This is a genomic window from Candidatus Saccharimonadales bacterium (assembly GCA_035317825.1).
Taxonomy (GTDB): Bacteria; Patescibacteriota; Saccharimonadia; order Saccharimonadales; family Saccharimonadaceae; genus DATHGB01.
In genome coordinates this window covers 1-55,374 of sequence record DATHGB010000010.1, presented here as the reverse complement: position 1 = coordinate 55,374, position 55,374 = coordinate 1, and the positions used below count along the sequence as shown (strand labels likewise).

Here is a 55,374-nt window from a genome sequence, read left to right as displayed (position 1 = left end):
CGAGTAAATAATAATCAAAAACCCAATCACGAATGCGACATTGGCAAAGTTACGCATGATAGACCATGCGCGGTAGAGTGCGTTTTCTTGATTGGTCTGTACGGGCCTGACGGTCAGGAAGCTACTCAGTATCCCGTAGAGTGAGTCCATTGCGTTTGCCAAAGTGTTCGTAACTGGACAGATGACCCAGCTTAATCCAGGCGTGTCACGGTCCATTTTACATGAAGATGTTCCGGGGTTTGTTGTTTCTGCTGGCGGCTGAACCGTTAAGCTAATAGCTTTGGCAGCAGTTGCCTGGTTGTACGTACTTGGGGCGACATAATTGTAGGTAATGTAGTTTGCGGTAGTGGCTTTCGGGGGGTCAACTCCGTCTGCAAAGTAAATGACATGCGCTGTGTGAAGCCCGGTGCCAGCGCTTGAGAGCGGGGTTTCCAAGTAGAGGTATTGTACCGCTCCGGGTAGCGTGGTGCTATATGCACTGTTGCTTCTATCTATTTTTGTATACTGCTGGCCACCGTAAGTGATAGAGTCGCCGCTCCATTGGGCGTCTGCTGCGTGAGCTGTTGGCGCCGCGACAAAAATGTACAGAAAACACGTCACTAAAAGTACAGCGACACATGTCAAGATTTTCCGTCCCGAAAATTTACTGAACGGATGTGCAATACGCAGATCCCACATAACTCTGCTATCCTACCACTTTACAGATTAAAAGTCAAGTAAAAGCAAATGTTAAAACACTGTATTTTTGACAGCTTTATTTGGCGAAATACTTGCCCTTGTAGTGGTTTTATCGTATTTTATAGGTAGACATGAATCATATAAAACAAAAAATAAGTTTCCTCATATTTGGCCTTGTGTTGGGCACTGGTGCTTTGGTCGGAGCACCAGCGACTGCAAACGCTGCTACTTCTTCTTGTGGAGGCGTTACAACATCAATTATCAGTTGCCCACAAAAAAAAGGCGCTACTAAAGCAGAGGATAGTGCCGTTTGGGGTGTTCTCCTGATCGTCCTAAACATTATGACTGCCGGAGTCGGCATATTGGCTGTCGGGGGTATCGTATACGGGTCAATCTTATACGCAAGTGCCGGTGACAAAGCAGAACAAACAAAAAAAGCCATTACCGTTATTACGAATGTGGTGATCGGTATAGCAGCGTTTGGACTGATGTACGTGTTTCTTAACTTTCTGGTACCTGGCGGAGTATTTAACTAAAGGATATGAGTATGATGCAAAAAATACGAAACTGGAGTGCCGCGTTACTATTCGTAGCGACACTTGGTGGCGCAACGATGACCGTCGCGTTGCCGCAAACAACGGTTGCCGCATGTAGTGATCGCCTTTTGACCTTCCCTGCCTGGTACAAGGGCATTCAAAATGCGGACTGTACGATTAAAAATCCAAACGACTCAGGGGGAATCTCTAAGTTTATCTGGACTATTGTCCTTAACGTCATCGAACTAATGCTTCAGCTTGTCGGATATATAGCCGTTGTCTTTATTATCATTGGTGGATTTAAGTTTTTGACGGGTACGGGAACACCGGATACGGTTGCAAAAGCCCGAACGACGATCCTGAATGCGATTATCGGACTTGTTATTTCGATTTTCTCGGTGGCAATCGTTAACGTCGTTGCAGGAACGCTTAAATGAAAACGATGCTTTTTTACCTGTTGGCCGCCAATGGCAAGATCGATCCTAACCAGATCGGACTTAAGAATCCTGTTAAAAACGCAGACACGGCTCTTCAGGCAGTTCTGAATACCGTGTACATATGGGCGGGTATTATTGCTGTCCTTGTCATTATTATTGCCGGTATTATGTATTCCGTATCACAAGGTGAACAAGCTAAAATAACCCGCGCTAAAGATATGATCGTTGGTGCCGTCATTGGGCTTGTGGTGATTATGATGGCATTCGTGATAACACAATTCGTGATAGGGAGATTTTAAATGAAAAAAATAAAACAATTAATTTTAGCGTTCGCAATCGTTACTGGCGTTGGTGCGATGACGTTACCGGCTGCACCGGCACTGGCTGTTAATGTATTCGATTCGTGTGCCGGAAACTCAACAGCGGCCGTATGTAAGTCGCAAAAAGATAATGCGACACCTATGATAAAGATTGTTATCAATCTTCTTTTGACTGCCCTGGGAATGATCTCAATTATCATGATTATCATCGGTGGCGTCCGTTATACGACTTCCCAAGGTGATTCGAGTGGGATCAAATCAGCAAAGGATACTATTGTATACTCTGTCGTAGGGCTAGTTGTCGCTATTCTGTCGTACTCAATTGTCAACTTTGTATTAGAGTGGTTTTAATAGGTTAAATAAGGAGAAAGAAAATGAAGAAAATAAAATTAGGATTACTGTCGCTGTTCTCGGTTTTCGCACTTGCCGGCGCCGTACAAGTATTTCAGGGTAGTACGGCCTATGCAGCAGCCTGCGCAAACCCTAAAGCGTGTATCCAGCAAGGTTCTAATGATGTGGGTGGTAAGGGCGCAACAGATCTCGGCGCTCGTATCAAGACCATCGTTAATATTTTGTTATATGTTTTAGGCGCAATTGCAGTAGTCATGATTGTTATTGGGGGTATCCGCTACACCACCTCGAACGGTGATTCTAGCGCTATGACAAGTGCGAAAAATACGATTTTATATGCGGTTGTGGGGCTCGTTATTGCTATTCTGTCTTATTCCATCGTTAACTTTGTCCTCGACGCGTTTAATTAAGCAAAACTCTTAACAAAACAGGTTGCATCTGCTATAAAATAGGTAGAGTAATCCTAAGAAAGGAAAAACAATGAAAAGTATTATTAAGAAAAGTCTACAGAGCTTGTTGATCGTCCCTGTACTTGCACTTGGTGTTAGTTTTGCGGGTGGTGTCATTAGTTCTCCGGCTGTACAGGCGCAGGCCGCCGATTGTACTACCGACCCCTCTGGTGGAATTGCCGGTGGTGCTGGATGTGCCAAGACTGAGGATCAACAGACAGATCTTTTTGGACCAACCGGTGTCTTTAAGATCGTTACCAACGTTCTTCTGTTCATCATTGGTGCTATTTCAGTCATCATGCTGATCATCGGTGGTATTCGCTACGTTATATCAGGTGGTGACAGTGCTGCCGTTACAAGCGCCAAGAATACTATTCTTTACGCGGTTGTCGGTATTGTTGTGGCTATTCTGGCCTTTGCACTTGTCAACTTCGTTATCACAAGCTTTAGCGCTTCTGCAGCTTAATAGATACCTAGAGTTTGAATCTACGTAAATAGCACCCTGGGAAACCAGGGTGCTATTTTATTGCAAATGTACTTCCCCTTGTTTCGACAATTAAAAATAGCCCTCTCGCTAGGGCTATTTTTAATACTAGATGAATTACTGGATAGTAATTTTCTTGGCTTGTTCTTGTTTGATCTTACCAAAGCTGATTGTTAGGACACCGTCTTTTAGGACAGCTCCTACTTCATCTTCTTTGACGGCTACGGGAAGTGCTAACGTGCGGCTAAATTCGCCCCAGTAGCATTCTTGAATGTGCCAGTTGGTCGCATCGGTGTCGTCTCCGCTCGATAGCGTGCCGCTAATCGTTAGGATACCGTCACTTATGCTTACATCAAGATCTTCTTTGTTAACGCCAGCCGTGCGGGCTTTAACAAGTAATTTGTCCTCAGTTTCATATACGTCCACTGCTAGTTGGCCAGGAAAGTCTGCTGAATCATCCTCTTCCCAACTACTGTCATCCACAACGGGTGCGGCGGCAGGAGCGTCCTGCTGTGCTAGGTCGTCGTCGTTTAAAAACGCGGCGGCCAGCTCATCTTCGATCAAAAGATCGTCATTTTGTTTACGGGCCATGATATCCTCCACTTTTCTCTAGGCTCTATTGACAAATAGTCTCTTCAATTATAACCAACATGTACAGTATAATCAACACAGCAAATGAGCAAAACGTAAAAAGTACAATGATAAACGCTCTTCTCTCCTGCCTGGCTCCACACCACTGTTGTAGGTATGATACAATGGGCACTCTTTTATGCGATAATTGTAAATATAACATCGGATATGAGGATTTTTTAAACTGCTTGGCACGTGGAGGTCTTGCGAGTAGGTCTGGTATCTGTAATTCGTACCGCGTACCCTATAACTGAGCTCGGCGTATTTGGGGAGGATCAGGCGTATTGCAACGACCTATAGGCACATATAAGTTCCAAAATGCCCAGGATGGCTATAAAGTACTTGGTGATTTGCTCCTGGACCATGTGGAAGAACTCCCAAGGGTACAATCGTTGTAGCAATTCCAACAGTCGCTTCTCACATCGGACAATGAGGATGCGACCACACGTTTTATCAGTAAAATATTTCGCGCATAGGCATGGTGTAAGCGGCACTATCGACTCGTATGTACCTTACCTATTGATAAATAATATCGTAACGACGGGTGTGATGCTGAAGTACGGTGCACGCGTTAAAGACAATGGCGTCCGTGAATCCGTGCTCTTACTACCCCTCGACTAACGGTCTGGTATCTGTTATTATGGGGCGTGCTGGAGAGGTGCCCGAGTGGTTGAAGGGAACAGTCTTGAAAACTGTCGAGCCGGCAACGGTTCCGCGAGTTCGAATCTCGCTCTCTCCGCCAAGAAAAATACAGTCCATATGGACTGTATTTTTCTTGCCCCGAGTTGGATGAAACGCGATGAAGGAGCAATCTTTGATTACGACATCCCTGTTCTCTAGTATTGACGAACATCTGCCCTCTGCCTCATACTCACAAATATGAAAAAGCTTACGTTTATCGCATCGTACAGGCTCATCCTTGCGCTTCTAGGTCTTGCCGCCGTCATCGCTCAATTTTTTAATAACGCAGCGCTTCTAGGCAAAGATTATAACCCCGTTAATTTTTTTAGCTTCTTCACTATCGAATCTAACCTGCTGTTTATCGCGGTACTAGCCATAGGCGCCTACATGGCGTGGCACGGTAGGCGAAGCAAAACCTTCGAAATGTTCAGAGGCGCCGCGGTTATTTATATGGTTGCCACGGGAATCATATTCTCGCTTCTATTAACGGGCTTGCAGGAAGAACTCCTGACGCATATTCCATGGGTAAATGCGGTGCTTCACTACGTACTGCCACTAGCTGCGCTGCTTGATTGGCTGTTTGACCTGCCTGAGCGTCGAATTTCGTTCAAGCAAGGACTGGTCTGGCTGGTCTTCCCTCTCTCGTACTTGGTATATAGTTTGATCCGGGGATCGGTTGTTGACTGGTATCCTTATCCGTTCCTAAATCCAACGCTTGAAGGTGGCTGGAGCCGGGTGACGATAATGGCAATCGTTATTACTGGCGTGTTTACGCTTTTGGTCTGGCTGGCAACCTGGAGTAGTTCGTGGAAATTGGCAATGAGTAAAAAACCTGCCAAACGCTAGACGTTTGTGCCGCCGCTTCCTTCGATTCCTGGAGCGAAACTTGTGAGCACGAAGTTAATCATCGCGTAGGCAAACAAGGAAATAACAACGCCAACTACCGCATAAAGGATCGTATTTTTAGCAGCTGTCACATTGGCGGTGTTACCGCCTGACGTAACGTACCTGAGACCGCCGATGATAATCATGATGACGCTGATTGCCCCAACGGCAAATAGCAGGATGTTCGTAATAGTAGAAAAGATTCCCGACGTACCAAATAGGTCAGCTACTTGATCAGTGCCGCGGGCTGATTCCGCCCCTTCCATCATTGTTTCATTGATAGCAAGGCTAACGGGTGCTAAAAAGACTACAAGAAAAGAGGCGACAACAGCGCCTAGCGTACTAAAGAAAACAGATTGTTTTCGGCTCATACGGCCTCCTCTCATAGTTTTAAACCATATATCGTTAATTCTAGCAATATTTAGGCGAAAAGTCTACCTCCTACATCTGTTTTATGCTACAATATCCCAGTACGTACGGAGGAGTACCCAAGTGGCTGAAGGGGACGGTTTGCTAAATCGTTAGTCTGGAGAGATCTGGAGCGGGAGTTCGAATCTCCCCTCCTCCGCCAAGATGTCGGACTGAGCGGCTGCTCAGTCCGGCTTTTTGGTTTTATGCATTTATAGAATATCCAGAGAGACGACTAAGATGGTCGTCTTTTTGTTTGGCGCGAAGAACGTCGTATAATTGACTTATATCATTATTTATGTTATTGTCATTTAATGACAAAACCCTTAGAGAAGTTCATCCAGCCTCTAGATAAAATCGTAGATGAGCCATCGCTCGAGAAAGAACAGGCTGCCATTGATTTTTGTACGCTTGTTGAAGATGCTTTTCTTGCCCATGCGGGAGAGGTAAGTGTATGGAGATCCGATACTCTGCCAACACATGTTGCCCTAAGACTCCAACACGATCTTGAAGATGGAAGTGAACTCCGATAGGCGTTGACAAAGAAGCAACGTCATTCGATTCCGAGCTGTATACTCAAAAGATATTTGTTCAAGAACACGCTCAAAAACCTGATGGAAAGTATTCGCTGGAGCGCGGATTTTATTATTCTTTCACTCCAGGAACTCTTGAGGTATTACGTAAAGATGAGGTGAAGTCCTCACCGGCAGAAGTTACCTTTGCGCGAAGACAAGAGCAGGAACAACTGGAACTGCTTAAGCGCATAGAGAATATGACTAACGAAGAACGGATGGAAGCGAGAGCCGATCCCACGCATGAACAAAGACGTAGGGAACTAATAAGATTAGAGCGCGAAATCAGGTCTAATTATTTACCTGTTGATCCTGAAGAAATTGAAGGACTTCGCGAACTTGTTCTTTCGGCTGGGCGTTTTATCTCCCCTATGTTTCGAGGAATAATTAAGTAAGTTGGTCAACCGATCACTACTTCACGTCCTTATTGAATTATCTTACTTCTCACCTCGTCAACAATCCCCTGCTATCTTGCTCTATGTCATCTCGGTTCTGAGATTTTATGTAAGATAGCTGCATCTATAATGTTGCTCATGCTATAATAATTCCATGCAACCCGATCGAGACCCTCAGCAGTGGCAGCAACCTTCTGAACAGCCGTCACAGGCACCTTATCAGACAGTAGCTGATGAAACTCCCCGTCCCGTCGTCACGTTAACTCCAGATCAATCTGTTGCGTCTGTCGCACCAGAAGCGGCTGATACGCAACCAGAAGTGACCCAGCCTGCGGCAACCCCTACGGAACAGGTATTAGCACCGGACGAAAACCCAGTTCACTGGCAAGCAACAGAATATATCCACCGCCACAAAGGGACTCTGTGGTTTGTTGTTTTTGGCATCGTTGTCGTCATTGCAATCGTCCTTGCTATCTTTCTGATGCAGTCAATTACCTTTGCGATTCTAGTGCCCGTCATGGCTGCGGCGCTTATTGTGTATTCGCACCGTCCGCCGCGGGTACTGGACTATACGCTAAGTCGTCAGGGTCTTCATGTTAATGACCGTCTTTACTCTTTTGCTGAATTTAAAGGTTTCGGAGTGATCCGTGATGGCGAAGAATATTCCATTATGCTTATTCCAACAAAACGGTTCAAACCAGGAGTGTACGTTTACTTCCCCGAAGAAGCCGGCGAAGCGATTGTCGATATGCTAGCAGCACGTCTGCCTATGCAAGAACTCCACATGGATTTTGTTGACCGCATTATTCGCAAACTCCGTATCTAAGGGCTACCTCGCTTGCGTTCTACCTCTAGAGCATGCTACAATAGCCGATGTTCGCTGCAATTCTTGTATGCTGAAAGTACCTTCTAGTTACACGAAAAGCGGAGTTATGTACGTACCTCGTATGTGACGCCGCATTTTTGGACCCGTAGCTCAGCTGGATAGAGCGTCGGCTTGCGGAGCCGAAGGCCACTAGTTCGAATCTAGTCGGGTTCACCATAGAAAAAAGACTAACACCCGTTAGTCTTTTTTCTATGGTGGTTAGTTTAATGAGCGCTGATATGCTGTGGGCAAACAGCAGCCAGGTAATCGATAAGCTTTCGTGTTGTTTTTTGTGCCTTCTCACCATCCGTTAATGGTAGAAGTGCCAGATAGGGATTAAGCTCGAGCATCTTCCAGCCTTTGTTCGTATATATAAAATCAACCGCATAGTAGCGTGGTGCGTCGGCAAAATAAGTATCAATGGCCCTTGCCATCTCTTGTACTTCGGTAGGTATTTCAGAAGGATCGAAGAATATCATTTTTCCACCCTGGGAGACGTTTGAATGTAGCGAGCCTTCTTTTGCTTGGCGGATATAGTAGCCGATAAATTCGCCTCCGCACACTGATAGGCGAATATCGTGAACGCCGCCTACCGAACCGGGAACACCAGAGGAGGTGTCAAGAAATTCCTGAACCAGCAGAGGGTATGCCGGAGGTAGTTTGCTAAGAATTTCTTCTTTGGATTCGATATAGACTTGTTTGCCTCCATACCCTTCTGGTTCTTTGACAACCACTTTTTCGCCGTCAATATGCGTGATCGCCTCTTTCACTTCCTGTTCGTTCTCGCAAATAATAGAAAAGGGCTGGTATTGAGCGAAATGTTTGTACATCTGTATCTTATTCATGCCAATGCGCTGAAGATTTGATGGGTTTACGGTAAACACATCTCTTCCGATAAAACCTCCGCGATCGAAAACCATGTCTACTTTGACATTATGAATTTCCTGAAGGTTATCAAGGGTTGTTTTGTGCTCGCTGGTATATACGGTTTCAAAAACACCGTCGCCAAGATAGCTGTTGTTGTCGGTAACAAAATACGCGTCCAGTCCTTTATCCCGTAGGCCGAATAGCAAATCTTGATAGGCTTGCCAGTAGTAATCTTCGCTAAAGGGGTCGCCACCATCCTGGAAGCTTCTGCAGAAAATAGCGACAGTTCTTTTTTCATTATTTGAGCGTACTGCGTTAGCAGTACTAAGTTGCGGGGCAATATCCATAGATAATCCTTCATACCAATGTATGCGTTAGATACTCACGGAGTACAACTATCGCATACGCGTATATATTATGCAATACGATATTTAACTGCGGTCGTCTGTAAAAGAGTGTACATTTGACATAATGCAGGTACGTACTATCATAGTTAAATGATAAAAAGTTCCGCTGAAGGTATGACGCCCGCAGAGGCAGGTGAAGTAGTAGCCAATGGATTCGATAAAGGTGAGACGATTGTCCATCTTTCGGGTGCGTCATTTGCTAAAAGAGGCCTCTTTTTACGGAATCGAGCCATACTTGAGGTATGTGAAGAAGTCGGGCCTATTTCACTTAGTAATGTTAATCCAATGGATTCTATCGAAAGATTTGACGGAATTACGGAACCTTCTCAGATTCCGGATTCTTATCACACCCACGGGTCTTCTTTTTATGACCCCGAAAGAGCTATTAGCTATTGGAATGGACAGCCAAGTGATGAAGGTGACACCATTAAACTTTTGCCAGTTGATACTATCATCAAATGGGCCGGCTCGTCACCGAGGGGCAGAGACTCGGATGTACGGACAATACTCGAAAGGTTAAAAGAACCAGTCGAGTTCAACGGCATATTTGCTCCTGTAATCGATGCCGGGGCTGGCACTGTTCGATTCGACAAAAACGTTGTCGATGACGAAGGTGCTCTTAGCGGCGTTAAGCAACTTCTTGAAATTATTCAAGAAGAGGATGAAAAGGCTTTGGCCAAAATGAAACAGAAGCAGTCACCCGATGATCAGCCCGGGTTATTAGTTCAGACAGTAAAACTAGGCGGGGGCGACGCGTTATTTTTTGACAATCACAAGGTACTTCACCTTCGAAAGCCCGCCAGTACGATTAGTCGTCTAACGTTTCGGGTGCTACTCTACAGCCTAAACGGTTCACCGCAAGGCGTGCAGGCAAATGCAGGGGCGTATCTTTGATAACGCTCAGACTTTTCTTATATCAGAGGATCGCAGAGTTGGACGGGGGCTATCTATGGTGGTATACCGAACCGGGGTATTAAGGGATTTTTCTAGTTGTTGAAAAATACGTTCGGTTGCAGTCCGGGAGTCCCCTTCTCTCATTGCAACTAAAAAAGACGCGTCAGCTAGCAATAAAGGTAGGTTTTCCCATGTTGGTAGGTGCAGCGCTACATCTGACCCCATAAGGAAAGTGAACCTACTGCCAGGTAGTAGCCGATGTAATTCTGGCAACGTCTCTAAAATAGTAAACTGGTCCGATTGAAGGACATGACTTTCCAATTTGGGTTCGGACAACAACGTCTCATCAAGGAGTGCCTGCCTTTTTGAGATATCTGATGCCCCTTGTTTGTGACGTGGTTTTTTTTCGGGCAAGAAAACGACTTTATCAAGATGGAAAAGATCCATAGCCTCCTTGGCGAAGGCAGTATGGCCTTCGTGAACAGGATCGAATGTGCCGGAATAGATACCAATATGCCGGTGCATTTATATGTGAGAGCTCTCGAACTGTTGCGTATGAGGCGGCGTGTCGTCGTAGAAATCCTGAAATTCTTCGGGGTTGTTGTATGACCAGATTGAAAAGATAATGACTATGGCGATGACCATCAATGAAAGAATCGTGCTAATAATTCCTGTGACGAGACCTGTAATCGCGAATCCTCTACTAGGAGTTTTGTTCTTAAGATCAATCGCTGCCATGACAATAGCAGGAATACCAAGGATTAACCCAGGCCCGGTAAACGAGACGATTCCAAGGATCATCGACGCCATGCCCAGTCCGCTGACAGGTTCAGTGGCAGCGACATGGCCGGATTTGTCAGCTGGGTGGTTTGCTTTGGGGACTTCGGGCATTGGCATATTGGTTTTAGTATAGCATCTATGGGGTTAGGAGGGGGATATCGCAAGCAAGAAAAAAGATGCTCTTTTGAGCATCGTTTTTCTTGGCGGAGAGAGAGGGATTCGAACCCTCGGAGACGTTGCCGCCTCACCGCTTTTCGAGAGCGGCCAGTTCAACCACTCCTGCACCTCTCCATATCCTTCGACCATTGTACCAAATAGCGCTACAATAGAGGTATGGAAGATTCTATTTTTACCAAGATCGTTAAGGGCGAGATTCCGTCGCATAAAATTTATGAAGATGATGATACGTTGGCCTTTTTGGATATTCACCCTACCGTTTCAGGGCACGTACTGGTTATTCCTAAAAAGCAGGTTGAGTTTTTGTGGGATTTGGACGACGAAACGTACCAAGCGGTCATGGCTACGACTAAGAAAGTAGCGCTCCGGCTGCGCGACATTTTAGGAGTGCCGTATGTTGGTGAGAAAGTGATTGGGATTGACGTTCCGCATGCCCATGTCCAACTGATCCCCTTTTCTAGCAGTGATGAATTTTTTATCCGGGCTGACATGTCGCTCGAACCTGACCACGCTAAATTAGCCGAAACGGCCAAAAAGCTAGCGTTCTAATGCCAATTCGTATTCTTGCCGTTGGTAAAAAACATGAAAGTTGGGTAGTTGAAGGAATTCAGCGGTATGAAAAGCGCTTAAAACGGCCTTTTGACACGACATGGGTACTTTTACCTCATTCACCTTCCGACGGCCTTGCAGCTCGTCAGGATGAGTCTAAAAGGTTACTTTCTGCTATTGGCGATGACGAGTTTGTTATTTTGATGGATGAGCGCGGCAAACTCGTTGATTCACCGGCCCTGTCCAATCTTTTTTTGGCGCCTCTTGAATCGTCGAAAAGCACGACGATCATTATCGGCGGCGCGTACGGCGTTGATGAAACGGTTCACAAGCGGGCAGACATTGTCTGGTCACTATCGCCACTCGTGTTCGCGCATCAGCTTGTCCGGCTTATTTTAGTCGAGCAGATTTACCGTTCACAAGAGATCGCTGCTGGCGGCCCGTACCATCACCGCTGATACTTAAAAAACCTCGGCGTAGTTCATGCCGTTTGTCGAGACCCAGGTGCTATACGAACCGGAGGTGCACCCTGCTTGGGTGATTTGTTGCGCAACGGTTTGCGTAGGCGCGACTTCTAGTTTTGCCATGACGACACGACGGTTATCGCTTGCGGTCGTGCATAGCGAAATAACATAATCCTGCGACATGTTAACGAAGTTGGGGTCGCGTATGCCAAGCGTCGCGAGTTTGTTATTGATCAGCACCGTTTTAATCGGAATGTTCGCTCCGCCGTAGTTATTTTCAAACCAGCCGAACCCTTGGCCGCCTGATCCGCCACCAAAACTTGCAAGCGATTTGTCTGTCCCTGCCCACAGTTTCAAAGACCTGCCAATATGCGATACGTCTTCGATCCGTTTTGAATCTCTGGCGCGATCTTGTATGCCGCTGTACGAGATGATGCCTATTGCTGCTAGGATCGCAATTACCGTAATAACGATGAGAACCTCTACGAGAGTAAATCCGCTTACGCTTTTCTTCATAGGGCAAGTATAGCTTTATGGGGGCGAGAATACAACGAATTTTGTAACACTGAATTGACAATTAATAAAGCATATGCTATATTAATAAACACGAAACCATAATACACAAACAATCAAATATGTTCTCAAGTTTATTACATTCCCTCGCCATCCTCATAAGCCTCACGACGACGTCAGGTATCTTGGTGCATGATACGCATATTGACCAGGCAGCTGCTGCCATCGCAATGCCTACGATGCTTGCAAGCCATGATACCACGGGCAAACTGGGTGCTGAAACGCACACGCACGTTGAACGTACGAGTGTTTCGCGGGTAGTTACCACCTTGAATTCACATGCGCCCGGTATACAACCCCGAGAAGATAGAAAACATTTGATGCAAAAACATGTCGGTCGAGGTCACCATGCGTTTGATAACTACAACTTGCCGGTTGTTTAACGAAGAACTTCGAGTTCGTCTTCAAGGCGCTGAATAAGCGCCTTTTTGATCTCTAACTGATCGCGGGATTCCTCTACGAGATGAGCTGGCGCTTTGGCAACGTACGTTTCGTTACTTAGGCGTCCTTCTAGGGTACTTACGAATTGACGAGTCTCGGCCAGGCGCGTTTCGAGGTTAGATTGGTGCTCGTACAGTGTTTCTTCACTGACATCCAGCCATGCTTCCCTATTGCTTGCGGCAAGCCGTAGTCCGCGTGCCTTGTCTATTTCTTGAATGTCTTTTAGGCGAATAAGATGCTTGATGAGGCCGGCATTATCCGCGATCAGCGAATCGTTTTGATAGAGCATCGTGTAACGTTCGTTACCGGGTAGTTCGGAAATAACGTAGCGGGCTTCGATAACGAGCTTTTGCAGGCGGCTAAATTCGGCACTGGCGATCTCGTCGTAGGTGGCAGTCTGCGGCCAAGCGGTCGTCATAAGGAGGTCATTGTGCCAGCTGAGTGACTGCCAGATTGTCTCGGTGACGAATGGAGCAAAAGGATGAGCCAGTTTTAGGCTGGTATCAAGTACCCAGGCAAGCATGTCGGGGTTATTTTCTACTTTGCTTGATTCGATATACCAGTCGGCGACGTCGTCCCAGATAGCGTGGTACATACTTTCGCTGGCTTCGGCAAACCTATAACTTGCTAGCTGCTGGCTAATATCAGCTGCAGTTTTGTTCAGTTCGCTAACGATCCAGTGATCGGCCATGGTGCTAGGTACAGGCGTTTTGACTCGGTAGTTTTCGCCTAGTTTGTCCTCTATGAAGCGGGCAATGTTCCATAGTTTGTTGCAAAAATTCCGGCCTGCGACAACTTTACTTGTCGCGAACGCCTGGCTTTGCCCGGCACTACGGTTACCGACGATACCCAGACGGAGGGCGTCTGACCCATATTCGGATACGGCTTCCATTGGGTTAATGACATTACCCTTTGACTTGCTCATTTTTTGACCGTGCTCGTCAAGCACAAGCCCGTGCAAGTAAACGGTTTTAAACGGCACCTTATCGGTGGCGTAAAGGCCCAGCATGACCATGCGTGCTACCCATGGATAAAGAATGTCGTGTCCAGTTTCCAGAACGCTGGTTGGGTAAAAACGGGCCAGATCGCTGACGTCGAGGTAATCAGTTGTAATAAACGGCAGCTGTCCGCTACTAAACCACGTGTCGAAGGTGTCTTCCTCGCGCTTATATGTTGTGTCATTGACAACAATTGTTTCTTCGTCTACCCTTTCGTCAAATATCCAGTCGTCAGGGTTATTGATGTTCTGAAAGGCCGGAATAGGGATTCCCCATGGGATTTGACGGCTAATATTCCAATCTTTGAGGTTGTCATAGTATTGGATAAGCGCATTTTTTTTGCTGGCTGGGTAAAAGGTAATTTCGCCACTTTCAATCACCTGCTTCGCGCGGTCGGCAAGCGGACGCACGTTGATGAACCACTGGTCTTTGATAAGCGGCTGGATTGGCAGGCCGCTCTTGTAGTCATACCCAACGGTATGTTCGATTGTTTCTTCACCGCGAATGAGTTCTTCGGCTTGAAGTGCGGCGAGAACCTTTTTGCGGGCATCTTCAACTTCCAGACCTTCAAATTGGGAAGGGACGTTAATCATACGGCCGTCGAAATCGATAACCTGCAGGCGTTCAAGATTATGCCGTACTCCTACTTCAAAGTCGTTAGGGTCGTGAGCGGGAGTAATTTTTACGGCGCCGGTACCAAATTTCGGATCGACGTATTCGTCAGCGATGATAGGAATTTCACGGTTCGTAAGCGGCAACAGTACGCGCGTGCCAATAAGGTCTTTGTAGCGTTCGTCGTCAGGGTGAACGGCAACGGCAACGTCACCGAGCAGTGTTTCGGGGCGGGTGGTTGCGATGACGATTTCACTGATTTTATCAAGGGACGGGTACGCGATTTTCCAAAGAGTCCCCTTCTCTACCTTGTGGTCGACTTCTATATCCGCGTAGCTTGTTTGGTATTTCGTACTGTAATTAACAATACGTTCACCCCGGTAAATAAGCTTGTCATCCCACAGGCGTTTGAATGTTTTATAGACGGTATTGATCACCTTTTCATCAAGTGTGAATACGAGATCACCCCAGCTAGCGCTGGCACCCAGGGCACGAAGCTGGAGCTCCATATTGCCCCGTTGTTGCTCTACGAAGTTCCATACCTGGCTGTAGAGCTGTTCGCGGCTAAAATCAAAACGGTTCTGCCCTGTTCTAGCTAATTCCCTTTCGTATACGACCCATGTTTCGAACCCTGCATGGTCAGCGCCAGGAATATAGGCGACATCCCTGCCCTGCATGCGATGATAACGGGCTAGGATATCTTGGATACCCGTGCCTAGCGCATGGCCGATATGCAAGTTACCGTTAGCATTTGGCGGAGGCATAACGATACTGTATGGCTCACCTGTCCCTTTAGGTGCAAAAGCCCCCGAGGTTTCCCACAGGGCATAAATATTTGGCTCGTACTGATTAGGATCGTATGTTTTAGCTAAGTTCATCCCTGTTGACTTTCGGATATATCGATTCCACGTGAAAAATGCAGCAAAAATAACCCTCGTTTTCTTGTGAAAACGTTGACCCATCCAATTTTTACCTCTTTCACACGTGTTTGTTTTCACCTCTTAGTATAGCACAAGAGTGTATATGGTAGCCAGAATTTCCTAGCGTTTACGCGTAAGCTGTTGGTACAGCCGGTACAAAAGATACTGGGGCTTTATGAGGGGCAAATCCCAAGCACCAATGTAGGCTAGGGGAGTGCCGCCGAATGACTTTTTAAACTTAGTAAAGCCAGCCCAAGGGTGAGCAGGGTCGTCGTTCGGGGCGATGCCGTATAGGTCAAAATTCGTTTGGCCGTTTCGCTTGGCATCGATAATCATGTAAGCAAGGAGGGCTGTACCAGCACTCAGTTTACGGTAGGCGTCGTCAGAACCTGCGTGAACGTAATAACGCGTGGCGGCATCATCGAATACGACAGATGCGGCAATTGGCTTGTCTTCGTACGTTACGTAAAAAAGCTTTGCCTCGCCGGCAGGAAAGAGGGCTTTAGCTTGTGCCTGAAAATAACTGTCGCTGTGGGTGTGAATACCGTTACGCTTGGCCACGCCGTGTAGCAGTGTGGTTAGGATAGAAATGTCGTTTGGATTTTGCGATGTACGTATCAATAATCCTTTTTTTTGATAATTACGATAGAGATTGCGATTATTCTGATCCATTGCGGCGATGATTTGATCCTCATCAGGATGGAGATCTATTATCTGTGTATGTTCGGGCTGAAGCTGGTTATAAGTGACGTGCTTAAAGCCATTTTTCCTTAGGTAATCGGCGGTGATTGCGCCTGTTGGCTCAATTCGCAAAAAAGTCACATGGTGTTTGGCTGCCTGTGCCTTTAGTGAGGCCAGGGCACTCTCAAAGGCTTTTTCGGACTCCGCGTACGGACCATAGGGGCAGTAAAGGCGGGTGTTGAAGCGTCCTGTCTCTAGAATAGCGAGATAATGCCATCCTTCACCACCGTCGGTTATGACTTCACGGCGAAGTGATTGCTGGAATCGTCCCCAGGCGGGGGATTGAAGAAAGTGCTGCATAGCTCAATTGTACCGTATATTGCTTTCGGTTGTTCTGTACCCAACGTAATTTATCGTTGTATTCAAGACAACTATATTATATTCCCTTTAGCTTTTTCCTGCATATAGGCTGACAAAGCTTCTGCCGGGTGAAGGATGATCTGGTCGTGCATGCCAATAACCCGAAACATGTTGATCCTTAGGCGTTCTGCGCGATTCCACTGCGCAGGGGTAGGCATGAAATAACGGTCCTCGGTCATATACCCGATGGCCACCGGTATACCAGACTGTTGGATATCGCCAGCTTCAGCGATAGCGTCAAACCGCGAGATGCGTGGGAGGGTACGCATGTTTGCCCATGGGTGATGAAATAGTTCTTCGGTGGTACTGTGATCATACTTTCGTACGGCCGAAAAATCTGCGTGCAAATGCATATCCCATGTTTTAGCAAGAGTCTGTCGCCCTATAAGCCTTAGCAGGGGCGTAGGAATGGGCGGGCTAAGGGCATCGATGGTTTCGGGTTTGGCGTCATAATGCTTAATTGCCTCTACCGCCGCCACATATCCGCCTGAGGTAGTGTAGGCGCTGGCATCTTTCAGAGCCATGGCTAACTTTAAAGGGTTAGAGATTGCATCCGAAAGAGTAAAAGCAGCGAGGTCTTCTAGGTCATTGCCATGATGGGCTTCTACTGCTGAGGCGTAGCCCCCGACACTTTTTTTGCCGTTACCGACTCCACCGATAACCACTGCACGACTCATATCAAAACTCCTTATAAAACTAAATATAGAATAACATCATTAACAAATTTGTAAATGAGTGGCTATGCCCAAGCGGTTTTGGTCATAGAAAGACTAGGAACGACCTCTAGGTCCAGAGGATTAGTAGGCTCCATTTTTGAAGCGTAGTAATAGCCAAGCGTCGCGATCATAGCGGCGTTATCCGTACAAAGGTTGATCGGCGCGTAATCAATGTGAAGGGGAAGGCGTTCGGACAACTGGCGTCGAAGCTCTTGGTTAGCGGCCACTCCTCCGGCGATGACGACAGACTTCGGCGCGTAGTCGTTAAAAGCTTTTTCGGCTTTATCAACCAATGTTTCAACAGCAACTCGTTGGAAGCTGGCTGCAAAATCCACTCGTTGCGTATCATTTAAGCGCCCAGGAAGCTCGTGCGAGGGAAAAGTAAAGTCAACGCCCACTTCGCGCTGCACGGCCCGTAGAACGGCTGTCTTAAGCCCGGAAAAACTAAAATCATATGGGTTTTGCATTTTTGCTTTTGGCAAAGGGTATTTTTTTGCATCACCAGTCGTAGCGGCTTTGGCAATTGAAGGGCCGCCAGGGTAGGGGAGACCAAGGATCTTCGCGACTTTGTCGAAGGCTTCACCGACAGCATCATCTTGGGTTTGTCCCAGCAACTCATAATTGCCGTGATCACGGAAGAGTACCAACTGGGAATGTCCACCGCTGACAATGAGGGCGAGCATGGGGAACTCGGGCGCTTTTTCGTTTAGGAAATTAGCGTAAACATGGGCTTCGACATGGTGAATGGGATAGAGGGGTTTGTTTTTAAGAATGGCCAAGGTACGAGCAGCTAAAGTTCCGACAAGTAATGACCCGATTAAGCCGGGGGCGTAGGTAACGGCGATAGCATCGATATCATCCCAGGTTAGATTGGCGTCGCTAAGAGCACGGTTAATGACTGGGTTAACAACTTCAATATGGCTGCGGGCGGCGATTTCGGGGACAACGCCGCCGTATATCGTGTGGATATCGATCTGAGAATGCACCACGTTACTTAGTAGTTTGCGGCCGTCTTCAACAACGGCGGCTGCCGTCTCGTCACAACTACTCTCGATTCCAAGTATCTTCATCTGTTGACAATTATAGCTTATAGAGGTAGGAATAGTAAGAGGGTGTGAACCTTTAGTAAGTATGTCCATTGTTCTCAATCATAGGAGAATTCATGGCAACTCAACTGGAACTCTTGAGGGAGTTTCTAGAAGACGGTGACGGCTTCCGTAGCTGGGAGTCTACCACCCTTAGGGAAGGTAACTGTCAGGGAGGAGCAAAACTGGACGAAACGGTACTTTCGGCGGTGACCCTGCCGTGGAGCATCAAGTATGGACTCTGGTTTTCTCCAGAGGTTGTACTCGACGAACCTTTGCAATACGGCGGAAAGATCGTGCCTTCGTGGCAGGCCAACACACCTCCGGGTAGTCACCTTGTGATTTACCTGCAGGTACGACGCGCGAGTGAGTGGAGCGGCTGGTATCCCATGTTCGAGTGGGCCAGCAATAACGTCTTCCGGTCTCGCTCGATGCCTGCGCAGGAGGACGAGTTCGGCGCAATTAACGTCGATACCTACGTCAACACCACCAACAGGGCGGTGGACTCCTACCAGCTCCAGGTGGAGCTGCGTTCTGACGGTATCGTCCGTCCGAGTGTCTTCAAAGTGGCAGCGCAGGCGATGAACAAGCTTGCGCTGATGCCGACGAGTGACCCTCTTGGGACGGAGAAGATCGACCTGCCTGTCCCAGAGCTTTCGCAGTATCAGAAGTTTTCAGGTCTCCTTCGTGATGGTGGCGAAGGTTTGTGCAGTCCAACGACGCTCGCCATGCTGATGAAGTACCACGGAGTCGGGCCTAATCTGGCGGCGATCAGAACATACGACCGAAGCGAACGCGACACCGACGAAGTTGATTACACGGCGCGACGTGTCTACGACTGGGAATATGATGGCAAGGGCAATTGGCCCTTCAATACGGCCTATGCTACCCAGTATGGGCTGGACGCCGTGGTTCGCAGATTCCGGTCACTTCGTGATGTCGAGCAGTTGCTTGCGTGGGGAATCCCTTCGATTATTTCGCTGTCGTGGGACAACGACAGCGATGACCCCTCAAAACATCTTGCGGGTGTTTCGATTCCAAAGAGTGACGGCCACCTGATGGGCGTAGGAGGACATACGGAAGCGGGTGACATCATCGCTTTTGACTCGGCGACCAGTGAGGAGCATGGTCACGAGAACGTCCGCCGAATCTACCTACGACGCCAGGTAGAGACAAGATGGCAAGAGGCTGGCGGTATCGCGTACGTCATCGTGCCTCACTAATAGTTCCACTTATCTACATCCCGCTTCATCCGTCGACGAAATATTCCGGAGGAGGCGGGATATTTCATGTCTATTGATGCTAAAATAAACCCATGGGAACTAAGCAAAAGCTTGTAGACGGTGCGAGAAAAGTATTACCAAAAGGTATCCTTCACGGGGTTGAAGAGGTGTATCGTAAGGGACGTGTTCAACTGGTGAGCGCCAGATATGGTAATCCTGCAAAAAACTTAAGAGTTATTGCAGTTACTGGGACGAATGGTAAAACGACCACCGTCAATTACATTAATGAAATTTTAAAAGAATCTGGTCTGAAAACGGCAATGTTTAGTACCGCAACGATTGAAGTCGCGGGTAAACGCCAGATTAATGATTTGAATGCAACCGTTGCGCTAACGCAGCAAATGCAGGAATTTTTTCGCGACGCGAAAAAGGCCGAGGTTGACTATGTGGTTTTAGAAATCACCAGCCATGCGCTTCACCAACATAAACTTGCGACCGTGCCAATTGAAGTGGCGGTCATGACGAATCTTACGCAGGATCATTTGGATTACCATGGCACAATGGAAGCTTACGCCGAAGCAAAGGGCAAGTTGTTCGCCAGCGATCCTAAGTTTATCGTTCTTAACCGTGATGATGAATGGTTTGAATTCTTTGATAAATTCCAAGCAACTGGCCAAAAGATCACGTATGGTGAACTTGAAGATGCCGAAGCCCGAATAGATTACGTGAAATTATACAAAAAGGGCAGTGAAGCAACACTGGTTATTGATCATCAGACAAAATTACACTTAGCCACAGCCTTGCCTGGTAAATACAATGTTTATAACATGGTTGCGGCTGCATCAACCGCATATCTACTAGGCATTAAATTAAATGATATTGTTGAAGGCATCGCTAACTTAGAAGGTGTTCCAGGGCGTTTTGAGCGAGTAGCCGAAGGCCTGCCGTATGACGTGATTGTGGATTACGCCCATACGCCGGACGCGCTTGAAAAATTACTTGAAGCTGCCAAATCCGTTACGAAAAACCGCGTTATTTTAGTATTTGGCGCGACGGGTGATCGTGATAAAACAAAACGTCCGATTATGGGCGGGATTGCTGCACGTATGGCCGACCGGATTATTCTTACCGACGAAGAAAGCTACAACGAAGACCCACAAGCGATTCGCGACCAGGTTCGCGAGGGAATCGAGAACGCGAATGGCAACGGGAAGATGACAGAAATCGCTGATCGCCGCGAGGCAATCGAAAAGGCTCTTTCGATTGCGACCAAGAACGACACCATCTTGATTACCGGCATGGGACACGAACAATACCGTATCGTGAACGGTGAAAAGTTACCTTGGAACGACGGCGATGTTGTCCGTCAGATTTTGACCAAGAGCTAGAAATAATTTTCGTGGTGAAGATAGGTATGAAGCCGCAAGGCGATTTTTTGACCAATCTTTATCCATACATCGTAGGCGCGTGGCTTGATGACAATGTCATATGCTCCCACGTAATCCGTAACTTCTTTATTGAAGCTGGTTTTGAACCGGCCGATGCCATAATACGAATGACCGGTATTATTAATTTCATCAGCGGGCGGGGTTCCGCAAAGATCATGAATAATAACGCCCTTTGTTTTCATCCATTCGATTACCCGCCACTGCAAAAGGTGGCTAGCTCCATAGGCTGTCCGTTCACGAACGGACGCACCATCTTTATACGTGCCTTTTTTGCCAAAAGCAATCGCATACGCGCCTGCGACAACCTTGCCTTCGAAATAGGCAAAAAATAATTGGCCAAGGTTTGCTTTTTCATACGCTTGCCAAAATGTTTTGTAGTAATTAAAACTACGAATTCGAAATGACCCGGCGGCAGTGTCGCGAAGAAGGGCGTACATGATCTGACAGTTTTCTTCATTTGCCTTAACAGGTTCTGCTGTCACGCCGTCACGTTCAGCGCGCCGGATTGCATGGCGGCTTTTCTGATTTAAACTAGCCATGATTGTTTCAAGATCAGGGGAGAGGTCTAATAAAACAGTCGAGGCATTGGGCTGAATCGGTGTTACTTTTTTAAGTCCTAGTTTTAGTAAGTCTGCTAAATTTTCATCTTTTTTAATAATCTCAGGCTCGATTTTTACGGCAAATACACCGTTTTCCTCGGCAAACGCGCGAAGTTCGGGCAGGACTTCATCAAGTTCGCGAGTCGTATTCACACCGGGTCCTTTTGGAATGTACCAAAGTTTACCTAGACCCAGGGCTGTCTTTTCCAGTGTTGTGATTGCAAGATCATCAGCTACGATAAGTCGAGGTGTCCATCCGCCAAGTTTTTTTTGCTCGGCGAACTCAATACCTTGAAAAATATTTCCATTATCTGGGTTTGCTAAAATGCGACTGTTCCAGTCATTAATTTCGTCAGAGTTAGCAAAGCGTATAGCCATCATTTATATTGTACCTGAAAAGTGATTCGTATCTAGGATTTCAGGGGTCAAATTGTTGTGGGGTTTGCTTTTTGTTATAATTAGTACATCATTTCATGGACGTATATGTTCGTGGGATGGGTATGCGAGCCTACGAAGAGGAGAACTAGGTGAGTAAAAACGGAATTGCCCATGCAGCGCCGGAACAGCTAGCGATGGGAAGAGCATTCCTCGACCATCTTCTACATGGGCGGCTTGAGGGTGCGGCATACGCAACATATGTCCTAAAGCTTGCATGGGACATGACGGAAGCGGGTGACCCTAAGGCGTTGATGACCGCTGCCCATGAACTCGGGATGGGTAGGGCAGCAGTCATGATTACCAAGGCGACGAGTTGCAGAATGGCTCTCGGGGAAACGATACCTCCAGGGGTCGACAGCGTCCATGTTTTAAAGACGGAACATGGGCCAGTAGTTCTGCTTCACACCGCCGTAGGCGATGAAGACTCCATGGGTGAATGGGAAATCCGGAGGCGTCTTCCGAGAGATCCACCAACATGGTTCGAAGAATCCACGTAGGCCGCAAAGGTTTATGGGTCCGTTTTCCTCATAAAACGGACCCAGCGGTCACCTGAATTAAATTAAATGATACAATTAATGGTAATGAGTGATGAGCTGATTAGTAATTACGATATCCGCGGGACGGAAGAAACGGGCCTTACCGTTGAATGTGCGTGGAATGTTGGAAAAGCTCTTGCTGACTGGTTGCCAACAGCGGGCAAAGTTGTCGTTATGTACCTTCCGTCGGCTAAGCACCTCGCCGATGCCGTTGTTGAAGGCTTGCGGCTACAAGGCCGGGACGTTATTGATGGCAGTAATGGCGACAAAGAAGCGGCAGCGTCTTATATTAAAACGGCTGGCTTATCGGGCGCGGTAGTTATTGGCTATGATGAACTTGAAAAAATGACAACGATCGAACTTTATCAGGATGAAGCCAGGTTGATTGATAGCGAAACTGGATTACAGGCAATTCGCGATCTTGTCGAGGCTGGTAATTTTGTCCCGGCTGCAGTCAAGGGCGAGCTTACGCAATTAGCATAAAATTGATCTAAAAAATTAGCACTCGGCACTTGCAAGTGCTAATTTTTTTATCTACAATAGACTGAGAAAATAAGAAAACGGAGGAATGACATGAGTACACCGATTAAACCTCTTGCTGATCGTGTGGTAGCCGTTCGAGCTGAAGTTGCAACCAAGACTGCAAGCGGACTGTATTTACCAGATAATGCCAAGGAAAAGCCGGTTATAGCCGAAATCAAGGCTGTTGGTCCTGACGTGAAGTCACTAAAAGTAGGCGACAAGATTCTATATAAGGAATATTCGACAACCGAATTAAAGATCGACGGTACGGAATATCTGATCGTTAAAGAAGAGGACGTTTTAGCGACGGTTTAAAGACTGGCTCTTCAGGATACGTACATTTTAGAAAAACGGGAGCTTTTCTAAAATGGAGTATTCTACATCGCCCCGACAGAGGCAGAACATATATTTAAAAGGAGGAAGACATGGCAAAGAAAGTTTTTTATGATGACGATGCGCGCGAACGCGTACTTGGCGGAGCAAAAGCGCTGTATGACGCGGTGAAGGTAACCTACGGACCAAAAGGCCGTAACGTCGTAATCGCAAAAGGATACGGCGGCCCAACGGTAACGCACGACGGGGTAACCGTGGCTGAGAGCATTGATTTGCCCGAAGATGACGACGAGACTTTGGGATACAAAGTCGGAGCGGAACTTATTAAGCAGGCTGCGAGCAAGCTGAATAAGGTCGCTGGTGACGGCACGACGACCGTTACCGTTTTAACCTACAGTATTTTAAAAGAAGCTAACCGCCTTATTGCTGCTGGCCATAACCCACAGGAACTTCGAAAAGGTATTGAATCCGCTGGCGCAGAAGTGGTGAAGCAACTTGATACGCTAGCTGAAAGTATTGAAGGCAAAAGTGACCGTGTAGCAGAAGTGGCGACAATTAGCGCTGGTGATGAAACAATCGGCAAATTGATCGCAGGCGTGATTGAAAAAGTCGGTAAAGACGGCGTGGTAACAGTAGAGGCTAGCCAAGGACTTGAACTAGAAGCTGAAGTGGTCGAAGGCTTTAGCTTTGACCGCGGGTTTGTCAGCCAGTTCTTCGTGACTGATGTCAGCCGCCAAGAGGCCGCATATGAAAAACCTGCTGTTGTTATTACCGATAAAAAGATCAGTAGCGTTGCTGACTTTTTGCCTATGCTCGAAAAGCTTGCTGGGGCTGGCAAAAAAGACGTTGTGCTTATTGCCGACGAAGTTGACGGTGAAGCGCTTAGCATTTTGGTACTCAACAAACTAAAGGGCGTGTTCAACACCGTAGCCGTCAAAGCGCCTGCATTTGGCGATCGCCGTAAAGAAATCCTTCAGGACATCGCAACGCTTACGGGTGCGACTGTTGTCAGTGAAGACCAAGCGCTATCATTCGAGAATGTTGGCCTGGAAGTTGTCGGTACGGCACGAAAAGTGATCGTCGGTAAAGACGAAACAACAATTATCGAAGGTGGCGGCAAGGTGAGTGACGTAAAATCACGAATTGCTCAAATTCTTGCCCAGGCTGAGAACGCTTCAAGCGAATACGACAAAGAACAATACGAAAAACGCGCTGCAGCCCTAAGCGGTAAAGTTGCCGTCATTAAGGTTGGTGGTGCGACTGAAACTGAAATTGACGAGAAGAAATTCCGTGTTGATGACGCTGTTGCCGCAACCAAGGCTGCGCTTGCCGAAGGTATTGTTGCCGGTGGCGGGGTGACACTCGTTAACCTTTCAATGGGTATTAAAGCTGACGGTGCGGATAGTACAAGCGCTGGACGTCAGATCCTAAAGAACGCGCTAAAACAACCATTCCTTCAGATCATGGCAAACGCTGGCCTAAACAGCGAAGCCCTGCTTGCGCAGGTTGAATCAGGCAAAGTCGGCTTTGGCGTGAATGTTAATACCCCCGAAAAAGGCCTTATCGACGTTAAAAAGGACGGCGTGATTGATCCGGCCCGTGTCACCAAAGAAGCAGTTCAAAACGCGGTCTCGATCGCATCGACAGCTGCAACTATGGGCGCACTGGTCGTGGAAATCCCAGAAGCAGAACCACAAATGCCAGCAGGCGGCGGCATGCCCGGTATGGGGATGATGTAACAAGCTTTCTATAGAATAAAAACTCCGGTTTCACGGAGTTTTTATTCTATGAAGCGGCAAACTTGTATCAATCCTAGTATTATGTAATAATCCTAAATTATGTCAGAGGTATATAACAATACTTCCCATGTTGAAGCTTTTGAGCACTACGAAGGATCACCCGAAGATGGCGCTCAAGGCAGGGAGAAGCCTATCAACGTAGGAGAATCACTTGCCAGGTTCGCTGCCGTGGCTGATTCATTAGACGGTAACAGTGAACGAACGGTCACGCAAGCAACCCCTAATCGCGTGGATTCTCAGCAAAGTAATGAAGATGACTCTAGCAGCAACGCGCAACCTGAAACCCCGGAACAGCTAGCTGCAAGAATTAGGCGTACGTTAGGAGGCACTCGCCGGCGAGTGCCTAGAAGCTATGATATTCACCCCAGTTCCAAAACTGGGGGTAGGGGACATGGTCAAAATAAAACCCATGAACAGCTTGTCCAAGAAATGGATGAGGGAAATAGTCCTAGCTAAGCAGCTTGTTGCTGGCCGGCGCCAGAAAGGTAATCGATTTCTTTAATGATGTCTAGAAGCGCTTGTGCGCGACGAGCTTCATCGGCGATACCGCGAGCTGCTTCGTGAGCAGGACCGATAAGTGCTTTGTCATCCGTAGAACGAAGAAGTAGCAAATAGGTATCGAATTTTTCTTCGGGTGAAACATCTAGCTTATCAACAAGCGGGCGTAGTTCACCGAGAGCTTCTTGTTTAATGGCGTCTAGGTCGCCATCAGGGGCGACAGATGCTACTGCTGCGATAGGATCGGGCATAACAGGCGCTGCATCAACTGGTTCGACTGCAGGTTCTTCCGCTACCACGGGAGCCGGTGTTTCCTCGACTGTTTCCGTTGCTGCCGCTTCTTCTGCTTGTTGATTAACGCCAGCTAAAACTTTAGCTAGTTCTTGGTCGTCACTAATTGGTTGTTGCGCCTTTGGCTGAATATCCATGCCCACCCCTGATATTAATACTTATGCTTCTTTACTAAATACTGTATCATAGTGATAGACTAAGTCGCAAGTAAGTGGAGGTGATTTCGATCATGTTAGATGATAATAATGTACTTAAACAGCGTGATCCTGAGGATGCGTTAGGCGTTGCTGCTTCGCAGCCTGAACAGGCACGTTTTTCCGTTGAAGTAGAAAACCCTGAACAAGACGGGCGTGAGATTACACGGGTCGTCGTTGCCGGCATGGGCGGATCGGCGCTAGCGGCGCTTCTTGCGAAGGCATGGCTTAAGAAAGAGCTGACTGTTCCATTTGAAGTAGTACGAACCTATGACCTACCGGAATATGTTGACTACAACACGCTTGTTATCGCCAGCAGCTATTCGGGGAATACCGAAGAGACGCTTGCATGTTTAGATGAAGCAAGGTCAAAAAACGCCCAAGTTGGTATTATTGCGGCTGGCGGAAAATTAATCGAAGCTGCCGAAGGACAAAAGATCGCGCACGTGAAGCTTCCAAGCCACTTGCAACCCCGAATGGCTGTCATCTATAATCTCCGTGCACTTGTGGCTACATTGTCACACTTTGGCGTCGTGAACTACGACCGGTTTGCAGAAATTGCGGATACTGCAGACTGGCTAGCTGAGGAAACAAAAGCATGGTTGCCAACGGAAACGACTGATAAAAATTATGCCAAGCAACTTGCGCTTATGGCTGTCGGTAAAACCCCTGTATTTTATGGAGGTGCCATCACGGCGTCCGTAGCCTACAAATGGAAAATTAGCTGGAACGAAAACGCGAAAAACGTGGCGTTTTGGAACGAATATCCTGAAAACAACCATAATGAATTTATCGGCTGGACATCTCATCCAATTGAAAAACCGTTTGCGGTGTTTGACTTAATCAGTAACCTGGAACATCCACAAATTTTAAAGAGGTTTGAAGTTAGCGACCGACTTTTAAGTGGCCAGCGTCCAAAAGCCGTTGTGGTGAATATGGCAGGTAAAACTGCTATTCAGCAATTGCTATGGGGAAGCATCTTGGCTGATTTTGTCAGTATCTATGTTGCGGTATTAAATGGTGTTGATCCAACACCGGTTGTGATGGTAGAGAAATTGAAAGCAGAACTTGCTTAATTTTTCGTATGAATTTTGATCTTTCAGCTCTAAGCGTCGAACGTATTAGGAGTGGTGCGTTAAAAGATACTTTGCCAGAGCTGTACGATCTTGAACAGATTGTTGAGAATAACCTATGGCATCTTGAGCAAAATGTTTTTGATCACAGCATAGCGGCGCTCCAAGCTTTGGATGAATATACGTCAAAAAGATTCGAACTCCGTGACGAGAATTACGCATTACTAAGGGCGGCCGTTCTGCTACATGACATAGGAAAACTAAAAGCTTTCTATGTAAATACGAGCGGCCAAACAAGTGCACCAAGCCATGCTCAGATGGGACGCTGGCTGACTACCCCTATTTTGCGGCGCTTAGGATTTACGAATGACGAAACAGCTTACGTGTCAAACCTGATAGGTGACCATATTCTCGTGTGTGACCTTCTTGAACTTACGGTAAAGACGGGGAGACAAGAATATATTGAAATCCTCAAGGCGCAGCGTCCACATATGTGGCGAGAGCTTTTACTTATCGCGTATGCAGATATTCAGGGATGTAAAGGTAGCGCTGAGGTTAAGAAAGAAATCTATGCGCGCACTAGTCTCATCAATAATAATCTTGAGTAGTTAAATTCTTATGCTTATTGATTCTTGCAGATTGATAAGCCATACTGAACGTATCCCGGAATTGGTCTGGGCAAATGGAAAGGCAGGCGATGGTTATGACCATCATCTCCCCCTCGGCACTGTATGACGGTGGCGACTGCGACGGCAGCTTCGTCGATGGCGAGAATGTCAGCAGCGGGAACTAGTTCCCGCTGAACCGAGGGATTCACCAAACGTCACCTGGTTGCAAGTATGAGCGCAGCCAGGTGACCCTTCACTTTTAATGATATTGTCGTAAAGATTCAATAGGATCTTTACGTGCTGCGCGGATTGCCGGATAAATACCAAATACCAATCCGACAACTAGTGATGTTCCGAACGCGGCGGCGGCTATTTCCCAAGTCAGTGCAGGGCTAAAGGTGAGGAACGTGCTTATAGCAAAAGCAATGACATAGCCCCCAATGTATCCGAGGATACCGCCCAGTAAGCTAATAATTAATGCCTCGATCATAAACTGCCAGATAATATTTCCATTACTTGCGCCGACAGATTTTCGCAGGCCGATTTCGCGCGTCCGTTCAGCGACGCCAACTAGCATAATATTCATAATTCCAATGCCGCCAACAACCAGGGATATGGCGGCAATAGCGGTCATCACGCTTGCAACGGCAATAAAAACTTGGCTGGTAGGGGCAGCTATTTCATTGCCCGTAAGGATCGTAAAATCCTTTTCGCCTTGATGGTTTTTTATTAAATGGTTATTTGTTTCGTTGATGACGGAACCTAGGTCGCTGACTGATTTGGCACGGATATTAATTTGTTGGATTTGCGCAATGCCTTGGTGGAATCCTTTGCCGCTTTCTAAACTAATAATCGCGGACTTGTCGAAGTCGACATTATTGAAATTAACTGGATCATTGGTGTGTTTTAGTACGCCGATGATGGTGAATGTCTGCCCGCGAATGCTGAAGGTTTTTCCGATTGGCTGGTCCGTACCAAACAGATCAATTGATAATTGGGGGCCGATAACGGCCGTGTCGCGGTTGGTGACGCTATCAATGAACTGGCCGTCCCGGATTATCAAACTTGTCGTCGAAAGAAAGGATGGAGTCGTAGCGAGTACCGTACTCTGCTTAACCGTCGTGCTGCCAGCTTTAGGGCTTCCGTTAATAATCATAAGGGGGGCAGCGGCTTCAACGCCGGGTAGTTTTTTAATATCCTCGATATCTTTTTCGGTAATAGTACTGGTGCTAAACGTTTGCTGTGAGATTGGATTTGAAAAATCTGCTATTTCCTTTGTGGCAACCCCCGGGCGAACAACGGCAATATTGCCGCCCAGCGCATCAACTTGGCGTGATACGACGTTTGTAATACCGCTGGCAAGCGACAAGATGACGGTAATGCTGGCAACTCCGATCGCGACACCAAGAGTTGTCAGTAGGGTACGTAACCGTGTGCTTTTCAGTGACTGGCGGGCATTCTGAATATGTTCAAGGACGAGGAGACGCATTATTTTTTAGCAACTTTCTTTTTTCGCTTTTTGGCAGGTTTTTTAAATATCACCTTGGTTGCCCGGCGCGTACTGAGTGGAATTTTTGCCGCTTCAGGCTCGGCAATAACGGGTGTTTTGGTGTCACTATCGATCTTGCCGTCCAACATATGAATCACCCGGCTTGCGTAGGTTGTAAGGTCAGGGTTGTGCGTGACCATAATAATAGTATTGCCGCGTTTATGAAGGTCGGACAGTTCCTCCATAATAACGTGGCTTGACCTGCTATCTAAATTACCAGTGGGTTCGTCTGCGAGGATAATCGACGGGCTGTTCACGAGTGCCCGGGCAATTGCGACGCGTTGCATTTGGCCGCCAGATAGCTGCCAGGGCATGTAATATTCGCGTTCGGCAAGGTGAAAGGTATTTAGAATATCACTGGCCATTTTCAGGCGTTTTGTGTGTCGGATACCTTTGTAGGCAAGGGGAAGGGCGACATTTTCGATGACGTTCAGACGGTTAATCAGGTTAAAACTTTGAAAAATAATACCAATTTGCTGGCTACGAATCCGGGCATGCCTGGCACTACTGAACTTCTGCACGGAAGTTCCGTCTAGCAGATACTCACCATCGTTCGAATGGTCTAGAAGCCCCAGGACATTAAGCAGTGTTGTCTTGCCGCACCCGCTTGGACCCATGATAGTAATAAACTCACCTTTTTCAATCGTCAGATCAACGCCGCTTAACGCATGATGTTCAGCATCTCCAACCCCGTAGCGTTTTACGAGGCCGCGAAGTTCGATAACTGGTGGTTGAAATAAAGAGTCGGCCATTACATCTTTATTATAGGGAGCAATAGAGTGTAAAAGCAACTAACTGAGGGGGTGATTTATACAACCTTTAAGGATTTGATGCGTTCTTTGAACTGTGTGAACAAAGTATCAACGTCTTGAACGTAGTGGGTTGTTGCCGGATCTCCTATTTTCTGGTTTGAAGTTAGTGATACTACAATAATTTTATCGTTAATGACTGCCGCATATATCGTATTCGTAAATCCAGCATCGCCGCCACCGTAGTTATAGAATTTTACCCCATCCAGTACGACCGAGTCAGCTTCTCTTCCGTCACTGAACTGGCTATCGTAGTGAATTTGTTTAGTATTTTTATTAAAAAGCGCAGGAACGTATGATTTTACCCGAAAATTGCGAAGAGGCTCTTTGGCTATTATGAGATTATATTCATCATCTGTACCTTTGATCGTGGCTTCGTAAGCCGTATCTGATTTGCCAAAAGCCTTTGGCTCTTCGGCGATTGTATTTTGCGTATAAACGGTATAATTATCGATTTTCGCTAACTTGCCTTTGAAGGCCTCGGGTACTTGGACACTAAGGCCGACGTCAGTACTACAGAACGTGCCATTTTCGGCAGCAATGCTACCATCCTTGCATTTGCCTAGAGTGTCAGGCTGTTTAGTGTCTTGGTTTGATGATTGGGCGTCTTTTTCTTCTGATGTCTGCATGTTTGAGAAATATAACCATCCTAATGCGGCAATGATACCTATAATAACGAGAACAATGATTACCTCAACTGCTGAAAAGCCTTTTTGTTTTGTTGCCATGTTGTCTCCTGACATTTAACTATAAGCGTATTGTAGCATTTGGTTTATGTGCCTACTATAGGCAAGGCTAGGTTATAATGTCTTTATTGGAGAGGTGGCCGAGTGGTTGAAGGCGCACGCTTGGAAAGCGTGTATACCAGCAATGGTATCGCAGGTTCGAATCCTGTTCTCTCCGCCAGGAAGAATTTATACGTATGACTCAATATTTAGGGCTTATATCATTTTTTATCGTTGTATGCGGTCTGGCATTTACTGTTTGGCGTTGGCCGGGTGGGGCACATATGACATTTAGCCAGCATGTTGCACGGCATAAGTCGGCGTCAGTGTATTACAGCCTACTGTTTGCTGTTGCGCTTCCACTGCTATATCTATTTTTCGTAAACTGGTTTGTGCCGGCATTCAAGTTATCTGATTGGTTTGTTCCTGTGATGACGGCTTCTGTCGTATTTCAGTTTTTATGCACGTTTGTTCCGGAAACGGGTGGGTGGAAGACATCCGTCCACCGGATTCTTACAGGAATATCCGGTGTCTTATTGCTACCTCTTGTTATTATGATAATTACCTCAGCCGGTGTGCCGGCTATAGGAAAGGTGCTTGCGGGGATTTCCTTGATCGCGATGGTATTGCTACTTGTGGTTGCCCTTAAGAACCAACGAGGGTATTCCTATGCGCTATTTCTCCAAGTAGGCTACTACGTTCTCTTTTTTGCGCCAATATTATATATCGCTTACGTTTAACGTTATAATTAAACCAATAACAAAAATGATACGGGGTTCATCTAGTGCCTAAGAAAAAATCTCAACAAAAGCAACCTTTTTATAAGCGCAAGGGCTTTTTATGGCCTGTCGGTAGTATTCTCGCACTAATTCTAATTATCGCAATCGCGTTTCGTGTCAGCCCTTGGCCGGGGGCAATGATTATTCGTGCAGTATTTGAAGATAATGCTACGAAGGTGCTTGAAGCGATGGAAAAGCACGTGCCAAGTAAGCCAATTGCTACTATTGCTAATCAGCAATATCGTCAAGGTGACAAGGATGCACTTCTGGATGTTTACTATCCGGAAGGTACAACTACAAAACTACCTGTCGTGATCTGGACACACGGTGGGGCATGGATTTCTGGCAGCAAGGCCCAGGATGTGCCGTACTTCAAACTTCTGGCCGCAGAGGGCTATACGGTCATCGGACTTGATTATTCTAGGGCTCCTGAAAAACAATATCCGACGGCAGTGTATCAACTGAACGATGCCTACAAGTTCATACAAGCCAATGCCGATAGTTTTTACGCTGATACGAACAAGATAATCTTCGCGGGTGATTCGGCCGGATCACAGCTTTCGAGCCAAATGGCGGGCATGATTACGAATCCTGACTATGCAAGGGAAGTTGGGATTACCCCGTCTCTTAAGCCTGACCAGCTTAAAGGCGTGGTGCTAAACTGCGGTATATATAATATGTTGCGCCTGACGACACCTGAACCAACGTTGCCACGAATTATTGGCTGGGGAGACGACGTATCAGTATGGGCGTATGTTGGCACTAAAGATTTTGAGCATTCTGATGCTATAAAAGAAATGTCCTCAATTAATTATGTGACCAAAGATTTTCCTGCTACGTATATAACCGGAGGCAATGCGGATCCACTGACGGACCAGCAGTCCAAACCTATGGCCGAAAAGCTTACATCGCTCGGCGTAGAGGTGGACGATCTCTTTTATCCTGCTAACCATACGCCTGCACTCGCGCATGAATACCAGTTCGTGCTTGATAACGCCGATGGTCAAAACGCTCTTCAGAAAACACTCGAATTTATACAGGCCCACACCCGGTAAGACGACATTTGTCGCTAAGCTCTCTGCTTTGCTACACTTAGGTTAATGAGGCGGCTTATAGGAAATTTCGGCAGGCTAGAACTAGTTGCGTTTATGAGCGGCTTTTCATTGATGGCCTTTGAACTGGTGGGCGCACGTATGCTTGCGCCAACGATAGGGAGCTCAACGTATGTCTGGACAAGCGTTATCGGCGTTATTATCGCCGCGCTGAGTATCGGATATTTCGTAGGCGGAAAGCTAGCGGACCTTCGGGGCTATACGGGGGACGTTGCTCTTCTTTGTCTTGCGATAGCTTTTGCGGTCGGATACGCGCTTATTTTATTTGACGGCGCTATGCGGGAGGTCGTTCTGCTGACTGACGACGCAAGGCTACAGGGAGTCCTCGCATCATTACTACTCTTTGCGCCCACGAGCTTGCTTTTAGGCATACTTAGTCCGTATCTGGTCAAGCTAAAGGTGACTTCTTTGGCGGTTGCCGGGCAATCCGTTGCGGGACTTAGTGCGTTTAACTCAGTCGGCGGTATTGCCGGTACGTTTGTCACGGGATTTATCATATTCAGTTATATCGGATCGCGTGAGGCACTTTTCGCTATTGTCTTATTGATGCTGATAGCAAGTTGGATAATAGAACCGCGTATCCGATGGAAGCTGCGGGCTGGATTTAGCCTGACGGTAGTAGTTATCGTTTTATTGCCGCTTATTCAGAAACAAGACTATATACGAATTGACACGCCCAGTGCGAACTACGAGGTGAAAACGGGACAATTGGATAGTGGTATAACCTCCTCGATCAGGTATTTAACGACGGGACCGAATAGCGCGCAGTCGGGCGTATACACCCAACAGCCCGATCAGCTAGCGTTTTGGTATACGCAGGAGATCGCGCGTATTACCGGGATGACATCGTCTAAAAAGAACATTCTGATACTTGGTGGCGGGGCGTTCACGATGCCGGAATACTTGGCCCGAAAATACCCGGGTAGTATGATCGACGTCGTAGAAATTGATCCGTCGCTCGTTAGTATTGCAGAAAAATATTTTGACTACACGCCACTGAATAACATCCATGTTATAGATGCTGATGCGCGGGCGTATGTTAATACGGCCATAAAACAATACGATGTCGTAATTATCGATGTCTATAGTGATAGCAGCGTGCCGTTTTCTCTTTTGACGCAGGAATACGGGGCGAGCCTAAACGCTATCATATCGGCAGACAGTACCGTCATTATAAATACGATAGCCGCAAAGAGCGGTCCATGTCAGGATATCCTTAAGGCCGTGGACGGCACGTACCGTTCGTTCGCACCGTATGCGTCTATCTCGCAAAAGGGGATAACGCCCAGTCAGGCAGCTTCTAATTTAATTCTTGCATATACCAAACATCCTAGGCGTTTTGAAGGCATGGAAGCATTTGATTCACAACGAGGTTTTATGTATACGGATAACTTTATGCCCGTCGAACGTTTGCAGCAATCATGTGCCGCAGTGTCATGACGCGCTATATATAGCGTTGTAAATAACAAACACTACGCTATAAGGTGTTATCAAGCTTGTGGTAATAAAAACATACAAAAAAGACTTGAAAACCACATATCTAGGGTCTATAGTTTTATGCAGACACTACATATGTAGGAGTTCAATCAAAACACACATTTAGCAAGAGGAATTTGCACTACTCCCCGGAGAGAGGGCTGGGGGGCAGTCTTCTTGCGGCATCTATGGGAGGTGAGTGTGTGGAAGGTCAACATATAACAAAAAGAGGGAATAGGGTATGAGTACTATCAATGTGGTAAAGCGAGATGGCACCCGCGAACCATTTGACGCCAATAAAATCAACTTGGCGTTAGTTGCAGCAAGTGAAGGACTACCTGATCAAATCAGTAAGGTTGTTCAAGTCGCGACCGAATTACAGTTAACATTATTTGATGGTATTACATCAGAACAACTTGACGAAGCTGTCATTCACACGGCGCTTCAAAACGTCAAAGACGATCCTGACTTTGACAAGATCGCGGCACGGCTTTTGCTTAAGAACGTCTACAAGAATATCTTGGGCGACTACGAAACGGACGTTGAGCTCAAAAAGCTGCACGAGCAAAAGTTTCCTGAATATATCAAGCAAGGTATCACCGACGGCCTACTCGATACGCGAATGAGCACGAAAATCTTTGATATTAAGAAACTAGCGAAAGCGCTCGACCCAAGCCGTGACCACCTAAGTAAATACCTGGGTGTCGTTACTAACAAAAACCGTTACGCGCTTCGTAAACAAAGTGGGGCACCGATTGAAGTTCCACAGTTTACGCACATGCGTATTGCTATGGGTCTAAGTTTTAACGAAGAAGATCCAACGGCCGCTGCAATTGATTTTTACAAGCACATGAGTAACCTGAACTACGTTCCTGGTGGTTCAACCCGCGTGAACGCAGGCGGTTCGTTCCCGCAGCTTTCGAACTGTTTCCTTATTGAAGTCCAGGACGACATGGAAGCAATCGCCAAGGGTATTCGCGATGTCATGTGGATCGCCAAAGGCACCGGCGGTATTGGGATCAGCCTAAATAAGCTTCGTGCAGCAGGTAGTCCGGTTAAAACGACGAACACTGAATCAACCGGCCCGATTCCTTTCATGAAGATGATCGACACCGCGCTATTTGCCGTTAGCCGTAAGGGTAAAAAAGCTGGCGCAGCCGCGCTTTACATGGAAAACTGGCATCTGAACTTCCCACAGTTTTTGGACTTGAAACAAAACTCGGGTGACCCGTACCTTCGTACGCGACTCGCAAATACCGCCGTATTTATTAGTGACGAGTTCATGAAGCGCGTATCAAAGGACCAAGACTGGTATTTGTTTGATCCAGCTGAAGTATCTGACCTGCCAGAACTTTACGGCGAAGAATTTTCCGCTAAGTATAAAGAATACGTTAAACTGGCTGAAGCTGGAAAAATGCGTGAGTTTACTAAGCTAAAAGCCCGTGAACAATTCCGCCAGATCCTGATTACGTTGCAGGCAACTAGCCACCCATGGCTAACGTGGAAAGATACGATCAACGTTCGTGCGCTCAACAATAACACCAGTACGATCCACCTTTCAAACCTTTGTACTGAGATTACGTTGCCCCAGGACAAAGACAATACGGCAGTCTGCAACCTCGTTAGTATTAACTTGTCAGCGCACCTTAATGAAGACAAGACATGGGACTGGGACCGCCTAGCCGCAAGTACCCGCAGCGCAATTCGCCAGCTTGATAACCTGTGCGATATCACTAATACGCCAATTCCAGAAGCAATGCACTCTAACCAGCAAAACCGTGCGCTTGGCCTTGGCATGATGGGCTTTACCGACGTTATCGAAAAGCTAAGTTACAGCTATGAATCCGAAGAGGCCTATGACCTAATGGACCAGTTGACTGAGTTCATTAGCTACCAGGCAATCGATGAATCAGCAGATATGTCAAAGACCCGCGGCAGCTACCCAACGTTCAAGGGAAGCGGCTGGAGCAAGGGTATTTTGCCATTCGATACGCTTGACCAGTTAGCTGCTGACCGTAAAGTAAAGGTTGAGATTAACCGTAAGACTCGCCTTGACTGGGAAAAGCTTCGCGCTAAAGTCAAAAAAGGTATGCGTAACGCAACTCTTATGGCAATCGCTCCAACGGCTAACATCGCGCACGTTGCCGGTACGACTCCGGGTATCGACCCGCAGTTCGCGCAGATTTTCAGCCGCGCAACGTTAAACGGCAAATTCCTTGAAGTGAACGGCAACTTAGTGAATGACCTAAAAGCGATTGGCCTTTGGGACACGGTCAAAGAAGACGTACTTCGTCTGCAAGGTGATGTCCAGCAGATCGACGTTATTCCGCAGCACATCAAAGACGTATACAAAACAAGTTTCCAGCTGAGTCCGTATGCCTTTATCGAAGTCGCAGCCCGCGCACAAAAGTGGGTTGACCAAGCGATTTCACGAAACATGTATCTTGAAACCCGTGATATTGACGAGTACGTGGATATCTACAGTACGGCATGGAAGAAGGGGCTCAAGACAACGTATTACCTACACGTCAAACCGCGGCATCAGGCCGAGCAAAGTACGGTCAAGGTAAACAAAGCCGAAACCGGCGCCGGACCACGAAAAGCAGGATTCGGATTCGCTAAAGCAAAACAAGTAGCATAGAAAGAAATTAGGGGGATAAAACAATGGGTATGAACGCAAGCACAATCATCAACGACGACATGACACTAGAGCAAAAACTAGAAGCCATCGAACTAGCAATGAAAAACGCACAAGAACAAGCAAATGACGAAGCCAAAGCAAATGGTACTACTGCCGCACCAATCGATCCAGCTGATCTGACCATGTGCGAAGGCTGTCAATAAAGGAGAAACTATGTCAGGAATTTTAGGAACAGGTATTCAGGACGGACTGCTCCTCAAGCCGATTCATTACCAATGGGCGATGGATCTTTATGACCAAGCCGTATCAAACACATGGTTTCCAAACGAAATCCAGTTAAGCCAGGACCTCGCCGACTGGAAAAAGATGAGCGACGAAGAACGCCACGCGTTGACGTTTTTGATGAGCTACTTTAACCCGAACGAGCTACTCGTGAATAAAGCACTCGCATTTGGCGTGTACCCATACGTCAACGCGGCCGAGTGTCACTTGTACCTAGCCAAGCAGATGTGGGAAGAAGCTAACCACTGTATGAGTTTTGAGTACGTGCTTGAAACCTTCCCGATTGACCGGGGCACTGCTTATTCAGCACATGTTGATACGCCATCGATGGCGCGAAAAGAAGAGTTCGAAACCAAGTTTATTAAGCGCATGACCGAACAGACGCTTGATATTACGACGACCGAAGGCAAAAAAGATTTTGTCCGTAACCTCGTTGCCTATAACATCATCCTTGAGGGAATCTGGTTCTATAGCGGATTCATGGTGGCACTCTCATTCCGCCAGCGAAACCTGCTGCGCAACTTCGGTTCACTCATTGACTGGGTTGTCCGAGATGAAAGCCTGCACCTTAAGTTTGGCATAAACCTCATCCTTACGGTACTTGAAGAAAACGAAGATCTTCAAACTGAAGAATTTGCTAATGAAATCAAGCAAATGATCCTTGATGGCGTTGAAATGGAAGAAGCCTACAACAAAGACCTTTTGCCAAACGGTATCCTGGGCCTCAACAGCGATTACATAAACCAGTATGTGAAATACCTAGCTGACCGCCGTCTTGAAGAACTTGGTTTTGACGCGCACTACAAAGTGAGTAACCCGGCAAAATGGATGGCAACGGCTAACGACACGCTTGAACTCGTAAACTTCTTTGAAAGTACCAACACCAGTTACGAAGTAAACTCTGGCGGCGGATCAAAGAAGCCTCAGGGCCAAAGTCCAAGTGCTGACCGCGACGAGAACGATCCAGATACAAGTATTCTTAAATAATATTTGACGTACTACCAACACATAGGAAGATTGCATGAAACGGCTAATTGGCGACTACGAACCATTTATCGCAAACATTAATGCAGGGCTTGATACGCTAGGCATTGATACTAGCGAGCTATCGATGATGGATCATGTTTGTTACCGCGTAGAAACAACCGAGCGCTACGACGAACTTCTTCACTTGTTGGGCGAGGAAGCTTTGCTACTCGGTGAAAATGAAGTTAGTGGCCGGCCAATCGCTACGTTTGAATTTAAAGAATATTTAAACGCTGGAGGATGGACTGTGCCGTATCTGGAATTACCCGCACCCAAAGAGGGTTCGCCTTATCCAGAGGGCCTTGAGCATGTTGAGTTCGTGATTGTCGGTAGTCTGGACAGGTTCATGAAGCGTCATGGTGACCTATCCTTTTCAACAAAAGGCCTGAACAAATTAATTAATCCTGAAGCCGGTCTGAAAGCCGCGGGTATTTCGGTGAAATTTCATGAACAGCAACTCGGTGCTGTGGTCCGTATAGAAAATACACTCAAGCCATAATATTCATTATAGTCAGGAGTTTCACGTGCAGACAGAAATTGAAGTAAAATTTCCTAACGTTGACTTTGCTACGCTGCGGGGGCAACTTGACGCGCTCGGAGCAACGTGCGAACAGCCGATGCGCCATATGCGACGGGCTATTATTGAAACGCCGGGTATGCGTGAAAAGCATTCATTCGTACGTGTACGTGATGAGGGCAATAAAGTCACCCTTACGTACAAGCAAGTGGACGAGAATTCACTCACGGGTGCAAAAGAGATTGAAGTAACGGTCAGTGATTTTGAGGGGACGGTGGCACTTTTAGAACAATCGGGCCTTCCATATAAATCATTTCAAGAGTCACGCCGTGAAACCTGGCGTCTAGATGATGCCGAGGTAGTACTCGATGAATGGCCTCATCTCGATCCGTATATCGAGATCGAAGGCCGTACGGAAGAAGCAGTCAAAGAAGTAGCCAAGAAACTTGGCTTTGACTGGAAAAACGCGGTTTTTGGCCGCACGACAGAACTATATCAATTGCAGTATCCTCATGGAGACGCGGATAAGCTCGTCACGATTCCACGGCATACGTTTGATCAGCCACTCTCTAAAATTATAAGTGGCTGATATCATATTTGATATAAATTAGCTAAACAAGACGTTCAAGCGCGAGCTCGAATGCTGCTTGCCGAAGCGTGATTTTTGCTTCGTCAGCACGCGTAATCATACCGTTTGCAGCTTTTTCAAGAAGCTCTGCAAGCATCTTATTTACTTTTTCCTCGGTCCAGGATTCGCTTACTAAATTCTGCTGCCATTCAAGGCATGACACGATTACGCCGCCGGCGTTGGCGATAATGTCAGGAAGGGTAATGATATTCTTTTTCTCCAAAATGCTTTCCGCGGCACTCGTCACAGGCCCGTTCGCTAGCTCTACTACGATTGAGGCCTGAACTTTACCAGCATTAGCCTCGGTAAGTGCGTCTTCGAGAGCGGCTAGTACAAGAATATCGGCTTTAACGCCAATAATATCCGTTGCTGGTGCAGGAGTGACTGTCTGAAGATCGGTTAACTGTTCTGGGCGAGGCGTAGCATCAGTATCCATGGTTGTTTTTTTGATGTCTATACCTTCTGGCTGCACCCAAGTATATTTGCTGTTGCTGACGGCAACGATTTTAATATTTGGATACTTCTTTAGGACCTCGGCAAAATAATAACCAACGTTACCGAAGCCTTGCAGCGCTACGGTAAGCGGTTTATCGATGAGCCCACGCGCTTTAAGGTACTCTACGAGCGTAATAACGCCACCCCGTCCGGTTGCTGCGGGGCGACCCTCGGAGCCGCCATTTACCATGGATTTTCCCGTAAAACTTCCCTTATCAGCTTTACCAACCGTTTTTTCGTACTCATCAACCATCCAGTCGATGATTTTGGCGTTGGTATTCACGTCAGGTGCCGGTATATCTTTGCCTGAGCCAATATGTGGCGCAAGATGTCGTGCATAACGCCTAGCAAGCGTTTCGACGTCTTCAGGGCTTAGTTCGCGGGGATCGACTGCGATACCGCCCTTACCTCCGCCAAGTGGCAAACCTACGGCTGCCGTCTTGAAGCTCATAAGTGTCGCAAGAGCGCGTACTTCATCGATGTTCACGCCAGGATGAAAGCGGATACCACCTTTGTACGGACCTAATTTACTATTGTGTTGGATTCGATAAGCAGGGTAGTTTTTATCATTTAATTCAATTTCGAAAATATGTTCGGCTTCGGCTTCTAAGAGGGCTTCAATGACTTTTTCGTCATAATTTAGTCTTTTTGCGGCACTTCGAATATTGGTCTGGGCGGTCATTAACATAGCTTTACTCATAGTAGGTTATAGTATGAACCTTTACTGCCTGTTTCGTCTACTGGTTTTTGAACGGTAGGCATAAAAGACAACAAACGGCATGTTGATGATGACGAAATTACCACTCACTATTTAACCTGTTGGCGTCAAAATAGGCTCAATTATCCCACTCAAATCTAAAAGGACGCTTAAGCTTATTGTTAAAATAGATTGGTGACCTAAAAACTATAACGTGAGGAGGAATGGTAGTACCATGATCGACGCACCAATAGATAACACCAATTTAGCTCAAGCAACAACCCGTCAGGACGCAAAACACCAAGATGCTTCTTGGTATGCAAAACGTCTTATTCTAAAACTTCAATTGGCTCAGCAAGTACGGGAAAATGAAAAATTAGGAATCGATACAAGCGCTATCGTGTACGACCTAACCGACAACCAGCCCGTTTATTCGCACAACGCCAATTATGAACATTATGCAGCAAGTATTAGTAAACTTTTCGTAACGTCGTTACTCCTAAAAGACCTGCGCGAAGGTAAGACGACGCTGGATACCCAGGTAAGCTGGGATGCAAGCGACCGCCGCGCGGGGGCGGGCGTGTATGACTCGGACAGTTCACCGTTGACGGGTACAGTCCGTGATGTCTTATTCGACATGCTTAATCATTCGGGCAATACTGCGGTGCGAATTATTGTCAACAAAGTGCTGGGTGGTGCGGATGCGGTAAACGCCCGCTATGAGCAAGATTACCCAAATCTGAAGGTGACGAAACTGCAACCCGTAGCGGGAACATCAGGCTTCTTGCTTGGCTATACGACACCTGCCGAAACGAACTTTATGGTTGATTATCTCTACAAGCAAGACGATGCCTATGCGGCATCCGTCAAAAACGCGCTTGCAACGAATATCTTTGACGATTACGGGCCACGTAGCCAGGTAAAAGACAAAGAAAACATCACGGTGATTGATAAACAAGGCCAGTTAAATGATCCGGAGGGAAATAATCGTCACGATGTTGGGGTTATTGAAAATGCCAAGAATGGCCATAAGCTCCGGTACGTACTTATGACGACTAACTATGAGCAGCCGGCAGGTACGATAACCAATAGCGCAACAATGTCCCTGCAGGCATTTGGACGAGATTTGCTAAGGTTCGAGGGTGACCGTGCGCCACGTCCACAAGAAGACGCAATGCCACAGCTTAAAGCAGCTCCGCAAGAAGTCCAAAACGGCCGCATGGTCTACTAATATTTTAATAAGAGAAGTATAGTAAGTATATATGGGATTTCTTGATGGGCTAGGACGATTCATGGAGGGTAAAGACCCGTTTGAGGGCGCACCACAGCCAGACGCGCCTCAGATTCCAACTTCAGACGCACGATCCGAAGAGCCTCCACTTGTTGATGAGCATGGGAATAAAATCGTACCTCGTATTACGCTCGATAACGTAAAAGCACATCGAGATGGCGGTACGATGACCGTCATGGCATGGGTAACTAATCATTCTGAACGGCCCGTACGGATCGATTACTTTAGCGTGCTCGGTCAGAAACAAACGTATCAGTATGATATAGCACCTAGTAGGCCGAGCCAGCTGACGATCTATAAAGGCGCCGTGGCGTCAAACGAACACGATAGTCATGCCGAATTTGCGTTTCGTATCAAAAGGAATGATGACGGATTTAAGAACGTCTATCATGTAGAGTTTAATCGTGAATCAGATGGCAAATTTACCATTGAAGAGCTTCACGCCGACGGCCCTGTGCGAGATATATAGTTTTCCACATAAAGCGTAGAAAAGACAACATACCACGCTATATGTAGCGCTTTACGCAAATAATGTGCTACAATGAAGTCCCATGGAGACGAACGAAAACATGGGACAAAAAGAAAAATACATATTTGTAACTGGGGGTGTGCTCTCGGGGGTAGGAAAGGGCATTACCGCGGCTAGTATAGGTGCTGTCCTACAAGCCAAAGGTGCTGTCGTTTCGATTCAAAAGTGTGACCCGTATCTCAATGTAGATGCGGGCCTTTTGAATCCTGCGGAACATGGCGAATGCTTCGTGACTAAAGATGGCGCCGAAACGGACCTTGACCTAGGCCATTATGAGCGTTTTTTGGATTTGGAATTAACACAGAAAAACGCCACATTATCTGGCAAATTATTATCAGAACTTATTGCGGACGAACGCGCCGGTAAATTCGGAGGCCAGACCGTACAGCTTGTGCCACACTTAACGAATGCTATTCAACGGGCGATAGCAAAAGCCGGCAAGGGAAGTGATATTCACATTGTCGAAATTGGCGGGACCGTGGGTGACTACGAAGGCCTTAGCTTTGTCGAGGCAATTCGTGAATTTTCACAAAAAGTCGGCCGCGAGAACTGTTTATTCGTTCACGTTGTCTACGTGCCGTTTATTGGCACGAGCAAAGAATTTAAAACCAAGCCTGCGCAAAATGCGCTGAATGATCTTCGCGGGTTTGGAATCGTACCAGACAGTGTTGTCGTTCGTACCGACGAACCAGCGCCAATTGGCGTTGCTAAGAAAATCAGCTTATTTGGTGGTGTTCCCGAAGAGAACGTACTGCTGCTGCCCAATGCCGATACGGTATTTCGTGTCCCGCTTACAATCGCTGGAAACGGCCTGCACAAAATGCTTACAAAATTCTCTGGCTTTACAAAAACTCCGGATCTATCTAAATGGGAAGATATCATTAGACGCCAGACAAGTAAGCCTAAAAAGACTATTTCAATTGGCCTTGTCGCAAAATATATGGACAACGAAGACACGTACATTTCCGTTCTGGAAGCGCTAAAAAGTGCGGCCTGGAGCGAAGAAGTTGGCCTAAAAGTGGTGTGGATTAATGCCGAAACAGCCGAGGATAAGGATTTTGCCGCCGTCGATGCTCTTTTGGTTCCCGGCGGTTTTGGATCGCGTGGTATTGAAGGTAAAATTGCCGCAGCGCGTTACGCACTGGATAATAACGTTCCATACCTCGGGATTTGTTTGGGTTTGCAGGTAGCGGTCATAGCTAGTGCTAGGAAGGCTGGCTTAAAAAAGGCAAATAGCACAGAATTTGAAGATACCAAGCAGAACGTTGTATACATCATGGAAGGACAGGCAGGTAAAGAATCCACAGGCGGAACCCTTCGTCTTGGGGACTATCCGGCAAAACTCGCAAAGGGATCAAAACTGGCAGAAATTTATGGTGCGAACAAAATAGTTGAGCGACATCGCCATCGTTATGAGGTGAACCAAAAATTTATAGATGATATTAAAAAGGGCGGCTTAGAAATTAGCGGCACCTCGCCAGACGGTAAGCTGGTTGAATTTATTGAGGCAAAAGATCACTCGTACTTCGTGGCAACTCAGGCTCACCCTGAATTTCGCTCCAGGCCTAATAGGCCTCATCCGCTTTTTGCTGGTCTTATTCGGAGTGTGCTTTAGGTTTCCTGACGTGAAGTTCGTGAGGAATACCGAAGACTTCTCCATGCTGACCTGTTGGTTGAAATCCATATTCCTCAACGAGCAGAGGCCTTAAAGGTTCATTCCAACTCACGCCTATACGTACTTCTCTGGTGTCTTGCTCTTCGAGTACCTCGTCTAGGAGGGCTGATGCTATTTCGAACCGGTCTTTATCGGCATCATTAGCCGCGATAAGGGAGAATATGCCAAGAGGATTACCCTTGAGGCGATGGCTGTGGAAGAGATTACGCATGGCAAGGGCATAGTGCTCATAAGGCGTAGCGTAGGGCTTTTGATCACCCGTGAACCACTCGTTGGTTTTTACAAATCCAACCAAGTCTTGGTCTAGCAGCGCTACCTTATAAAGCTCAGGTTTTAGTTTTAATTTTTGCTCCTGCTTCTTTATATGTTCGGGATTGGAAGAATTGGCAATAGCTAACACTTCATCTTCTGACAGGCGTGCTTCACGAAGATCCTGGGCTGTAAGAGCAAGAATACGGCTTGCATCTTCTGTCGTAACTCTAGAAATTTCAACACTCATGATAAGCCACTATACTCTACAGGGGTGAAAAGTGATATACTTGTGACGATGGAAAATAATCTAGCCAACTGCATTAAGGAACTATATCAACTCGATATAGAACCGACCGTTACGCGTCCTGATCCGGAATTTGGGGATTATGCGACAAATGTAGCAATGCAATTGGCAAAACCGCTTGGCAAAAATCCACGGGAAATTGCCGAAGAGATTGCTGGCAAATTACGCCAAACTAATGAATTTTCAGAAGTGACAATTGCCGGCCCCGGCTTTATTAACTTACGTATCGCGGCAAAGCAATTAGCATCGCGTCTTGATCAGGAATGGAGTGAGGTTTACGGGGAAAACACCGATGGCGCCGGTAAAACAGTTGTCGTTGAATACCCAAGCCCAAACATGGCAAAACCATATAGTATCGGGCATTTGCGACCGGGCAACCAAGGCTGGGCTGTTAAACGCTTGATGGAAGCGTCGGGCTGGAAAGTTATCACTGATAATCACTTAGGCGATTACGGAGCCCCGTTTGGTATTTGGGTTGTTGGTTTTTTGAAATTCAGTAGTGATGACGCGCTAACCAAAGGCGGCGTTTATGAACTTGGTCGAATTTATATCGAAACCAAAAAAGCCTTGAAGGAAGAGAAAGAGCGCGGTGAAACTGAACTAGCTAATCAAGTACAGGATTGGCTGGTTAAACTTGAAAATGGTGACGAAGAGGCTGCCGGCTACAGCAAGCGTTTTAACGAGATTTCCTTAACGCATATCCATGAAATTATGAAACGTCTAAAGATTTCGACAGATAATGAATTAGGCGAGGCATTTTTTGCACCAAAAGGAAAAGAAGCCGTTCAAAAATTGCTCGACAGCGGTGTTGCCGTAAAGAACGATGACGGTTCGATTATCGTTCCGCTTGATGAATTCGGATTTGACGTACCGCTGCTGGTGCAAAAATCAAACGGTACGGCGCTGTATGCGACGACTGACCTTGCAACGATTTTATACCGCGAAGAGAACTGGCATCCGGATCGTGTTATTTATGCCGTGGGTAGTGAACAACAATTTTACTTCACGCAGCTATTCGCGATGGCGAAAAAACTCGGTATTCACACTGAACTTATACATCTATGGTTTGGCATGATTGACCAATTAAACGAGGATGGCGTTCGCGAAAAAATGAGCAGCCGAAAAGGTGTGGTCCTGATGGAAGAGCTGCTAAATACGGCCGAAGCCAAGGCGCATGAAATTGTTGAGGGCCGTGATGTCAGTGAAGACGACGTAAAAAAGATTGCCCTTGGTGCAATTAAGTTTAGTGACTTTGCTGCTGATCGCCGGACTAATATTTTATTCGACTGGGATCATATCTTCGCGCTGACTGGATTTAGCGGACCATATATCCAGTACGCCGCGGTACGGGTAAATAAGATTATTTCGGATAACGTGACTGATGAAAACGTATCTTTTGACGATTATGATTATGAAGCTGAGAAAGCCGTGCTCGCAAAACTTTTGGAATATCCGGACGCAGTCAGCTTGGCTGCCCGCGATTTAGAACCGCATAAAGTCGCGACGTATCTATACGAACTAGCGCGTGAAATGAACCGCTATTACGAACAAACGCCAGTAGCCCTACCAAACGTATCTGACAGTGAAAAAGCAGCTCGTTTGCAGCTTCTAAAAAAAGTAAGCCACGTGTTTATGCACGGGCTCAGTTTGCTTGGTATCGAAGTTCCTTCAAGAATGTAAGGTTTTTGAGGGGGCGAGAAGACGAGCTTGTAAGCCTGCCTTCTCGCTCTCCCTCCTTCAGGCTTCTCCTTCGGGTCACGACGGAGAATATACAGCCGGGCGTTCTTGTCCGCCCCCACCATCTATTTGATCACATCGCTAAGGTCACTGAAGACCTCGCAGACGCAACTGGAGCAAAAGGTCCTGTTTTCGGTCTCGCACCTCGATTGTTGACGGACGCTGACGGATAGCCCGCAGATCTTGTACGAGAGGGAAGTGACCGTTGTTTCCTAGACGTTTTGCTGCCACAAGTACCTCCGATAGATTGTTAAAGCCTGGCCCACAATACAAACGTCCGAACATTACGCTTGGTTTATATCATGGTTATTATAAACTCAAGCGAATTCCGTCCATCACGAACAGCGGATCAATTGTGTCGATCGCTGCCGTGAGAGGGTTTGCACTGACTTCATAACAGTCATTAGTTTACTATGTAATTAATACAACGTCAACTCTGACGTTAAGACTTAATCACGACAGTGATATAATGACAGTAACAAATAGGGAGATCTTATGGCAGAAAATAAATCAGTAAATTCATCCAAAGCGGCAATCGCCAAAGCACACGCAAAAGCAATTAAAGAGCATGGAACAAATCACGTAGGCGGGTTTGTGACCTTTGTCCGTGAACAAGGTGTCGTCGGTCTAGCGGTTGGTCTAGCGGTGGGTACTGCAGCGGGCAGCGCGGTTAAATCAATCGTTGACGGCCTCATCAACCCGATTGTCGGGTTTATAATCGGCGGGGTAGATCTAAGTAAATTAAAATGGGTCGTCGTTGCGCCGAACGCACAAGGAGATGGCGGTCTTGCTTTTGCTTGGGGAGCAATCCTGTCGGCTATTATTACCCTGCTTGCGACAGCGCTTGTGATTTACCAGTTAATTCATCTTGCCAAGTTAGACCGTATTGATAAAAAGAAAGAGTAGGTAGGTCCTATGGTGAAAAAAACCGACAAAGAGTGGCGCGAAATCCTCTCGCCTGAACAGTTCAAAGTGCTTCGTAAAAAAGCAACCGAAGCGCCATTTAGCGGTGAGTACGATGGGCTGTATGCCGACGGGGTCTATGCATGCGCCGCTTGCGGACAGGTGCTCTTCGACAGCACGACGAAATTTGACGCACATTGTGGCTGGCCAAGTTTTTATGATGCCAAACCAGATGCTGTTGTGTTTACTACCGATGATAGCCATGGCATGAACCGAACCGAAGTGACGTGCAATAACTGCGGAAGCCACTTAGGCCATATCTTTGAAGGGGAAGGACTAGACATACCCACCGATCAAAGATACTGTATTAATTCGCTTAGCCTGAAATTCACGCCTAAGAAATAGTCCTAACCCTTGACTCTTTGCCAAGGGTTTTGTATTGTTGATCCATATTTGAAGTCTCACCACGAGGAACGAAATCATTCGTCCCGCGTGGTGAGCTTTCAATTTATTACAAAATTGAAAGCTTTTTGTAATCCGGCAAAACCACAACCTGGGGAGTAAACGATGGGAATCAATGCTTTTACGGTGGAGGGAGGAATCATCAAGGCCGGGGTGGACGTTGAGTCGTTTACCCTAGAGTCTGGAGAGGTTGTTCGTGGGATCTTAGTTGGTCGTGCGGATAAACCCGGCTTCTTACCAGTGGTAGATAACCGGTTACGCAATCAGGAAGGTGACACACGTGCGCACATAAAAGCTGTCGCCCTAGACCTCGAAGCTCCAAGGCTCGTCGTCTGCTCGAACAAACAAGAGATTGACGAAAGTCAGGCTCTTGTCGTTTTTCGAGCAGGATCGTTCGAGGACGAGGAAGGGAGAGAGGAAGAGATCACCTACTATCGTGGCGACACGGAGTCTGGATCGGACATGTGGCGGCCCCTTAGTTACGGAGAAGTTGTGCCAATCAGGCCTTCTGCTGAAGTAGTGGAAGTGGGTACGGCACAGTTCATTCAGGTACTGAGAAAGGGCGATCTTTTCACTGCTTGGGCAAGCAGCTTCAAAGGGCTTGATGCGGAGCTCTATAGATGGGATGGCACGGACCTCCTGCGGCTGACTAAAAATACAATGAGATTGTAAATCTAGCCCCCGGACCTCACTGCGGGAAATCAGCGAGGGGATGGAAGAGGGGCGTCGCGTAATTGACGCCCCATACTCCATGACCGTATAATGACGATATGACTAAAAACGCAAAAATCCTCTGGGTTGATCTAGAGATGACCGGCCTTGATGCTGAAAATGATCTTATTTTAGAAGTTGCCGCCATTGCAACCAATTGGGATTTTAATGAAATCGCGACGTTTGAAGGTATCGTTAAAAACGAAAATATGACGCTTGAAGAACGTATCGCGACTAATAGTGTCTTCTGGGATGCAAATCCTGCGGCACGCGATGGACTAAAAGCACAAAACGGTGACGGCAAAGACCTACAGGTAATTGAAGAAGACCTACTGAAATTTATCAAAAAGCACTTCGACGACGAAAAACCTGTTCTACTGGGCGGAAATTCAATTCATATGGACCGCCGGTTTATTACTGCGCAGTGGCCACGGCTAGATGCCCGGCTTCATTACCGTATGCTCGATGTGAGCGCGTGGAAGGTTGTATTTGAAGGCAAATTTAAAAAGAAGTTTGCTAAACCCGAAGAACACCGTGCGCTTGGCGACATTCGCGGCAGCATCATGGAACTTGAATATTATCTAAAGAAATTAAAAGTGTAGACATGACCCATAAAGAACTTGAAAAATACTTACTCGATTTTCCAAACACCTGGCTGGATTTTCCATTTGGTGAGGGCACATCTGTATACAAAGTCGGGGATAAGGAAGCTGACGAGGGCAAGCTATTCGCAATTATCAGTGACGACAGCAAACCGCTTCGTGTCAGTTTGAAATGCGACCCGCAACTAGCCGAAACATTACGTGAAAAATACGAGACAGTCGTACCGGGATATCACCTGAACAAAAAACATTGGAACACGATTATTTGTTCAGGCCAGCTTAGCGACATGGAAATAAAAGATCTTGCACGCCACAGTTACCAGTTAGTATCCGGCACTAACTATTAACTGCGTTAAAATCTGCAAGCTGCGTTCTAATTGGCTTTAGGTTTGTATCCGTAGAAAGTAAGAAATCTTTTAGTGATTTACTTTTTGTTGTTGTGTAGATTTGTTTCATGAGGCTGGCAACGGTATCTAGCTGAAAGCTCATTTCTCTTGCGTACGTACGATCGTAGACAGCGTTGAGTCTGGCGTTTTCAAGTGTAGTGGTAACCTTGGCACCATCCTCTTTTTTGACGATAGTCTTGTCTAGATTGGCTGTCTTTATACCATTGTTTTTTAACGGTGTCGCGATATCACGGTTCGCATTGGTTAAAAACAGTGAAAGCGTACTATTGGTTGAGCGAAGCGTACTGCTTTTAATATTTCTTTCGGCCGATTTAGAAATTTTTTCAAGCGTTTGCATGCGGGCACTTAATGTCTGTAATTTCTGACTATCACTTGCGCCGCCACTATTAATCAAAAGCAAAAAACCTACGACTGCGGCTAAGATAGCCCCGATACCAACGATGACAAGGAGTACCTTACTATTCATCAGCGGCTTTTTTTGCTCAGGCGCAATCTGATTCAAATAATCGATAGGGTATTCGTTTTGGTCTGGTTGCATACTACCGCTATTTAAGCACAAACATTTACAGAGGTAAAGAGTGTTATAATCAAACTATGCAGGATGCCAAAGAAGAGGTTAGGGCGAAACTCAATATCGAGGACGTCGTTGGCGAATACGTACAGCTTAAACGCGCCGGACGTAACTTCAAGGGACTTAGCCCGTTTAGCGGCGAGAAAACCCCTAGCTTTTTTGTCAGTCCCGACAAACATATTTGGCATGATTTTTCTTCAAACAAGGGCGGCGATGTGTTCAGCTTTATCATGGAAGTCGAAGGAATGGACTTCCGCCAGGCGCTCGAACATTTAGCGAGAAAAGCAGGCGTCGATCTAAGCATTTACGAATCTTCGGGAAGCCGCGACTTGGCGCAGCGTAAAAAACGTTTGCACCAAGCGAATGACTTGGCGGCAATCTATTACCAGCAGAGTTTACTGAAAAACCAGCACGCACTTGAATATGTGTTTAAAAAACGAGGGCTATCTAAAAAAATCGTCGAGGATTTCAGAATTGGCTACGCGCCTACTAGCGGTGATGCTTTGGTGCGTTTTTTAGACAAGAAAGGCTTTTCTAAAAAAGAAGTTACTGACGCGGGACTGACGAATCGTTTTGGTAGCGATATGTTCCGCGGCCGTATGATGGTGCCACTGATGGACGCTACAGGGCAGGTGATTGGTTTTACCGCCCGAATTATCGACGACGATCCAAACGCGCCGAAATACTTAAACACGTCGCAAACGCTTCTCTATGATAAAGGTCGTCACGTATTTGGTCTTTCGCAGGCAAAAGAAGCAATCCGAACGAACGACTACGCGGTGATCGTTGAAGGAAACCTGGATGTCGTCAGTAGTCACCAGGCAGGCGTTCTGCCGGTTGTCGCATCAGCCGGAACGGCCATGACGGATAATCACCTGAGGGCGCTCCGGCGCTTAACGGGCAACGTTAGATTAGCATTTGATGGCGATAAGGCGGGAATTGCGGCTACCGAACGCGCAATTCCGATTGCCAGCGAAGTTGGCGTAGAACTCACGATTATTACTTTGCCAGGTGATGCCAAAGACCCCGACGAGCTTATTCAGCAAGACGTGACGCTATGGAAGCAAGCTATCGAATCGTCACAACCTGCCGTTGATTGGATTCTAGATCAATATAGCCAGCGCGAAGATATCACAACCGCAGCGGGTAAGCGTAATTTCACGACGGCTGCGCTAAACGTCGTACGCGGACTAAAAGATGCGGTTGAACAGGATCATTATGAGAAAAAAATCGCCGACATGATTGGCTCGTCATTAGATGCAGTCAAAGCAAAGTTAACGTCGATTGCTCCACTTGACCAAGCACCCAAACGAAAACCAATCGCTTCGTCAGCAGGATCGATAGCTCAAGATATATCCGCCTACCAAGATAATTTATTGTCTGTTGCGATGATCGATGCTCCTAGCCAGGAATTATTCGTTCATACGGATCCAGAAATTTTTGCAGGGCAGGAGCGCAGGGCAATAGCAAAATACCTCGCGACTCATGCAGGTTCAATTTTAAAAACAACCCCTACGGAATTGCTAAACTTCGATACGTATGTTAAAATACTACTATTAAAGGCCGACGCCCGATATGCTGACTGGAACGACCAAGATCGTTACTTCGAAACAGCACGGTTGCTCCGCCAAGTAGCAAATGAACACAAGAAACAAACCCAAGAACAATTAACAAATCAGTTGCGTGAGGCTGAAAGTGCGGGCGATGACGCAAAAGCGTTAGAACTGCGCTCACAGCTGAACACACTTATAAAGGAGATAACTCGTGGCCAAAGATGATATTATCGCACCCGTCGAAGAAGAAGATGACAGCAATAAAGTAATCGATTCAAGCGGCGGCCCGCTAAGCGACATCGACGAACCTGCAATCGATGAACTTGTCGACGAAGAAGACACTGATGAAGATACGCTAAACAGCGGCCAGTATTTTGACGATGTGAGTGACGACAGTGTTCGTCTGTACCTTCGTGAAATTGGTAAAATCCCACTACTAAACGCAGAAGAAGAACTTGCCCTTGCCCAGCGCGTTGTTGCTGGTGAAAAAAAGGCTAAAGACAAAATGGCCGAGGCAAACATGCGTCTTGTCGTTTCAATCGCCAAGCGCTATTCAGGCCGTGGCCTGGATTTTCTTGATCTTATCCAAGAGGGAAACACGGGACTGTTACGTGCCGTTGAAAAATTCGACCCGGACAAGGGATTTAAATTTAGTACCTACGCAACCTGGTGGATTCGCCAGGCTATTACCCGTGCGATTGCCGACCAGGCACGAACCATTCGTATCCCAGTACACATGGTAGAAACAATTAACAAATTGCTTCGTACCCAACGCCGCATGACACAGGAGCTTAACCGCGAACCAACCATCGAAGAGCTTGGCAAAGAACTCGAGATGGAACCTGAAAAAGTTGAATACGTTATTAAAATCAAGCAGGACATTACGTCGCTTGATGCTGGCGTTGGCCGCGACGGTGAAGACGAAGACAGCGTTCTTGGTGACTTTATCGAAGACGAAGACGGTGCAACCCCAGAAGAGTCTGCGACTTCGCAGCTGCTAAAAGAACAAGTCCAAGCAGTTCTATCAACACTTTCCGAACGCGAACAAAAGATCGTTAAAATGCGTTTTGGCCTAGAAAACGGCAAATCGCATACGCTCGAAGAAGTTGGCCAGGAATTTGCGGTTACCCGCGAGCGTATCCGTCAAATCGAAGCAAAAGCACTTGCGAAACTTCGCAAACATAAAGATGCTAAAAAACTTCACGAATACTTAGGTTAGATTACTTAACTAAAACAGCGTAGTTCATACCGAAGCTTGTCGCTACGGTACTGGACGATGCAGCGGTGCAAGGATTGGCGCTCGTTAAGTCAGAGGTGCTACCGCTTGCTTCTAATTTGGCGTAGACACAGGTAACGCTTGTATCGCCACTACCAGAGGTAAATTTCATGTAGGCGTATCCTTGCCGTCTACATGTCGCCGAGACTGCTTCGGTCGTGGTCGTGCATCCGAACGGATCAATAAACGCAGTAGTCAGATAAGCCTTTTCGGTAAGGCATGTCAGGATCGCTTTAGGGTACGTCGCATTTTGAAGGTTGAACCATCCGCTACCATTGCCTAGATCGCCGCAGCCGCTACCGGTACTGATATCATTTCCATATTTTGCACGATACGACGAAATAGCATCCGCGATATTTTGTAAGTCAGATATGCGTTCGGCGTCACGTGATTTTGCCTGAATGTTATTAAACGAAACAATAACAACACTGGCTAAAATTCCGATAACAACAAGAACGACAAGTAGCTCGACTAACGTGAAACCGCTTTTGCTTATCTTCATGATGTGATTATACCATTTAGAAGTCGATGTGCGTCAGGATGTCGTCAATCTGCTTTTGCATATGTTCAAGGTCACCATTGTTGGTAATGAAATAATCGGCAATAGCAATCGGACCACCTTTTTCGAGGTTCTCAATTTCTGCCCAGTCACGCTGGTCAACTTCAGATGAAGTAAGCGGACGTTCTGCGCGAATAGCCAAGCGGCTTTTACGCTGATGTTTTGGCGCAATAATCGCTGCAACGGTTAACTCGCCGGGGAACTCATGCTTCACGAGTTTGTATTCGGTCCAAGAGTAAATACCATCTAAAACAATACGGTGTTGTCCCGATGCGATCAGATCACGTGCCTGCTTGATCGCGCGTTTAACGACAAAATCTTTGCCTTCTTCTTCGCGGATTTTTTCGCGGAACTCCTTTTGGCTTTCAAAGGTAATTTCAATGCCAGCGTCCTTCATTGCTTGATAGATGATTCCGCCGAAGTAAACTTTCGGGTAGCCTTTCTCGGTCAAATAATCGACAGCCGTACTTTTTCCGCTGCCTGTCAGGCCAACAAGCGCGATGATTTTAACGTTTTCGTGATGTTTCATGATCTTTAGTGTAACAGAGAGGATATTGAGACGCCAAACATTTATGCCGTAACAACCTATCGTTACATTTATAACAAATATATGCTATAATATGTAAAGAATGAATGAGCTTTCACCACTAGACTCTTCTTCATCCAAAGCTGATATGACGGCAGCACTTGAAGATTCTAGGCGTGCAAATATAAGACTGTACGCAATTGAAGTAGGGAGAGAGCCGTTACTTACAGAGGAAGAAGAAGCTATTTTAGGTCACCTTATCCGAGATGGACAAGCAGCTCGTCAGCTCATTGCCGAAGACAACCCCACAGAGGAGGAAAGGACTGAGCTAGAGATAGATAAAATTCTGGGTGATGAAGCGTGGGATAGAATGGTTAAATCTAATCTGCGGCTAGTCATAAGTATTGCCAAAAGTTTTGACCGACGTAGCATGCCTCTGCTTGATGCGGTGCAAGAAGGGAATCTAGGGCTATTTAGGGCTGCCGATCACTTTAATCCAAATAAGGGGATAAAATTCTCGACGTATGCCTATGAATGGATATGGGGTTCTATACAACGAGGGATTGTTCAAAGGGGTCGAATGGTTCGTTTGCCAGAACATATCTACTACGTCGTGACAGAATTACTGAAGCTCGAAGTTAGCATCGAAGCTGAAACAGGAACAAAACCTGATGCGGAAGTATTAGCAGAAAACATGGAAGTGCCAGTAGAGGATGTGAAGAAAATGCGACTTATGAAAGACCCTATTAGTCTTGAGGCATGGCTTGAAGCTAACTCGTTACTGAGTGATCAAACAGATGCCGAAGCGAAGGTTATCCCGTTAGTGGATAGACGGACGGTTGATGAGGGAGAAGTGAGCGTAGAGGAGTTTAACACGGTCCTGCCGAGTCTCACGCGACAACAAGAAGATATTCTTCGCAGACTTGTAGGCGTGGCGCGTCCTCGTCAATCTATAGATGAAATTGCAGATGAATTGGACATTCAACGTGCAAGTGTAGAGAAGGCTATAGCCAGAGCTTTAAAACGATCAGGGATCTCGTTGCCGGATGCAAGGCGAAAGACTAATCAATAATCTTATCTAGAACTTCCGTAACAGGGTATAATAAAAACATGCCGAAACGACTCGCTATTATTGACGGAAAATCCGTCTTCTACCGCGGCTATTATGCCATGCCTGGTCTTTCGACGCGCGACGGTACGCCAACTGGGGGAGTCTTCGGATTTGCCAGTCTTGCACTCGAACTTATCAAAAAACTAGAACCCGATTATGTTGCCGTTGCCTGGGATAAAAAGGGAACTAGTATTCGAAAGCGCCTCGAAATTATGCCGACCTACAAAGCCGGCCGCAAGCGTCCGCCCGAAGATTTCTTTACGCAGATCCCTATCTTGAATGAACTTCTCGAAGCTTTTTCATGGCCGCTCTACGAACTTGACGATTACGAA

General features: G+C 46.7%; 66 protein-coding genes and 5 tRNA genes (1 of these 71 only partly in view). 48 read left to right on the top strand and 23 right to left on the bottom strand.

The features are described from left to right. Nucleotides 1-600, bottom strand: the 5' end (the start) of a protein-coding gene (locus tag VK497_01700; GenBank protein ID HMI09093.1) for a hypothetical protein. Its footprint begins 2,055 nt before the window's first position; 600 of the gene's 2,655 nt are visible here — the first part of the coding sequence; its start codon is at nt 598-600; its stop codon lies off the left edge, out of view. Nucleotides 601-809: 209 nt separating this feature from the next. On the opposite strand from VK497_01700, the gene VK497_01695 reads away from it, so the two are divergent. The 6 genes from VK497_01695 to VK497_01670 all read left to right on the top strand — a co-directional run bounded on the left by VK497_01695 (nt 810) and on the right by VK497_01670 (nt 3,237). Beyond that, nucleotides 810-1,214 carry a hypothetical protein gene (locus VK497_01695; GenBank protein HMI09092.1) on the top strand — a complete coding sequence of 135 codons (405 nt, stop codon included), beginning with the start codon at nt 810-812 and terminating at the stop codon, nt 1,212-1,214. 11 nt (nt 1,215-1,225) lie between these two features. Then, a complete protein-coding gene (locus VK497_01690) occupies nt 1,226-1,651 on the top strand; it encodes a pilin (GenBank protein ID HMI09091.1) in 426 nt (141 codons plus the stop codon). After that, a complete protein-coding gene (locus VK497_01685) occupies nt 1,648-1,950 on the top strand; it encodes a TrbC/VirB2 family protein (protein HMI09090.1) in 303 nt (100 codons plus the stop codon). The genes VK497_01690 and VK497_01685 overlap by 4 nt, the downstream gene beginning before the upstream one ends. Then, nucleotides 1,951-2,322, top strand: coding sequence for a hypothetical protein (locus VK497_01680; GenBank protein HMI09089.1), 372 nt, complete (start codon nt 1,951-1,953; stop codon nt 2,320-2,322). A 23-nt stretch (nt 2,323-2,345) separates the two neighbouring features. Further along, nucleotides 2,346-2,732, top strand: a complete 387-nt coding sequence (locus VK497_01675) for a pilin (protein HMI09088.1) — start codon at nt 2,346-2,348, stop codon at nt 2,730-2,732. A 70-nt stretch (nt 2,733-2,802) separates the two neighbouring features. Further along, nucleotides 2,803-3,237, top strand: a complete 435-nt coding sequence (locus VK497_01670; GenBank protein ID HMI09087.1) for a hypothetical protein — start codon at nt 2,803-2,805, stop codon at nt 3,235-3,237. A gap of 135 nt (nt 3,238-3,372) precedes the next feature. Here VK497_01670 and VK497_01665 read toward each other — a convergent pair whose 3' ends face one another. Further along, complete coding sequence (locus tag VK497_01665) at nt 3,373-3,846, bottom strand: Hsp20/alpha crystallin family protein (protein ID HMI09086.1); 474 nt, start codon at nt 3,844-3,846, stop codon at nt 3,373-3,375. 691 nt (nt 3,847-4,537) lie between these two features. Here VK497_01665 and VK497_01660 point away from each other — a divergent pair. Continuing rightward, nucleotides 4,538-4,627: transfer RNA gene (locus tag VK497_01660), tRNA-Ser, on the top strand. 137 nt (nt 4,628-4,764) lie between these two features. After that, a complete protein-coding gene (locus VK497_01655; GenBank protein HMI09085.1) occupies nt 4,765-5,412 on the top strand; it encodes a Pr6Pr family membrane protein in 648 nt (215 codons plus the stop codon). On the opposite strand, the gene VK497_01650 is transcribed toward VK497_01655, so the two are convergent. After that, a complete protein-coding gene (locus VK497_01650) occupies nt 5,409-5,822 on the bottom strand; it encodes a hypothetical protein (GenBank protein ID HMI09084.1) in 414 nt (137 codons plus the stop codon). The genes VK497_01655 and VK497_01650 overlap by 4 nt on opposite strands. 107 nt (nt 5,823-5,929) lie before the next feature. Between VK497_01650 and VK497_01645 the strand changes: the two genes are divergently transcribed. From VK497_01645 to VK497_01625, 5 genes are all read left to right on the top strand, one after another. Next, nucleotides 5,930-6,022 (top strand) — tRNA-Ser (locus VK497_01645). Between the two features lie 151 nt (nt 6,023-6,173). Continuing rightward, nucleotides 6,174-6,392: a hypothetical protein gene (locus VK497_01640; protein ID HMI09083.1), complete on the top strand. Its 219-nt coding sequence runs from the start codon at nt 6,174-6,176 to the stop codon at nt 6,390-6,392. A 158-nt stretch (nt 6,393-6,550) separates the two neighbouring features. Further along, entirely contained in the window at nt 6,551-6,826 is a 276-nt protein-coding gene (locus VK497_01635) for a hypothetical protein (GenBank protein ID HMI09082.1), read from the top strand. Between the two features lie 154 nt (nt 6,827-6,980). Further along, entirely contained in the window at nt 6,981-7,652 is a 672-nt protein-coding gene (locus VK497_01630) for a hypothetical protein (GenBank protein ID HMI09081.1), read from the top strand. A gap of 139 nt (nt 7,653-7,791) precedes the next feature. Continuing rightward, nucleotides 7,792-7,868 (top strand) — tRNA-Arg (locus tag VK497_01625). Between the two features lie 47 nt (nt 7,869-7,915). On the opposite strand, the gene VK497_01620 is transcribed toward VK497_01625, so the two are convergent. After that, a complete protein-coding gene (locus VK497_01620) occupies nt 7,916-8,905 on the bottom strand; it encodes a hypothetical protein (protein HMI09080.1) in 990 nt (329 codons plus the stop codon). A gap of 150 nt (nt 8,906-9,055) precedes the next feature. Here VK497_01620 and VK497_01615 point away from each other — a divergent pair, with 150 nt between their 5' ends. Further along, nucleotides 9,056-9,859, top strand: coding sequence for a hypothetical protein (locus VK497_01615; protein ID HMI09079.1), 804 nt, complete (start codon nt 9,056-9,058; stop codon nt 9,857-9,859). A 6-nt stretch (nt 9,860-9,865) separates the two neighbouring features. Here VK497_01615 and VK497_01610 read toward each other — a convergent pair whose 3' ends face one another. From VK497_01610 to VK497_01600, 3 genes are all read right to left on the bottom strand, one after another. Further along, a complete protein-coding gene (locus tag VK497_01610) occupies nt 9,866-10,384 on the bottom strand; it encodes an adenylyltransferase/cytidyltransferase family protein (GenBank protein HMI09078.1) in 519 nt (172 codons plus the stop codon). After that, the gene (locus VK497_01605) at nt 10,385-10,756 is read right to left on the bottom strand and encodes a DUF4190 domain-containing protein (protein ID HMI09077.1); all 372 of its coding nucleotides are present in this window, start codon (nt 10,754-10,756) and stop codon (nt 10,385-10,387) included. Nucleotides 10,757-10,840: 84 nt separating this feature from the next. Continuing rightward, nucleotides 10,841-10,930, bottom strand: a tRNA-Ser gene (locus tag VK497_01600). Nucleotides 10,931-10,972: 42 nt separating this feature from the next. Between VK497_01600 and VK497_01595 the strand changes: the two genes are divergently transcribed. Together VK497_01595 and VK497_01590 are read left to right on the top strand one after the other, a co-directional pair. Then, the gene (locus VK497_01595) at nt 10,973-11,365 is read left to right on the top strand and encodes an HIT domain-containing protein (protein HMI09076.1); all 393 of its coding nucleotides are present in this window, start codon (nt 10,973-10,975) and stop codon (nt 11,363-11,365) included. Continuing rightward, nucleotides 11,365-11,823, top strand: a complete 459-nt coding sequence (locus VK497_01590) for a 23S rRNA (pseudouridine(1915)-N(3))-methyltransferase RlmH (protein ID HMI09075.1) — start codon at nt 11,365-11,367, stop codon at nt 11,821-11,823. Before VK497_01595 ends, VK497_01590 begins: the two co-directional genes overlap by 1 nt. 3 nt (nt 11,824-11,826) lie before the next feature. Here the strand turns inward: VK497_01590 and VK497_01585 are convergent, their stop codons facing one another. Continuing rightward, a complete protein-coding gene (locus VK497_01585; protein HMI09074.1) occupies nt 11,827-12,345 on the bottom strand; it encodes a prepilin-type N-terminal cleavage/methylation domain-containing protein in 519 nt (172 codons plus the stop codon). Nucleotides 12,346-12,464: 119 nt separating this feature from the next. Here VK497_01585 and VK497_01580 point away from each other — a divergent pair, with 119 nt between their 5' ends. Then, on the top strand, nt 12,465-12,785 hold the full coding sequence (locus tag VK497_01580) for a hypothetical protein (protein ID HMI09073.1): 321 nt from the start codon (nt 12,465-12,467) through the stop codon (nt 12,783-12,785). Here VK497_01580 and VK497_01575 read toward each other — a convergent pair. The 4 genes from VK497_01575 to tsaD all read right to left on the bottom strand — a co-directional run bounded on the left by VK497_01575 (nt 12,782) and on the right by tsaD (nt 18,260). Further along, a complete protein-coding gene (locus VK497_01575; GenBank protein ID HMI09072.1) occupies nt 12,782-15,415 on the bottom strand; it encodes a valine--tRNA ligase in 2,634 nt (877 codons plus the stop codon). The two genes, VK497_01580 and VK497_01575, sit on opposite strands and share 4 nt — an antisense overlap. Before the next feature lie 78 nt (nt 15,416-15,493). Beyond that, nucleotides 15,494-16,414: a peptidoglycan bridge formation glycyltransferase FemA/FemB family protein gene (locus VK497_01570; GenBank protein ID HMI09071.1), complete on the bottom strand. Its 921-nt coding sequence runs from the start codon at nt 16,412-16,414 to the stop codon at nt 15,494-15,496. A 71-nt stretch (nt 16,415-16,485) separates the two neighbouring features. Beyond that, nucleotides 16,486-17,151 (bottom strand): hypothetical protein, encoded by a 666-nt coding sequence (locus VK497_01565; protein ID HMI09070.1) that lies wholly within the window; start codon nt 17,149-17,151, stop codon nt 16,486-16,488. Nucleotides 17,152-17,213: 62 nt separating this feature from the next. Further along, on the bottom strand, nt 17,214-18,260 hold the full coding sequence (gene tsaD / locus VK497_01560) for a tRNA (adenosine(37)-N6)-threonylcarbamoyltransferase complex transferase subunit TsaD (GenBank protein ID HMI09069.1): 1,047 nt from the start codon (nt 18,258-18,260) through the stop codon (nt 17,214-17,216). A gap of 536 nt (nt 18,261-18,796) precedes the next feature. Between tsaD and VK497_01555 the strand changes: the two genes are divergently transcribed. Together VK497_01555 and VK497_01550 are read left to right on the top strand one after the other, a co-directional pair. Continuing rightward, nucleotides 18,797-19,498, top strand: coding sequence for a C39 family peptidase (locus tag VK497_01555; protein ID HMI09068.1), 702 nt, complete (start codon nt 18,797-18,799; stop codon nt 19,496-19,498). A 92-nt stretch (nt 19,499-19,590) separates the two neighbouring features. Further along, the gene (locus VK497_01550) at nt 19,591-20,886 is read left to right on the top strand and encodes a UDP-N-acetylmuramoyl-L-alanyl-D-glutamate--2,6-diaminopimelate ligase (GenBank protein ID HMI09067.1); all 1,296 of its coding nucleotides are present in this window, start codon (nt 19,591-19,593) and stop codon (nt 20,884-20,886) included. Here VK497_01550 and VK497_01545 read toward each other — a convergent pair. Then, nucleotides 20,883-21,926: a peptidoglycan bridge formation glycyltransferase FemA/FemB family protein gene (locus tag VK497_01545; GenBank protein ID HMI09066.1), complete on the bottom strand. Its 1,044-nt coding sequence runs from the start codon at nt 21,924-21,926 to the stop codon at nt 20,883-20,885. The genes VK497_01550 and VK497_01545 overlap by 4 nt on opposite strands. Nucleotides 21,927-22,072: 146 nt before the next feature. On the opposite strand from VK497_01545, the gene VK497_01540 reads away from it, so the two are divergent. From VK497_01540 to VK497_01520, 5 genes are all read left to right on the top strand, one after another. Continuing rightward, a complete protein-coding gene (locus VK497_01540) occupies nt 22,073-22,480 on the top strand; it encodes a hypothetical protein (GenBank protein ID HMI09065.1) in 408 nt (135 codons plus the stop codon). A gap of 84 nt (nt 22,481-22,564) precedes the next feature. Beyond that, nucleotides 22,565-23,002 (top strand): hypothetical protein, encoded by a 438-nt coding sequence (locus VK497_01535; protein HMI09064.1) that lies wholly within the window; start codon nt 22,565-22,567, stop codon nt 23,000-23,002. A 90-nt stretch (nt 23,003-23,092) separates the two neighbouring features. Further along, entirely contained in the window at nt 23,093-23,356 is a 264-nt protein-coding gene (locus VK497_01530; GenBank protein ID HMI09063.1) for a co-chaperone GroES, read from the top strand. Between the two features lie 110 nt (nt 23,357-23,466). After that, a complete protein-coding gene (gene groL, locus VK497_01525; GenBank protein HMI09062.1) occupies nt 23,467-25,113 on the top strand; it encodes a chaperonin GroEL in 1,647 nt (548 codons plus the stop codon). A 99-nt stretch (nt 25,114-25,212) separates the two neighbouring features. Next, nucleotides 25,213-25,629 carry a hypothetical protein gene (locus VK497_01520; protein ID HMI09061.1) on the top strand — a complete coding sequence of 139 codons (417 nt, stop codon included), beginning with the start codon at nt 25,213-25,215 and terminating at the stop codon, nt 25,627-25,629. Here VK497_01520 and VK497_01515 read toward each other — a convergent pair. Next, nucleotides 25,626-26,099: a hypothetical protein gene (locus VK497_01515; protein ID HMI09060.1), complete on the bottom strand. Its 474-nt coding sequence runs from the start codon at nt 26,097-26,099 to the stop codon at nt 25,626-25,628. The genes VK497_01520 and VK497_01515 overlap by 4 nt on opposite strands. A 92-nt stretch (nt 26,100-26,191) precedes the next feature. Between VK497_01515 and VK497_01510 the strand changes: the two genes are divergently transcribed. Together VK497_01510 and VK497_01505 are read left to right on the top strand one after the other, a co-directional pair. After that, entirely contained in the window at nt 26,192-27,232 is a 1,041-nt protein-coding gene (locus VK497_01510) for a bifunctional phosphoglucose/phosphomannose isomerase (GenBank protein ID HMI09059.1), read from the top strand. An 8-nt stretch (nt 27,233-27,240) separates the two neighbouring features. Beyond that, entirely contained in the window at nt 27,241-27,837 is a 597-nt protein-coding gene (locus VK497_01505; protein ID HMI09058.1) for an HDIG domain-containing protein, read from the top strand. A 259-nt stretch (nt 27,838-28,096) separates the two neighbouring features. Here the strand turns inward: VK497_01505 and VK497_01500 are convergent, their stop codons facing one another. The 3 genes from VK497_01500 to VK497_01490 are packed head-to-tail and all read right to left on the bottom strand — an operon-like array spanning nt 28,097 to nt 30,923. Next, nucleotides 28,097-29,326, bottom strand: a complete 1,230-nt coding sequence (locus VK497_01500) for an ABC transporter permease (GenBank protein ID HMI09057.1) — start codon at nt 29,324-29,326, stop codon at nt 28,097-28,099. Further along, nucleotides 29,326-30,138 carry an ABC transporter ATP-binding protein gene (locus tag VK497_01495; GenBank protein ID HMI09056.1) on the bottom strand — a complete coding sequence of 271 codons (813 nt, stop codon included), beginning with the start codon at nt 30,136-30,138 and terminating at the stop codon, nt 29,326-29,328. The genes VK497_01500 and VK497_01495 overlap by 1 nt, the downstream gene beginning before the upstream one ends. Nucleotides 30,139-30,194: 56 nt before the next feature. Next, nucleotides 30,195-30,923, bottom strand: coding sequence for a prepilin-type N-terminal cleavage/methylation domain-containing protein (locus VK497_01490; GenBank protein HMI09055.1), 729 nt, complete (start codon nt 30,921-30,923; stop codon nt 30,195-30,197). 88 nt (nt 30,924-31,011) lie between these two features. On the opposite strand from VK497_01490, the gene VK497_01485 reads away from it, so the two are divergent. The 9 genes from VK497_01485 to VK497_01445 all read left to right on the top strand — a co-directional run bounded on the left by VK497_01485 (nt 31,012) and on the right by VK497_01445 (nt 39,342). Next, a tRNA-Ser gene (locus VK497_01485) sits at nt 31,012-31,101 on the top strand. A 16-nt stretch (nt 31,102-31,117) separates the two neighbouring features. Next, entirely contained in the window at nt 31,118-31,660 is a 543-nt protein-coding gene (locus VK497_01480; protein ID HMI09054.1) for a hypothetical protein, read from the top strand. 44 nt (nt 31,661-31,704) lie between these two features. After that, nucleotides 31,705-32,754 carry an alpha/beta hydrolase gene (locus VK497_01475; protein ID HMI09053.1) on the top strand — a complete coding sequence of 350 codons (1,050 nt, stop codon included), beginning with the start codon at nt 31,705-31,707 and terminating at the stop codon, nt 32,752-32,754. Nucleotides 32,755-32,799: 45 nt separating this feature from the next. Beyond that, nucleotides 32,800-34,251 (top strand): fused MFS/spermidine synthase, encoded by a 1,452-nt coding sequence (locus VK497_01470; GenBank protein ID HMI09052.1) that lies wholly within the window; start codon nt 32,800-32,802, stop codon nt 34,249-34,251. A 277-nt stretch (nt 34,252-34,528) separates the two neighbouring features. Next, nucleotides 34,529-36,928: a ribonucleoside-diphosphate reductase subunit alpha gene (locus tag VK497_01465; protein ID HMI09051.1), complete on the top strand. Its 2,400-nt coding sequence runs from the start codon at nt 34,529-34,531 to the stop codon at nt 36,926-36,928. 29 nt (nt 36,929-36,957) lie between these two features. Beyond that, nucleotides 36,958-37,131 carry a hypothetical protein gene (locus tag VK497_01460; protein ID HMI09050.1) on the top strand — a complete coding sequence of 58 codons (174 nt, stop codon included), beginning with the start codon at nt 36,958-36,960 and terminating at the stop codon, nt 37,129-37,131. Nucleotides 37,132-37,141: 10 nt separating this feature from the next. Continuing rightward, complete coding sequence (locus VK497_01455; GenBank protein ID HMI09049.1) at nt 37,142-38,197, top strand: ribonucleotide-diphosphate reductase subunit beta; 1,056 nt, start codon at nt 37,142-37,144, stop codon at nt 38,195-38,197. A 34-nt stretch (nt 38,198-38,231) separates the two neighbouring features. After that, nucleotides 38,232-38,735, top strand: coding sequence for a VOC family protein (locus VK497_01450; protein ID HMI09048.1), 504 nt, complete (start codon nt 38,232-38,234; stop codon nt 38,733-38,735). Between the two features lie 25 nt (nt 38,736-38,760). Beyond that, the gene (locus tag VK497_01445) at nt 38,761-39,342 is read left to right on the top strand and encodes a class IV adenylate cyclase (protein ID HMI09047.1); all 582 of its coding nucleotides are present in this window, start codon (nt 38,761-38,763) and stop codon (nt 39,340-39,342) included. A gap of 22 nt (nt 39,343-39,364) precedes the next feature. Here the strand turns inward: VK497_01445 and VK497_01440 are convergent, their stop codons facing one another. Further along, a complete protein-coding gene (locus VK497_01440) occupies nt 39,365-40,576 on the bottom strand; it encodes a Glu/Leu/Phe/Val dehydrogenase (GenBank protein ID HMI09046.1) in 1,212 nt (403 codons plus the stop codon). A 232-nt stretch (nt 40,577-40,808) separates the two neighbouring features. Between VK497_01440 and VK497_01435 the strand changes: the two genes are divergently transcribed. The 3 genes from VK497_01435 (at nt 40,809) to VK497_01425 (ending at nt 44,008) form a co-directional block, all read left to right on the top strand. Next, the gene (locus VK497_01435) at nt 40,809-41,804 is read left to right on the top strand and encodes a serine hydrolase (protein HMI09045.1); all 996 of its coding nucleotides are present in this window, start codon (nt 40,809-40,811) and stop codon (nt 41,802-41,804) included. Between the two features lie 31 nt (nt 41,805-41,835). Then, nucleotides 41,836-42,333: a hypothetical protein gene (locus tag VK497_01430; GenBank protein ID HMI09044.1), complete on the top strand. Its 498-nt coding sequence runs from the start codon at nt 41,836-41,838 to the stop codon at nt 42,331-42,333. Between the two features lie 82 nt (nt 42,334-42,415). Then, nucleotides 42,416-44,008, top strand: coding sequence for a CTP synthase (locus VK497_01425; GenBank protein HMI09043.1), 1,593 nt, complete (start codon nt 42,416-42,418; stop codon nt 44,006-44,008). Here the strand turns inward: VK497_01425 and VK497_01420 are convergent. After that, nucleotides 43,989-44,567: a hypothetical protein gene (locus tag VK497_01420; GenBank protein ID HMI09042.1), complete on the bottom strand. Its 579-nt coding sequence runs from the start codon at nt 44,565-44,567 to the stop codon at nt 43,989-43,991. The two genes, VK497_01425 and VK497_01420, sit on opposite strands and share 20 nt — an antisense overlap. Before the next feature lie 48 nt (nt 44,568-44,615). On the opposite strand from VK497_01420, the gene argS reads away from it, so the two are divergent. Next, nucleotides 44,616-46,304 carry an arginine--tRNA ligase gene (gene argS / locus VK497_01415; protein HMI09041.1) on the top strand — a complete coding sequence of 563 codons (1,689 nt, stop codon included), beginning with the start codon at nt 44,616-44,618 and terminating at the stop codon, nt 46,302-46,304. A gap of 144 nt (nt 46,305-46,448) precedes the next feature. Here argS and VK497_01410 read toward each other — a convergent pair whose 3' ends face one another. Further along, nucleotides 46,449-46,646 (bottom strand): hypothetical protein, encoded by a 198-nt coding sequence (locus VK497_01410; protein HMI09040.1) that lies wholly within the window; start codon nt 46,644-46,646, stop codon nt 46,449-46,451. A gap of 210 nt (nt 46,647-46,856) precedes the next feature. Between VK497_01410 and VK497_01405 the strand changes: the two genes are divergently transcribed. The 5 genes from VK497_01405 (at nt 46,857) to VK497_01385 (ending at nt 49,386) form a co-directional block, all read left to right on the top strand. After that, entirely contained in the window at nt 46,857-47,267 is a 411-nt protein-coding gene (locus VK497_01405) for an MscL family protein (protein ID HMI09039.1), read from the top strand. Nucleotides 47,268-47,276: 9 nt separating this feature from the next. Beyond that, nucleotides 47,277-47,669, top strand: coding sequence for a peptide-methionine (R)-S-oxide reductase MsrB (gene msrB / locus VK497_01400; protein HMI09038.1), 393 nt, complete (start codon nt 47,277-47,279; stop codon nt 47,667-47,669). A 162-nt stretch (nt 47,670-47,831) separates the two neighbouring features. Then, nucleotides 47,832-48,398, top strand: coding sequence for a hypothetical protein (locus VK497_01395; GenBank protein ID HMI09037.1), 567 nt, complete (start codon nt 47,832-47,834; stop codon nt 48,396-48,398). Between the two features lie 98 nt (nt 48,399-48,496). Continuing rightward, nucleotides 48,497-49,039 (top strand): oligoribonuclease, encoded by a 543-nt coding sequence (orn, locus tag VK497_01390; protein ID HMI09036.1) that lies wholly within the window; start codon nt 48,497-48,499, stop codon nt 49,037-49,039. Between the two features lie 2 nt (nt 49,040-49,041). Beyond that, nucleotides 49,042-49,386 (top strand): MmcQ/YjbR family DNA-binding protein, encoded by a 345-nt coding sequence (locus tag VK497_01385; protein HMI09035.1) that lies wholly within the window; start codon nt 49,042-49,044, stop codon nt 49,384-49,386. Here VK497_01385 and VK497_01380 read toward each other — a convergent pair. Next, a complete protein-coding gene (locus VK497_01380) occupies nt 49,376-49,984 on the bottom strand; it encodes a hypothetical protein (protein HMI09034.1) in 609 nt (202 codons plus the stop codon). The genes VK497_01385 and VK497_01380 overlap by 11 nt on opposite strands. A gap of 56 nt (nt 49,985-50,040) precedes the next feature. Between VK497_01380 and dnaG the strand changes: the two genes are divergently transcribed. Both dnaG and rpoD read left to right on the top strand, forming a co-directional pair. Beyond that, nucleotides 50,041-51,795: a DNA primase gene (gene dnaG / locus VK497_01375; GenBank protein HMI09033.1), complete on the top strand. Its 1,755-nt coding sequence runs from the start codon at nt 50,041-50,043 to the stop codon at nt 51,793-51,795. After that, a complete protein-coding gene (gene rpoD / locus VK497_01370) occupies nt 51,782-52,789 on the top strand; it encodes an RNA polymerase sigma factor RpoD (protein ID HMI09032.1) in 1,008 nt (335 codons plus the stop codon). The genes dnaG and rpoD overlap by 14 nt, the downstream gene beginning before the upstream one ends. Nucleotide 52,790: 1 nt before the next feature. Here rpoD and VK497_01365 read toward each other — a convergent pair whose 3' ends face one another. Both VK497_01365 and VK497_01360 read right to left on the bottom strand, forming a co-directional pair. Continuing rightward, nucleotides 52,791-53,348, bottom strand: coding sequence for a prepilin-type N-terminal cleavage/methylation domain-containing protein (locus VK497_01365; GenBank protein HMI09031.1), 558 nt, complete (start codon nt 53,346-53,348; stop codon nt 52,791-52,793). Between the two features lie 16 nt (nt 53,349-53,364). Continuing rightward, on the bottom strand, nt 53,365-53,934 hold the full coding sequence (locus tag VK497_01360; protein HMI09030.1) for an AAA family ATPase: 570 nt from the start codon (nt 53,932-53,934) through the stop codon (nt 53,365-53,367). A 100-nt stretch (nt 53,935-54,034) separates the two neighbouring features. On the opposite strand from VK497_01360, the gene VK497_01355 reads away from it, so the two are divergent. Beyond that, entirely contained in the window at nt 54,035-55,003 is a 969-nt protein-coding gene (locus VK497_01355; protein ID HMI09029.1) for a sigma-70 family RNA polymerase sigma factor, read from the top strand. Nucleotides 55,004-55,041: 38 nt separating this feature from the next. Then, nucleotides 55,042-55,374: hypothetical protein (locus VK497_01350; protein HMI09028.1), on the top strand; the 333-nt coding region annotated here is incomplete at its 3' end.

Coding starts and splice junctions, on each gene's coding strand:
- VK497_01695 (HMI09092.1), top strand. CDS start 810: ATGAATCATATAAAACAAAAAATAAGTTTCCTCATATTTGGCCTTGTG.
- VK497_01690 (HMI09091.1), top strand. CDS start 1,226: ATGATGCAAAAAATACGAAACTGGAGTGCCGCGTTACTATTCGTAGCG.
- VK497_01685 (HMI09090.1), top strand. CDS start 1,648: ATGAAAACGATGCTTTTTTACCTGTTGGCCGCCAATGGCAAGATCGAT.
- VK497_01680 (HMI09089.1), top strand. CDS start 1,951: ATGAAAAAAATAAAACAATTAATTTTAGCGTTCGCAATCGTTACTGGC.
- VK497_01675 (HMI09088.1), top strand. CDS start 2,346: ATGAAGAAAATAAAATTAGGATTACTGTCGCTGTTCTCGGTTTTCGCA.
- VK497_01670 (HMI09087.1), top strand. CDS start 2,803: ATGAAAAGTATTATTAAGAAAAGTCTACAGAGCTTGTTGATCGTCCCT.
- VK497_01665 (HMI09086.1), bottom strand. CDS start 3,846: ATGGCCCGTAAACAAAATGACGATCTTTTGATCGAAGATGAGCTGGCC.
- VK497_01655 (HMI09085.1), top strand. CDS start 4,765: ATGAAAAAGCTTACGTTTATCGCATCGTACAGGCTCATCCTTGCGCTT.
- VK497_01650 (HMI09084.1), bottom strand. CDS start 5,822: ATGAGCCGAAAACAATCTGTTTTCTTTAGTACGCTAGGCGCTGTTGTC.
- VK497_01640 (HMI09083.1), top strand. CDS start 6,174: ATGACAAAACCCTTAGAGAAGTTCATCCAGCCTCTAGATAAAATCGTA.
- VK497_01630 (HMI09081.1), top strand. CDS start 6,981: ATGCAACCCGATCGAGACCCTCAGCAGTGGCAGCAACCTTCTGAACAG.
- VK497_01620 (HMI09080.1), bottom strand. CDS start 8,905: ATGGATATTGCCCCGCAACTTAGTACTGCTAACGCAGTACGCTCAAAT.
- VK497_01615 (HMI09079.1), top strand. CDS start 9,056: ATGATAAAAAGTTCCGCTGAAGGTATGACGCCCGCAGAGGCAGGTGAA.
- VK497_01610 (HMI09078.1), bottom strand. CDS start 10,384: ATGCACCGGCATATTGGTATCTATTCCGGCACATTCGATCCTGTTCAC.
- VK497_01605 (HMI09077.1), bottom strand. CDS start 10,756: ATGCCAATGCCCGAAGTCCCCAAAGCAAACCACCCAGCTGACAAATCC.
- VK497_01595 (HMI09076.1), top strand. CDS start 10,973: ATGGAAGATTCTATTTTTACCAAGATCGTTAAGGGCGAGATTCCGTCG.
- VK497_01590 (HMI09075.1), top strand. CDS start 11,365: ATGCCAATTCGTATTCTTGCCGTTGGTAAAAAACATGAAAGTTGGGTA.
- VK497_01585 (HMI09074.1), bottom strand. CDS start 12,345: ATGAAGAAAAGCGTAAGCGGATTTACTCTCGTAGAGGTTCTCATCGTT.
- VK497_01580 (HMI09073.1), top strand. CDS start 12,465: ATGTTCTCAAGTTTATTACATTCCCTCGCCATCCTCATAAGCCTCACG.
- VK497_01575 (HMI09072.1), bottom strand. CDS start 15,415: ATGGGTCAACGTTTTCACAAGAAAACGAGGGTTATTTTTGCTGCATTT.
- VK497_01570 (HMI09071.1), bottom strand. CDS start 16,414: ATGCAGCACTTTCTTCAATCCCCCGCCTGGGGACGATTCCAGCAATCA.
- VK497_01565 (HMI09070.1), bottom strand. CDS start 17,151: ATGAGTCGTGCAGTGGTTATCGGTGGAGTCGGTAACGGCAAAAAAAGT.
- tsaD (HMI09069.1), bottom strand. CDS start 18,260: ATGAAGATACTTGGAATCGAGAGTAGTTGTGACGAGACGGCAGCCGCC.
- VK497_01550 (HMI09067.1), top strand. CDS start 19,591: ATGGGAACTAAGCAAAAGCTTGTAGACGGTGCGAGAAAAGTATTACCA.
- VK497_01545 (HMI09066.1), bottom strand. CDS start 21,926: ATGATGGCTATACGCTTTGCTAACTCTGACGAAATTAATGACTGGAAC.
- VK497_01535 (HMI09064.1), top strand. CDS start 22,565: ATGAGTGATGAGCTGATTAGTAATTACGATATCCGCGGGACGGAAGAA.
- VK497_01530 (HMI09063.1), top strand. CDS start 23,093: ATGAGTACACCGATTAAACCTCTTGCTGATCGTGTGGTAGCCGTTCGA.
- groL (HMI09062.1), top strand. CDS start 23,467: ATGGCAAAGAAAGTTTTTTATGATGACGATGCGCGCGAACGCGTACTT.
- VK497_01520 (HMI09061.1), top strand. CDS start 25,213: ATGTCAGAGGTATATAACAATACTTCCCATGTTGAAGCTTTTGAGCAC.
- VK497_01515 (HMI09060.1), bottom strand. CDS start 26,099: ATGGATATTCAGCCAAAGGCGCAACAACCAATTAGTGACGACCAAGAA.
- VK497_01510 (HMI09059.1), top strand. CDS start 26,192: ATGTTAGATGATAATAATGTACTTAAACAGCGTGATCCTGAGGATGCG.
- VK497_01505 (HMI09058.1), top strand. CDS start 27,241: ATGAATTTTGATCTTTCAGCTCTAAGCGTCGAACGTATTAGGAGTGGT.
- VK497_01500 (HMI09057.1), bottom strand. CDS start 29,326: ATGCGTCTCCTCGTCCTTGAACATATTCAGAATGCCCGCCAGTCACTG.
- VK497_01495 (HMI09056.1), bottom strand. CDS start 30,138: ATGGCCGACTCTTTATTTCAACCACCAGTTATCGAACTTCGCGGCCTC.
- VK497_01490 (HMI09055.1), bottom strand. CDS start 30,923: ATGGCAACAAAACAAAAAGGCTTTTCAGCAGTTGAGGTAATCATTGTT.
- VK497_01480 (HMI09054.1), top strand. CDS start 31,118: ATGACTCAATATTTAGGGCTTATATCATTTTTTATCGTTGTATGCGGT.
- VK497_01470 (HMI09052.1), top strand. CDS start 32,800: ATGAGGCGGCTTATAGGAAATTTCGGCAGGCTAGAACTAGTTGCGTTT.
- VK497_01465 (HMI09051.1), top strand. CDS start 34,529: ATGAGTACTATCAATGTGGTAAAGCGAGATGGCACCCGCGAACCATTT.
- VK497_01460 (HMI09050.1), top strand. CDS start 36,958: ATGAACGCAAGCACAATCATCAACGACGACATGACACTAGAGCAAAAA.
- VK497_01455 (HMI09049.1), top strand. CDS start 37,142: ATGTCAGGAATTTTAGGAACAGGTATTCAGGACGGACTGCTCCTCAAG.
- VK497_01450 (HMI09048.1), top strand. CDS start 38,232: ATGAAACGGCTAATTGGCGACTACGAACCATTTATCGCAAACATTAAT.
- VK497_01440 (HMI09046.1), bottom strand. CDS start 40,576: ATGAGTAAAGCTATGTTAATGACCGCCCAGACCAATATTCGAAGTGCC.
- VK497_01435 (HMI09045.1), top strand. CDS start 40,809: ATGATCGACGCACCAATAGATAACACCAATTTAGCTCAAGCAACAACC.
- VK497_01430 (HMI09044.1), top strand. CDS start 41,836: ATGGGATTTCTTGATGGGCTAGGACGATTCATGGAGGGTAAAGACCCG.
- VK497_01425 (HMI09043.1), top strand. CDS start 42,416: ATGGAGACGAACGAAAACATGGGACAAAAAGAAAAATACATATTTGTA.
- VK497_01420 (HMI09042.1), bottom strand. CDS start 44,567: ATGAGTGTTGAAATTTCTAGAGTTACGACAGAAGATGCAAGCCGTATT.
- argS (HMI09041.1), top strand. CDS start 44,616: ATGGAAAATAATCTAGCCAACTGCATTAAGGAACTATATCAACTCGAT.
- VK497_01410 (HMI09040.1), bottom strand. CDS start 46,646: ATGTTCGGACGTTTGTATTGTGGGCCAGGCTTTAACAATCTATCGGAG.
- VK497_01405 (HMI09039.1), top strand. CDS start 46,857: ATGGCAGAAAATAAATCAGTAAATTCATCCAAAGCGGCAATCGCCAAA.
- msrB (HMI09038.1), top strand. CDS start 47,277: ATGGTGAAAAAAACCGACAAAGAGTGGCGCGAAATCCTCTCGCCTGAA.
- VK497_01395 (HMI09037.1), top strand. CDS start 47,832: ATGGGAATCAATGCTTTTACGGTGGAGGGAGGAATCATCAAGGCCGGG.
- orn (HMI09036.1), top strand. CDS start 48,497: ATGACTAAAAACGCAAAAATCCTCTGGGTTGATCTAGAGATGACCGGC.
- VK497_01385 (HMI09035.1), top strand. CDS start 49,042: ATGACCCATAAAGAACTTGAAAAATACTTACTCGATTTTCCAAACACC.
- VK497_01380 (HMI09034.1), bottom strand. CDS start 49,984: ATGCAACCAGACCAAAACGAATACCCTATCGATTATTTGAATCAGATT.
- dnaG (HMI09033.1), top strand. CDS start 50,041: ATGCAGGATGCCAAAGAAGAGGTTAGGGCGAAACTCAATATCGAGGAC.
- VK497_01365 (HMI09031.1), bottom strand. CDS start 53,348: ATGAAGATAAGCAAAAGCGGTTTCACGTTAGTCGAGCTACTTGTCGTT.
- VK497_01360 (HMI09030.1), bottom strand. CDS start 53,934: ATGAAACATCACGAAAACGTTAAAATCATCGCGCTTGTTGGCCTGACA.
- VK497_01355 (HMI09029.1), top strand. CDS start 54,035: ATGAATGAGCTTTCACCACTAGACTCTTCTTCATCCAAAGCTGATATG.